The organism is Gordoniibacillus kamchatkensis (assembly GCF_000829455.1).
Lineage (GTDB): Bacteria > Bacillota > Bacilli > Paenibacillales > NBRC-103111 > Gordoniibacillus > Gordoniibacillus kamchatkensis.
Genome location: NZ_JXAK01000059.1, coordinates 1 through 42,802 on the forward strand (window position 1 = coordinate 1; position 42,802 = coordinate 42,802).

General features: G+C 45.1%; 54 protein-coding genes and 4 pseudogenes. 9 read left to right on the forward strand and 49 right to left on the reverse strand.

All coding sequences use genetic code 11. The annotated features are described in order from the left end of the window. Positions 1-96: 96 nt before the first annotated feature. The 4 genes and pseudogenes from SD70_RS35325 to lpdA all read right to left on the reverse strand — a co-directional run. Positions 97-246: pseudogene (locus SD70_RS35325) on the reverse strand (biotin/lipoyl-containing protein); the annotation flags it as partial. Between the two features lie 132 nt (positions 247-378). Then, entirely contained in the window at positions 379-1,359 is a 981-nt protein-coding gene (locus SD70_RS25895; protein WP_041051033.1) for an alpha-ketoacid dehydrogenase subunit beta, read from the reverse strand. After that, positions 1,350-2,375 (reverse strand): thiamine pyrophosphate-dependent dehydrogenase E1 component subunit alpha, encoded by a 1,026-nt coding sequence (locus tag SD70_RS25900; RefSeq protein WP_041051035.1) that lies wholly within the window; start codon positions 2,373-2,375, stop codon positions 1,350-1,352. Before SD70_RS25900 ends, SD70_RS25895 begins: the two co-directional genes overlap by 10 nt. A gap of 202 nt (positions 2,376-2,577) precedes the next feature. After that, positions 2,578-4,008, reverse strand: a complete 1,431-nt coding sequence (gene lpdA, locus SD70_RS25905) for a dihydrolipoyl dehydrogenase (RefSeq protein WP_041051036.1) — start codon at positions 4,006-4,008, stop codon at positions 2,578-2,580. 141 nt (positions 4,009-4,149) lie between these two features. Here lpdA and SD70_RS25910 point away from each other — a divergent pair, with 141 nt between their 5' ends. Both SD70_RS25910 and SD70_RS25915 read left to right on the forward strand, forming a co-directional pair. Next, positions 4,150-4,416, forward strand: coding sequence for a DUF2627 domain-containing protein (locus tag SD70_RS25910; protein WP_041051038.1), 267 nt, complete (start codon positions 4,150-4,152; stop codon positions 4,414-4,416). A gap of 98 nt (positions 4,417-4,514) precedes the next feature. Further along, complete coding sequence (locus SD70_RS25915; RefSeq protein ID WP_231571541.1) at positions 4,515-4,688, forward strand: hypothetical protein; 174 nt, start codon at positions 4,515-4,517, stop codon at positions 4,686-4,688. A 185-nt stretch (positions 4,689-4,873) separates the two neighbouring features. Here the strand turns inward: SD70_RS25915 and SD70_RS25920 are convergent, their stop codons facing one another. Continuing rightward, the gene (locus SD70_RS25920; RefSeq protein ID WP_156158191.1) at positions 4,874-5,062 is read right to left on the reverse strand and encodes a DUF7167 family protein; all 189 of its coding nucleotides are present in this window, start codon (positions 5,060-5,062) and stop codon (positions 4,874-4,876) included. Positions 5,063-5,077: 15 nt separating this feature from the next. Then, the gene (locus SD70_RS25925; protein WP_041051044.1) at positions 5,078-5,323 is read right to left on the reverse strand and encodes a hypothetical protein; all 246 of its coding nucleotides are present in this window, start codon (positions 5,321-5,323) and stop codon (positions 5,078-5,080) included. Between the two features lie 126 nt (positions 5,324-5,449). Between SD70_RS25925 and SD70_RS25930 the strand changes: the two genes are divergently transcribed. After that, complete coding sequence (locus SD70_RS25930; protein ID WP_041051046.1) at positions 5,450-5,722, forward strand: hypothetical protein; 273 nt, start codon at positions 5,450-5,452, stop codon at positions 5,720-5,722. An 80-nt stretch (positions 5,723-5,802) separates the two neighbouring features. On the opposite strand, the gene SD70_RS25935 is transcribed toward SD70_RS25930, so the two are convergent. Further along, a complete protein-coding gene (locus tag SD70_RS25935) occupies positions 5,803-6,036 on the reverse strand; it encodes a hypothetical protein (protein WP_041051048.1) in 234 nt (77 codons plus the stop codon). Between the two features lie 104 nt (positions 6,037-6,140). On the opposite strand from SD70_RS25935, the gene SD70_RS25940 reads away from it, so the two are divergent. Then, positions 6,141-6,677 carry a 5' nucleotidase, NT5C type gene (locus SD70_RS25940; protein ID WP_041051050.1) on the forward strand — a complete coding sequence of 179 codons (537 nt, stop codon included), beginning with the start codon at positions 6,141-6,143 and terminating at the stop codon, positions 6,675-6,677. A gap of 133 nt (positions 6,678-6,810) precedes the next feature. On the opposite strand, the gene SD70_RS25945 is transcribed toward SD70_RS25940, so the two are convergent. The 12 genes and pseudogenes from SD70_RS25945 to SD70_RS36380 form a co-directional block, all read right to left on the reverse strand. After that, positions 6,811-7,023 (reverse strand): hypothetical protein, encoded by a 213-nt coding sequence (locus tag SD70_RS25945; RefSeq protein WP_041051052.1) that lies wholly within the window; start codon positions 7,021-7,023, stop codon positions 6,811-6,813. A gap of 15 nt (positions 7,024-7,038) precedes the next feature. Further along, positions 7,039-7,323: a hypothetical protein gene (locus SD70_RS25950; protein ID WP_041051054.1), complete on the reverse strand. Its 285-nt coding sequence runs from the start codon at positions 7,321-7,323 to the stop codon at positions 7,039-7,041. Positions 7,324-7,345: 22 nt separating this feature from the next. Next, positions 7,346-7,858, reverse strand: coding sequence for an acyl-CoA thioesterase (locus SD70_RS25955; protein ID WP_041051055.1), 513 nt, complete (start codon positions 7,856-7,858; stop codon positions 7,346-7,348). Positions 7,859-8,110: 252 nt separating this feature from the next. After that, positions 8,111-8,275, reverse strand: coding sequence for a mechanosensitive ion channel protein MscL (locus tag SD70_RS25960; RefSeq protein WP_231571543.1), 165 nt, complete (start codon positions 8,273-8,275; stop codon positions 8,111-8,113). Positions 8,276-8,473: 198 nt separating this feature from the next. After that, complete coding sequence (locus SD70_RS35330) at positions 8,474-8,995, reverse strand: S-layer homology domain-containing protein (RefSeq protein WP_082053663.1); 522 nt, start codon at positions 8,993-8,995, stop codon at positions 8,474-8,476. A gap of 173 nt (positions 8,996-9,168) precedes the next feature. Then, a pseudogene (locus SD70_RS36370) lies at positions 9,169-9,261 on the reverse strand (sporulation transcription factor Spo0A); the annotation flags it as partial. Between the two features lie 484 nt (positions 9,262-9,745). After that, a complete protein-coding gene (locus SD70_RS25970; protein WP_041051059.1) occupies positions 9,746-10,849 on the reverse strand; it encodes a stalk domain-containing protein in 1,104 nt (367 codons plus the stop codon). Positions 10,850-10,864: 15 nt separating this feature from the next. Further along, positions 10,865-12,136: a restriction endonuclease gene (locus SD70_RS37195; protein ID WP_052487888.1), complete on the reverse strand. Its 1,272-nt coding sequence runs from the start codon at positions 12,134-12,136 to the stop codon at positions 10,865-10,867. Between the two features lie 63 nt (positions 12,137-12,199). After that, positions 12,200-12,706: a hypothetical protein gene (locus SD70_RS25980; RefSeq protein ID WP_041051061.1), complete on the reverse strand. Its 507-nt coding sequence runs from the start codon at positions 12,704-12,706 to the stop codon at positions 12,200-12,202. A gap of 344 nt (positions 12,707-13,050) precedes the next feature. Beyond that, a complete protein-coding gene (locus tag SD70_RS37200; RefSeq protein ID WP_197081190.1) occupies positions 13,051-13,206 on the reverse strand; it encodes a hypothetical protein in 156 nt (51 codons plus the stop codon). A 98-nt stretch (positions 13,207-13,304) separates the two neighbouring features. Continuing rightward, entirely contained in the window at positions 13,305-13,799 is a 495-nt protein-coding gene (locus SD70_RS33980) for a DUF2691 family protein (RefSeq protein WP_052487889.1), read from the reverse strand. A 165-nt stretch (positions 13,800-13,964) separates the two neighbouring features. Further along, positions 13,965-14,144, reverse strand: coding sequence for a hypothetical protein (locus SD70_RS36380; RefSeq protein WP_156158192.1), 180 nt, complete (start codon positions 14,142-14,144; stop codon positions 13,965-13,967). Between the two features lie 229 nt (positions 14,145-14,373). On the opposite strand from SD70_RS36380, the pseudogene SD70_RS25990 reads away from it, so the two are divergent. Beyond that, positions 14,374-15,169: pseudogene (locus SD70_RS25990) on the forward strand (IS1595 family transposase). On the opposite strand, the gene SD70_RS25995 reads toward SD70_RS25990, so the two are convergent. Next, complete coding sequence (locus SD70_RS25995) at positions 15,170-15,673, reverse strand: hypothetical protein (protein WP_052487891.1); 504 nt, start codon at positions 15,671-15,673, stop codon at positions 15,170-15,172. Between the two features lie 258 nt (positions 15,674-15,931). Here SD70_RS25995 and SD70_RS38645 point away from each other — a divergent pair, with 258 nt between their 5' ends. Continuing rightward, complete coding sequence (locus SD70_RS38645) at positions 15,932-16,786, forward strand: hypothetical protein (RefSeq protein WP_052487892.1); 855 nt, start codon at positions 15,932-15,934, stop codon at positions 16,784-16,786. A 270-nt stretch (positions 16,787-17,056) separates the two neighbouring features. Here the strand turns inward: SD70_RS38645 and SD70_RS26005 are convergent, their stop codons facing one another. The 10 genes from SD70_RS26005 to SD70_RS36400 form a co-directional block, all read right to left on the reverse strand. After that, positions 17,057-17,623 (reverse strand): hypothetical protein, encoded by a 567-nt coding sequence (locus SD70_RS26005; protein WP_041051063.1) that lies wholly within the window; start codon positions 17,621-17,623, stop codon positions 17,057-17,059. Between the two features lie 50 nt (positions 17,624-17,673). Next, positions 17,674-17,880, reverse strand: a complete 207-nt coding sequence (locus tag SD70_RS36390) for a hypothetical protein (protein ID WP_156158193.1) — start codon at positions 17,878-17,880, stop codon at positions 17,674-17,676. 14 nt (positions 17,881-17,894) lie between these two features. Further along, the gene (locus SD70_RS26010; protein ID WP_041051064.1) at positions 17,895-18,509 is read right to left on the reverse strand and encodes a TOTE conflict system archaeo-eukaryotic primase domain-containing protein; all 615 of its coding nucleotides are present in this window, start codon (positions 18,507-18,509) and stop codon (positions 17,895-17,897) included. A 24-nt stretch (positions 18,510-18,533) separates the two neighbouring features. Beyond that, positions 18,534-18,794, reverse strand: a complete 261-nt coding sequence (locus SD70_RS38650; protein ID WP_331436845.1) for a DUF5659 domain-containing protein — start codon at positions 18,792-18,794, stop codon at positions 18,534-18,536. Between the two features lie 54 nt (positions 18,795-18,848). Beyond that, positions 18,849-20,273 carry a ParB/RepB/Spo0J family partition protein gene (locus tag SD70_RS33995; RefSeq protein WP_052487893.1) on the reverse strand — a complete coding sequence of 475 codons (1,425 nt, stop codon included), beginning with the start codon at positions 20,271-20,273 and terminating at the stop codon, positions 18,849-18,851. A 382-nt stretch (positions 20,274-20,655) separates the two neighbouring features. Next, the gene (locus SD70_RS26020) at positions 20,656-20,859 is read right to left on the reverse strand and encodes a hypothetical protein (protein WP_041051065.1); all 204 of its coding nucleotides are present in this window, start codon (positions 20,857-20,859) and stop codon (positions 20,656-20,658) included. Between the two features lie 72 nt (positions 20,860-20,931). After that, a complete protein-coding gene (locus tag SD70_RS26025) occupies positions 20,932-21,702 on the reverse strand; it encodes a hypothetical protein (protein WP_156158194.1) in 771 nt (256 codons plus the stop codon). Positions 21,703-22,091: 389 nt separating this feature from the next. Then, complete coding sequence (locus tag SD70_RS26030) at positions 22,092-22,325, reverse strand: hypothetical protein (protein ID WP_197081192.1); 234 nt, start codon at positions 22,323-22,325, stop codon at positions 22,092-22,094. A gap of 17 nt (positions 22,326-22,342) precedes the next feature. Next, on the reverse strand, positions 22,343-22,510 hold the full coding sequence (locus tag SD70_RS36395) for a hypothetical protein (protein WP_156158195.1): 168 nt from the start codon (positions 22,508-22,510) through the stop codon (positions 22,343-22,345). A 233-nt stretch (positions 22,511-22,743) separates the two neighbouring features. Next, positions 22,744-23,523, reverse strand: coding sequence for a hypothetical protein (locus tag SD70_RS36400; protein WP_156158196.1), 780 nt, complete (start codon positions 23,521-23,523; stop codon positions 22,744-22,746). Positions 23,524-23,548: 25 nt separating this feature from the next. Here SD70_RS36400 and SD70_RS26035 point away from each other — a divergent pair, with 25 nt between their 5' ends. Then, positions 23,549-24,004, forward strand: a complete 456-nt coding sequence (locus SD70_RS26035; protein WP_041051069.1) for a stalk domain-containing protein — start codon at positions 23,549-23,551, stop codon at positions 24,002-24,004. A 203-nt stretch (positions 24,005-24,207) separates the two neighbouring features. Here the strand turns inward: SD70_RS26035 and SD70_RS26045 are convergent, their stop codons facing one another. The 4 genes from SD70_RS26045 to SD70_RS26060 all read right to left on the reverse strand — a co-directional run bounded on the left by SD70_RS26045 (position 24,208) and on the right by SD70_RS26060 (position 27,311). Next, positions 24,208-25,362, reverse strand: a complete 1,155-nt coding sequence (locus SD70_RS26045) for a hypothetical protein (RefSeq protein WP_041051073.1) — start codon at positions 25,360-25,362, stop codon at positions 24,208-24,210. A gap of 30 nt (positions 25,363-25,392) precedes the next feature. Continuing rightward, positions 25,393-26,049, reverse strand: coding sequence for a hypothetical protein (locus tag SD70_RS26050; RefSeq protein ID WP_041051074.1), 657 nt, complete (start codon positions 26,047-26,049; stop codon positions 25,393-25,395). A gap of 254 nt (positions 26,050-26,303) precedes the next feature. After that, complete coding sequence (locus SD70_RS26055; protein WP_041051075.1) at positions 26,304-26,513, reverse strand: helix-turn-helix domain-containing protein; 210 nt, start codon at positions 26,511-26,513, stop codon at positions 26,304-26,306. Positions 26,514-26,639: 126 nt separating this feature from the next. Beyond that, positions 26,640-27,311, reverse strand: coding sequence for a hypothetical protein (locus tag SD70_RS26060; RefSeq protein ID WP_156158198.1), 672 nt, complete (start codon positions 27,309-27,311; stop codon positions 26,640-26,642). Between the two features lie 810 nt (positions 27,312-28,121). Between SD70_RS26060 and SD70_RS26065 the strand changes: the two genes are divergently transcribed. Next, positions 28,122-29,024, forward strand: a complete 903-nt coding sequence (locus tag SD70_RS26065; RefSeq protein WP_041051079.1) for a tyrosine-type recombinase/integrase — start codon at positions 28,122-28,124, stop codon at positions 29,022-29,024. A 494-nt stretch (positions 29,025-29,518) separates the two neighbouring features. Here the strand turns inward: SD70_RS26065 and SD70_RS36405 are convergent, their stop codons facing one another. The 4 genes from SD70_RS36405 to SD70_RS26075 all read right to left on the reverse strand — a co-directional run bounded on the left by SD70_RS36405 (position 29,519) and on the right by SD70_RS26075 (position 30,715). After that, positions 29,519-29,686, reverse strand: coding sequence for a hypothetical protein (locus SD70_RS36405; RefSeq protein ID WP_156158199.1), 168 nt, complete (start codon positions 29,684-29,686; stop codon positions 29,519-29,521). An 87-nt stretch (positions 29,687-29,773) separates the two neighbouring features. After that, positions 29,774-29,935: a hypothetical protein gene (locus SD70_RS36410; RefSeq protein ID WP_156158200.1), complete on the reverse strand. Its 162-nt coding sequence runs from the start codon at positions 29,933-29,935 to the stop codon at positions 29,774-29,776. 92 nt (positions 29,936-30,027) lie between these two features. Next, positions 30,028-30,258, reverse strand: coding sequence for a hypothetical protein (locus SD70_RS36415; protein WP_156158201.1), 231 nt, complete (start codon positions 30,256-30,258; stop codon positions 30,028-30,030). A gap of 118 nt (positions 30,259-30,376) precedes the next feature. Next, positions 30,377-30,715, reverse strand: a complete 339-nt coding sequence (locus tag SD70_RS26075) for a hypothetical protein (protein WP_041051083.1) — start codon at positions 30,713-30,715, stop codon at positions 30,377-30,379. Between the two features lie 160 nt (positions 30,716-30,875). Between SD70_RS26075 and SD70_RS26080 the strand changes: the two genes are divergently transcribed. Further along, complete coding sequence (locus tag SD70_RS26080; protein WP_041051085.1) at positions 30,876-31,109, forward strand: helix-turn-helix domain-containing protein; 234 nt, start codon at positions 30,876-30,878, stop codon at positions 31,107-31,109. Between the two features lie 72 nt (positions 31,110-31,181). Here the strand turns inward: SD70_RS26080 and SD70_RS26085 are convergent, their stop codons facing one another. The 11 genes and pseudogenes from SD70_RS26085 to SD70_RS26135 form a co-directional block, all read right to left on the reverse strand. Further along, positions 31,182-31,412, reverse strand: a complete 231-nt coding sequence (locus tag SD70_RS26085) for a hypothetical protein (RefSeq protein ID WP_041051086.1) — start codon at positions 31,410-31,412, stop codon at positions 31,182-31,184. A gap of 2 nt (positions 31,413-31,414) precedes the next feature. Beyond that, the gene (locus tag SD70_RS26090) at positions 31,415-32,392 is read right to left on the reverse strand and encodes a tyrosine-type recombinase/integrase (RefSeq protein WP_041051087.1); all 978 of its coding nucleotides are present in this window, start codon (positions 32,390-32,392) and stop codon (positions 31,415-31,417) included. Positions 32,393-32,554: 162 nt separating this feature from the next. After that, entirely contained in the window at positions 32,555-33,352 is a 798-nt protein-coding gene (gene spo0A / locus SD70_RS26095; RefSeq protein ID WP_041051088.1) for a sporulation transcription factor Spo0A, read from the reverse strand. A 230-nt stretch (positions 33,353-33,582) separates the two neighbouring features. After that, complete coding sequence (spoIVB, locus tag SD70_RS26100) at positions 33,583-34,917, reverse strand: SpoIVB peptidase (RefSeq protein ID WP_041051089.1); 1,335 nt, start codon at positions 34,915-34,917, stop codon at positions 33,583-33,585. A 110-nt stretch (positions 34,918-35,027) separates the two neighbouring features. Continuing rightward, positions 35,028-36,758: a DNA repair protein RecN gene (recN, locus tag SD70_RS26105; RefSeq protein ID WP_041051091.1), complete on the reverse strand. Its 1,731-nt coding sequence runs from the start codon at positions 36,756-36,758 to the stop codon at positions 35,028-35,030. Between the two features lie 16 nt (positions 36,759-36,774). Further along, on the reverse strand, positions 36,775-37,224 hold the full coding sequence (gene ahrC, locus SD70_RS26110; protein WP_041051093.1) for a transcriptional regulator AhrC/ArgR: 450 nt from the start codon (positions 37,222-37,224) through the stop codon (positions 36,775-36,777). Between the two features lie 4 nt (positions 37,225-37,228). Further along, positions 37,229-37,687: a hypothetical protein gene (locus tag SD70_RS26115; protein WP_041051095.1), complete on the reverse strand. Its 459-nt coding sequence runs from the start codon at positions 37,685-37,687 to the stop codon at positions 37,229-37,231. Between the two features lie 158 nt (positions 37,688-37,845). Beyond that, entirely contained in the window at positions 37,846-38,667 is an 822-nt protein-coding gene (locus SD70_RS26120) for a TlyA family RNA methyltransferase (RefSeq protein WP_041051097.1), read from the reverse strand. 23 nt (positions 38,668-38,690) lie between these two features. Then, a pseudogene (gene dxs / locus SD70_RS26125) lies at positions 38,691-40,588 on the reverse strand (1-deoxy-D-xylulose-5-phosphate synthase). After that, positions 40,560-41,195: a hypothetical protein gene (locus SD70_RS26130; RefSeq protein ID WP_041051099.1), complete on the reverse strand. Its 636-nt coding sequence runs from the start codon at positions 41,193-41,195 to the stop codon at positions 40,560-40,562. Before SD70_RS26130 ends, dxs begins: the two are co-directional and overlap by 29 nt. A 739-nt stretch (positions 41,196-41,934) precedes the next feature. After that, a complete protein-coding gene (locus SD70_RS26135; RefSeq protein ID WP_449267219.1) occupies positions 41,935-42,798 on the reverse strand; it encodes a polyprenyl synthetase family protein in 864 nt (287 codons plus the stop codon). Positions 42,799-42,802 lie beyond the last annotated feature (4 nt).

Consider the following 42,802-nt stretch of genomic DNA (forward strand, 5'->3'; position numbering starts at 1 on the left):
CGGGCCGCCAAACTGTCGCCAAACTCCAGCCGCCGGCCGTCAATCGTCATTAAATCGCCGTTTCACAAACAACGCAATAAGGCCGATGGGGCCGTCAACCTTCTCCGTAAACAGCTCGCAGAGCACGTCGTATTGCTCGACCGTGTCGCCCGGCTGCTTCAGCCACGTTCCGACCGTCGCCGATACGAGGCTTTCCGCCAAATGCGGCACCGTCACCTCGACGATATTTCCATTGGACTCGCTCATTTCCATCCCCCAAACTTGACGGGCCGCCAAACTGTCGCCAAACTCCAGCCGCCGGCCGTCAATCGTCATTAAATCGCCGTTTCACAAACAACGCAATAAGGCCGATGGGGCCGTCAACAACCTCGCCAAATCTCAATACTGGGCCAGCTTGCGCATCGCGTCCAGCATTTTGTCGACGCTCGGCAAGAAAAACTTCTCCATCGGCGGGTTCATGCCGACGGCCGGCACGTCCGGCCCGCACACCCGCATCACCGGCGCATCCAGATCGTACAGCAGCTCCTCGGCGATAAGCGCCGCCACTTCCGCGCCGACGCCGCCCGTCTTGTTGTCCTCATGCGCGATCAGCACTTTGCCGGTGCGCGATGCGGCTTCGAGAATGGCCGGCACATCGAGCGGCTGCAGCGTGCGCAAATCGAGTATGTGCGCGCTGTAGCCTTCCTTGGCCAGCTGTTCGGCGGCCTGAAGCGCGTACTGCACCGTCAAGCCGTAGCTGATGACGGTAATGTCGCGCCCTTCGCGCTTCACGTCCGCTTTGCCGATCGGCACGATGTAATCTTCGTCGGGCACTGGCCCGGTTACGCCCAAGTAACATTTTTTATGCTCGAAGAACAGCACGGGGTCCGGATCGCGGATCGCCGCCTTGAGCAGTCCTTTCGCGTCGTACGGGTTGGAAGGAGCGACGATTTTCAGCCCCGGCGTGCCGAAAAACACCGACTCCGGGCACTGCGAATGGTACAGCGCGCCGCCGCCCGTCGCCCCGTACGGCGCCCGGATCACGATCGGACAGTTCCAGTCGTTGTTCGAGCGGTAGCGGATTTTTGCCGCTTCGCTGATGATCTGGTTCGTAGCCGGAAAAATGAAGTCGGCAAACTGCATTTCCGCGACCGGTCGCATGCCGTACATCGCGGCGCCGATAGCAACGCCGACGATTGCCGACTCGGCCAGCGGCGTATCGAGCACGCGGTCCTCGCCGAACTTGTCGCGAAGGCCTTTCGTGGCGTTGAGCACGCCGCCTTTGCCGACATCCTCGCCGAGCACGAATACGTCGCCGCTGCGCGCCATCTCTTCATCCATCGCCGAACGAATCGCTTCCAGGTATGTGATTACAGCCATTGGTCCCGGTCCTCCCGTTCGTCGGCATAGACGTGCGTCAGCGTATCTTCCGGTTTCGGATACGGCGCCAAATCGCCATACTGCGTCGCTTCGTTCATTTCGCGCTTGATTTCGGCTTGCAGCGCCTCGTCTTGCGCTTCGCTCCACAAACCGCTGTCAAGCAAATATTGTTTCATCATCGACACCGGATCGCGCTCGCGGTGGTACTCGACTTCTTCTTTCGTCCGGTACAGCATATCGTCGTCGGACGTGGAGTGCGGCGCAATGCGGTACATGACCGCTTCGATCAGCGTCGGTCCGTCGCCGCGCAGCGCCCGCTCCCGGGCTTCTTTGACCGCTTCGTATACTTCCAGCACGTTCGTGCCGTCGACCCGCACGCCGGGGAAGCCGTAGCCGAGCGCACGGTCGACGATCCGCCCGGCGACTTGCTTGTGCAGCGGCACCGAAATGGCGTACTGGTTGTTCTCGCACATGAAAATGACCGGGAGCTTATGTACTCCGGCAAAATTCATGCCTTCATGGACGTCGCCTTGATTGCTCGAGCCTTCTCCGTAAGTAGTGAAGGAGACGAAGCTTTGCCGCTTCATTTTGCCTGCCAATGCGATGCCTACAGCGTGCGGCACCTGCGTCGATACCGGGCTTGAGCCGGTCACGATGCCGAGCCGTTTATGGCTGAAATGTCCGGGCATTTGCCGGCCCCCGCTGTTCGGATCTTCCGCCTTGGTGAACGCCGCCAGCATCAAATCCTTGAGCGTCATGCCGACGCTGAGGACGAACGCGTAATCCCGATAATATGGCAGGAAAAAGTCCCGGCCGTGCTCCAGCGCGAAAGCCGCTCCCACTTGAGCTGCCTCTTGCCCTATTCCCGATACGTGGAACGGAATTTTGCCGGCTCGCTGCAGCAGCAAGCACCGTTCGTCGAACTTGCGGGCCGTCAACATGTTGCGATACATATGCACAACCTGCTCATCCGTCAATCCTAACGTCCGGTGCTTCGTCGTTTGCCCAATCGACACGGAGTATTCCTCCTTCGGTTCCCGTTTGATTTTTAATACCTGGTACTAATACTAGGCGTTATAAGTATATTATAAACCGCGGGGAACTTGCCTGCAACTCTATTCGCCAATCCGGATTCGTTCCCGCAATCCATCAGCGGCTGCAGCCTGTGAGCGGGTACCGCTCAAGCCGCAATTGAAGAGACTTTCTCGCTGCCCCAAGTTACATGGAGGTCGACTTGCCGTCAACGGCCAGCATCGCTTCGCCAAGCGCCTCGGAGAGCGTCGGATGCGGGTGAATCGTCATCCCGACTTCCCACGAAGCGGCGTTCAGCAGCTGCGCCAGCGCAGCCTCGCTGATCATGTCCGTCACGTGCGGGCCGATCATGTGCACGCCCAGCACGTCTTTCGTCCGCGCATCCGCGACGACCTTCACGAAACCGTCCGCCTCGCCGTGCACAAGTGCCTTGCCGATCGCCTTGAACGAAAACTTGCCTGTCTTCACCTCATAGCCGCGCTGCTTCGCCTGCTCTTCGGTCCAGCCGACGCTGGCGATTTCCGGCCGCGTATAGATGCAGCGCGGCACGAGGTGCGGCTCGTAGGTGTGCGGTTCCTCACCGCAAATACGGTCGACCGCCGCCACCGCCTCATGCATCGCCGCATGGGCCAGCTGCAGCCCGCCGATGACGTCGCCAATCGCGTAAATATGGCCTTCCGTCGTCTGAAAATGCTCGTTCACCTTGATCAGCCCGCGCTCCACCTTTACATCGGTGTTCTCCTCCAGCCCAAAGCCGTCGACATTGCCGGCCCTGCCAACGCTGACGAGCAGCTTGTCCGCTTCGAGCTGCAGCGCCGCGCCGTTTTGCTCGGCCTGAACCCGCGCCGTCCCTCCGTCCTTGACAAGCGTTTCCGGCAGCAGCTTGGCGCCGGTCAGGACGCGAATGCCGCGCTTTTTGAACAACCGTTCCAGCTCGCGCGACACGTCGGCATCTTCGAGCGGCACGAGCCGTTTTTCGAATTCGACAATGGTTACGTCTACGCCGAAATCGTTCATCATCGACGCCCATTCGACGCCGATGACGCCGCCGCCGACGATGACGAGCGACTTCGGCAGCTGCTCCAGCTCGAGCGCTTCTTCGCTCGTCAGCACGAGCTCGCCGTCGATCTCAAGCCCGGGCAACGTGCGCGGATGGGAGCCTGTGGCGATGATCAGGTGCTGCGGCACCAAATTTTCGATTTCGCCTTCCGCGACTTCGACCGACACGGTGCCGCTGCGCGGGGAGAAGATCGAAGGTCCGATCAGCCGTCCGTTGCCGCGGTATACGTCGATGCTATATTTTTTCATCAAAAATTGTACGCCTTTATGCAATTGCTCGACGATCGCGCTTTTGCGGTGCTGCACTTTGCCGAAGTCGAGCGATACCGGGCCGCCCAAGGCAATCCCGTACTCCTCGCCGCGCTTCATCGTCGCCAGCACCTCGGCGCTGCGCAAGAGCGCTTTGCTCGGGATGCAGCCGCGGTGCAGGCATGTGCCGCCCAGCTTGTCCCGCTCCACGATCGCCACCGTTTTGCCGTGCTGTGCAGCGCGGACCGCCGCCACATAGCCGCCTGTTCCTCCGCCGAGCACGACGATATCATACTGCTTGCTGCTCATAAAACATTCCTCCCGCCATCCAATTCCACCCTATTGTACCCTGTTTCCCCATACAAAATATAGTGCCTATTTTCGTTGCGCTGGGCGGGGGGTCCGCTGTATGATAAGTTACGGGCTTGGACGGACACGGGAGGTTATCGCATGAAAGCCGCTTTATCACGATTTATTGCCATTATGATGCTTGTCATTCCGGGCCTTGCGGCAACGTATGGCTTCCTTGCGATGAAGGACGCCTTTTTCGCCCAATTCGGTCCGGCGGAGACCGATCCGCACGTGCAGTGGGGCAAGCTGCTGCTCGGGCTTGTGCTGTTTGCGGCGGGCGTCGCCTTTATCGGCGGCTGGATTTTTTACCGCGACCGCAAGCGTAACTACGTCGCTCCCCGGTTCAAGGCGAAGCGCAGAAAATAACTTATGGCCTCGCTCGGCGTTTACACCCGCTTCGTTTTGGCGACAATGGTAAAGATGTCCATTTCAAACCAAGGAGTGAAGACCAGGTGGAACAGAGCATGAGCGCAGATGAAGTGTTGACGCAAATTAGCCGGCTGCACGATTCCGGGGAATCGCTTGCCAAAAAGAACGTGAAAAAACAGCACCCCGATCTGATGAAAAACGCCTTGTACTACTATCCAAGCTGGGAACACGCGCTTCACAAAACCGGTTTGTCCCCGGGACCGCATTAAGCCGCGAACGATTCAAACGGACGGCCCAGCAACGCTCGCTGACATACATCGCCCACGGCAATAAGCTCCCTTCACCGCCGGATGACTCGTGAAGGGAGCTTTTTTTCATATTGTATTCCTGCCGGACGGTGCCGGCACTTGCGTCTGCCGCAACGCGCGATGCCTGCTGTCCACTTCGCCGCGCTTCATTCCGGCTCGTCTTCGGTTTCCCATTCCAGCTCGACAGCCTTGTCGGCCCACGAGCGGACGGCGACTTCGACGGCGGCTTCCCTCTCGTCCGGATCGAGCGGCTCCAGCTTGGCGTCATCGATGCGGATTTCGTCCGCTGCCGCTTCCTTGCCGTGTACGCGCAGGCGGATGCGGATTTTCATCATGGTCAGCCCCTTTCGTCACGGCAGCAGCTCGGGATGCTGCTCCTTCACATATTGCAGCACCGCATCCCGCTCGCCTGGCCGCCACTCGTAGCGGCAGTCCATGCCATTAAACAGCAGATCGGCGGCAAGCACGGCGCCATCGGCGGACAGACGCACCCGCGCGACGTACAGCTCGTCCGGTTCGTCCTGAAAACGCAAACCGACGTACACTTCCCAGCCGCCGCCGCTCGGCTCCGCTTGCGCATAGTCAAATTGGATCAATGCGACCGCCTCCTAGCCTCCATTGAATAATTGCTGCATTCCTTATATAATATACTAATGCGCGCTTCACTTCACCCATAATTACCCTTGGCAACCATCGTTGTCGTTCCATAAGGAGGAATTTCCATGGCTTATACGCCGCAAGTAGTAGATGCCAAGATCGTCAGCGACAATCCGAAAAACGGACTGTTCGAAGTTCTCGCCGTGCTCAAGGACAGATGCCAATGCCGCATCGGGTTCGAGCGCACTCCATCCGGCGAGGAGCACGCCACTCACGTGAACCGTCTGTTCACGGAGCCGTGCCCGGTTTGCCGCAAAGACTTCCTGTGCAACTGCATGACGAAGTTCCTGCCGACGATCGCCGAACAAGCGCTGCAGATCGTCAAAACGAAAGCGTAATTATCGATCGTGTCGAGATCGAACAGGGCCATCCCGAAGTCATCGCCGATGACAGCAGGACGGCCCTTTTTCATGCGCAACTATGCTTCGTAGATGGCCCCGTACAGCGCCTCCACCAAGCTGTCGAAGCGGAGCGGGTCATAAGTTAAATCCGCAAACGGAACGTGCATAATTTTGTCAGGGTACGGGATCAGGAAAAAGCTGCTCCGGCTATCTTGCGGGTCGATTCGCACGAACACTTGCAGCCTGGGGTTGCCGGTCTTCTCCGCCAGCAGCCGTGTCGCATCCGGGCTGAAATGCGCATAGTTCGGCATCGTTTGCCCTCCTCTCGCTCTGATATCGGATGATTTGACTGCAACCGCTGCCAGCCGGTACACTGAGCACAGACGATTAGCGATGAAGCGGGAGGTCACGGAAAATGTCAATCAGGAAACGTATTGCAGTCGACATGGACGAAGTAATCGCCGATTTTATGGGCAAATATTTGCAGCAATATAACGAGCGGTATGACGACGCTTTGACGCCGCACCATTTGCACGGCAAAAAGCTGCGCGAGGTGGCCAAGTGCGGCGAAGAGGTGTACCGGCTTCTGGAGGACCCGGAGTTCTTCGCCGATCTCGGCGTCAAGGAGCATAGCCAGGAAGTGCTGCGCGAGCTGCAGGAGCGGTACGACATTTACATCGCTACGGCGGCCATGGAAGTGCCGAACTCGTTTCATGCCAAGTACCGCTGGCTGAAACAGCACTTCCCCTTTATTCCGGACATGAACATCGTCTTTTGCGGCGATAAAAGCATCATTCGCGCCGACTATTTGATCGACGACAACAGCCGGCATTTTGCCGGTTTCGTCGGCGAAGGCATTTTGTTCACGGCACCGCACAACGTGTTTGAAACCAAGTATACGCGGGTGAACGATTGGCTTGAAGTGCGCGAGCTGTTCCGGCACACGCCGTAACGAGGGGGCCGGTCAAGCCCTCTTTTCGCTCAACTCCCGAATATGGTCCATTACCCGCAAATGGACTTGGCGCACGATCGTATCGGACCATAGGCGAAAATAAGGCGACGGCTGCACGTACAGCCGGTACCAGCTATTCCCCTCTAGCGTCGTCGTGCCAAAACCGCGTATTGATCATGCCGATCGCCATCGGCAGCAGGACGAACTCGGATAAAACGAAGATGGCAGAGCCTTGCCCGAAGCCGTGCACGGATTTGATCGCCCAGCTCGTCAACAGCAGTATGACCGCCGCCGCGGCGTTGGATACGACGATTCCGTACACGATTGCACGCGATTTGATATGCAAACAACCAACACTCCTTTAAACCGGGAACAAATGCCCTACGATGGCGACCAACAAGCCGAAAAAGGCCGCATACCGCTTAACGGCAGCATTGCTCCGTGGACGAAAGAAAACAAGGTAAACGCCGATGCCGAGCGGAACGGGGACGTTCATCACATTGAAGACGAACGAGCCGAGCACATAGCAGCCGAGCAGCTTCCAGGCAAGATGGCGCTCTTCCTCGTCCCTTCTTTGATACAGCAGAACGAGGCCGGCAATGACGACGATAGTGGCGATGATGGAGAGCTTAATATTAAAATTCACAAGGCCCGCGGGCTCCTTCCCGTCATTCCCAAGGCTGTTTCACGGTCAGGAAGCCGGCCAGCCGCTTGCTCTCTTCTCTCCTCTGACGGCGCATCTCCGCGCGCTGCGGCGCCGATTCGTGCAGCTTGATTTCTTCCTCTGTCTCAGGCACCGCCGCGGGCACCGGCACCGGCCGCTTCTGATTGTCGAGCGCCACGAACGTCAGGAATGACGTCGCCGCAATAAGGCGCTCACCGCTTAGCAAATCTTCCTTGACAATTTTGACGAACACTTCCATGGACGAATGTCCGGTCCACGTGACGAACGCCTCCATGCAGACCGAGTCGCTCGGCCGTATCGGGTGCAGGAAGTCGACGGAATCCGTCGACGCTGTCACTACCGAGCGGCGGCAATGCTTCGTGGCGGCTATCGAGGCGATGTCGTCGATATACGCCATCAGCTTGCCGCCGAACAAAGTATTATGGTTGTTGACGTCGGGCGGAAACACCCGGGACGTTTTGAAGCATCGGGATTCTCTCACGAAACGCTGTTCCATTCTGCTCATCCTTTGTTGGTCGATTTCCCTTTATTATTCTAGATAAACCGCTCACCTCCTTTTTTTGTCCCCGTCGGCAGCAAACTTTGACCCTAAGAAAACAAAAAAAGAGGCCCACGCCCCTTCTCCAGCTGGCAATTATGTACTATCTATCAAGGCACACGATCGTTAAAGCTTCGGCGGCCCATGCCGTTGTCATCCGGTTGCAGTCAAGTTCCGGAACGAGCCCCTCAGCTCTTTCAGCGCTTAACGTCAAAACACGATTCTTCTTGTCACCACAATGCCGTTGCCGTACTTCAGCTTCATTAGCGCAATTTGCTCTTTTACGTATGCATAAACGTTTTTCAACCGCCCTGTTTTCGGCCGGATCGTTTCCTTCACTTCGCCGTTGACGACAACATCGTACACCACTATCACCGACATTCACTTCCTTTGGTTTCGGATTCTATATCGTTAGTGTAAGATGCGATGATTAAATAGGGATTAAAATTAATCGGCTATTGTGTGAACAAATGGAAATTTTAGTTGACGGGCGATCCGCCAACAGGAATAATTCGTATCGTATGTAAAAACGACGCGGAATGAGAAGCCAACATTCCGCGTCTGTTCGGATGGTTACGGAGCCGTGCCGGTGGTGCCGCCTGTCGTCGTTCCGGCTGTACCGCCAGTCGTTCCACGCGACGGTGCGGTGATATATCCGCCGTCGGCCAACGCTTTAATGATTTTTATAAGTTCCGATCGTTTGAGCGGATTTTCCGGCTTGAACGTTCCATCAGGGTAGCCGTCAATGATGCCCAACTCGGTCCCCCAGTTTACGTATGCCGCATACCACTCGGTGCTGGGCACGTCGGTGAATGTGCTTGTTGCCGCGCCGCCCGCCGTACCGGCCGTTCCCGTTGTCGTACCGGTTGTTCCGGTCGTTCCCGTTGTCGTACCGGTTGTTCCAGTTGTCGTACCGGTCGTTGTACCCGTTGTCGTACCGGTCGCCAATGGCCGATAAAGGCCGGCGTTGTTCGGACGGAGATTGGTACTGCGATACTGATCGGCACTCTGCGTCCTTACGTTGTTATTCGCACAACCTGCCAATAACGATAATGAGAGCAAAGCTGCGGATAGACAAATGAGCGGCTTCTTCAAACGTGAATCACTCCTTTCTTAGTTTCGTATATATCATTTGCTTTCCCGCACCGATTCAATCGCTCGGAGCACCGCAAGTGGATGGCTGACAAGCCAGCATGCAAAAAAAGTACCACGGACTCATCGCCTAAAAAGCAAGCGATGAAGCGTGGTACGATACTTTTTTTGAAAGATTAAGACACCTTATGCTCGATCCGCAGCTTGTCGGCGACCATCGCGATAAATTCGCTGTTGGTCGGCTTCGACTTCGAGATGTTGATCGTGTAGCACTAGGCAGGACAAGGGTTTTACTTCATGAGTGTAATTGTATTTTACCACTATTAGTTGGTTTCCGATTGGAAAGTTCGTTGCTTAAATTGCTTTCCATTTTTGATTATAAATTCCCCAATAAGGTTGTCAATAGTTGGTATGCTTGTTTCAAAATCTTCAGCCATCAAATAACATAAAGAAATTGCCGTTATCATTTGGGTCATCCTGTGCCATAGCTCTAATATTTTCCGATTATTTACAACCAAGGATGGAAACTAAATTCGTACCCTTTACCACGTCACCAAACGCCCAATTCTGGCTTCTAAGCCATGTTTCATTATTATTGGCTTTATTATATATCGACAATAAAACACGCCTCAGAATCAAAATCTGGGCGTTTGAGAGGGGTTAAAATGCTGATTTTATTGGAAGTGACTAAAAATCAAAGAAGCATCAAACCTTCATAGGTCTGTGGTGCCTTCGTACCTGATTCATTGAGAATTATTTTAATTGATCACTACTTGGAAAAGGATTTGGAGCCACATACATATTAATGACCACATTATTACTTTCAACATAACCACTTGCTAAAAATGAACTTGACGCCCCATACACAAAGCCGATGCTTAACGGATATTGAGGGTTTAATGCTTGTACTTCAGCAGCATATTTTTTTAAATATTCATCTTTCAAATTCCCCAAATCACTCCAATATTTTGAAAAAGAGTTTTGATCAAGTGAACCAGTGTATTTCACCTGCGTTGTAACGATGTTACTTACTGACAACTCTTTTTTACCAATTGAAAAATCCTCTTTAAATTTGGAATAATTTATATTTAATCTTTTCTCAATATCACTCGCGTTAGTATCACTCCCATTAGTAGATAAAACAGCTTTAATATTAATCTTACCCGTAGCATCGTCAACACTTATTGCTCCACCAAATGTTTCAATAACAAATCTCATTGGAGCTAATGTTGATCCATCTTTTATTTGTAATGGTAATGGCATTGATAGCGTGTTGCCATTAAAAACAGCAGTTGATAGTCCAATTGTTAATACAAGTACATCCTTGTCTGATTTAAACGTGATTTGTTTAGTGCTATCGTTCCATGTAGCCGTGACACCTAGGCTCTCAGATAATAACCGAATAGGAGCAAGAAATTCATTGCCTTGTTTATACAATACTTCTGGAGTGACTTGTTGATTATTAACAAAGATCAAGTTCTTTGCTATTTGAGGAACATTGGATTGTACTGGTTTCGATTCAGTTGGTGTCTGAATCACTGCACTCGATGTTCCTTGCCCAGAAGCACCTGAAGCGCCGTTTACAGGGCTTACAGCAACCTCACCTATCTCCACTCTCTTCAACTGCTCATTCCACGTCACAGCGGCTCCTAGAACGTCTCCAACTGCCTTCAACGGTACATAGGTATTTCCTTGATAATTGAGCGCAGGTAAATCCGCGTTCGTATACTCTTTTCCTTTTACTAAAATCGGATAATCAATCTTAGTAAGAATGTATTCCTTTACTGAATCTGCAAATACCGATGATGTTGCTGTAATGGAAATTCCTATTATGATGCCGATGATTAACTTTTTCATATTACAACTCCCATTCTAAAACAACTCATCAATCTTCTCTTTCAATATTGTTCTATCCCAAAGTACAATTCCATTTGAAGCCGCTAATTCCCTTGCTGATTCAGTAAAATAATTATTCGTAATTACGATTCCCTTGTCTAATCTGTAATGACTTATTCCTGCCGCGACTTCTTGTATAGCTTTATTTGTAACTGCACTGGAATAACACTTGGCTTGGATGCCAAACTTTCTACCATCTTTTTCAGCTATAACGTCTACTCCTTGATCGCCTGAACCTTTTGTAACTTCTGTCGAATATCCCATTTTAGAAAATAATGTGCCTATAAAACGTTCAAACTCATGTCCATCCATCAAGTCGATGTCATTAATTGTAAAATTATTATTAGTGTCTTGTTTCAATAATGAATTTTCAAAATCATCAAGCTTTTTTCTATCAATTAAATCAGAAAGCATACTTATCAGGGCTTTATTACATTTAAGAAAATGACTATTATCTTTAAATTTCCCCTTGAACATAAGATAGTATGTTAAGATTCCAGCATTATTTACAGAATCAATATTAATAGTGTCAATATTACCATATTTTTCAATGCAATCTTCTAACGATGCATCATCGACTCCATGAAAGTATTGATTGTAATCCTTATCAAACATATCATGAAAATAACGGGTCACTATAACCCTTAGCAATTTCCATGTAACATAAATGCCTAAAATTTCTGATGAAAATGAATACTTTCGATCAATTATTTTAACTAATTTCAAAAACTTTTCAGTGTAGTAATTATTTAATGTATCAAAGTTAATCTCATCTTCAAACCCATCTAATACGTTACTAAACTTTAAAGTATTCGAGAACTCATCATCGTTACACAATAGTGTATATTGACCAATTTTATTTCCAAATTTTAACATTCGTTCAAAAACTACAATGCTTGCCTTAGTTAAAAAGATTTTATCCGTTTTTTCGATGAAGTTGTAAATAATTGTATTGATCTCTTCGTTATTAATTAGTCGAGAAAATCTTTCCTCTACCTCGTCGTTAAACTTGTCCTGTTTCAATATATATGCCCTATTCATCACGTCGAAATGATTTTCTATTATTAGAACTTGATCTTTCATTTCTCTATCCGAATATGCCACTTTGTTATTGACTAGAAAATTATGAATGATGTTTTGTGAATCCGTAAATACTACTACACTATCAAAATACTGATGATTTTCTGTTTGTATGTAATAATGATTCTCCTTCACTGTGACTTCGATTGTCGATAATTCATCAACCAAATTTATCTCTGCTACATAATTTTTTTAAAGATAGGCGGCCAACTTTAAATTTTTTTATCCTTATCATTTTTCATCTTCATCGTACCATTTTACCAAACCGACATAAGTTTCAAGGGTTTCACCCTGAACAATTTTATTTACCAGTTCTTGTCTTTCAAATATCCGTTTTTGCTCTTCCAATTTTAATTGTTCTTCTTTTTGTAACTCTTCATCTCGTTTTCTTTGTTCTTCTTGTTGCTGCCACAGCTTGGCCTTTTCCTCTTGTTGTTGTTTATACTCTTGACGCTTTCGTTCAAACTCTTCTTTTTTACGTTGTTCTTCCTCTAGTCGTTTACTTTCCTCTTCTTTCTTTAGCTTTAATTCTTCCTCCCGTTTTTCTAATTCTTCTCTTCTCTTTTCCAGTAATTCTTTTGGATATCGCTCTTGTAGTTCCTTTTTTCGTTGCTCCAACTTATTTTCTTCTATTTGCGCCAAATCATTTTCTTTAATTGGCTCTTGCTTTATTTCAATTGCTTCTTCATTGTCCCTAACCATCTGGTCTTTCTTGTCTTTCTTAAAAAAACCAAACATTAGAAGTTCACCCCATCGGTAATATTTTCCTCCCCATAATACCACCGACAAGGTTATAGGTCTATAGGATCATCGATAATATAACGATTGTGGGATTAAAGTAATAAAAAATAAACACATCTCATTACATGATTTCCATATCTTCCCCGTTCTCCTGTTTACTTCTCATTTCTTCATTTCCCCTTTACCCGCTCCAATATGTCATATCTACAAAGCCTTATAACAGAATCATTCCTCTGCCTCGGAATATTCAACAGCAAAATTTACCCATGAAAAAAAGCGAATCAGCCCAAATTCAGTCAAATTCGACCGTTATTTTATCATGAAAAATGGATTTAACCCCATCATTTTTTATCCCATACAACAATAAGAAGTGTGGCGATGGGGCCAATAAACAATGAGATAAAAAACCAGTTCAAGCCACTCCGATTTTTACTCTGTGCAAGTCCAGCATTGATTAAAGCCAGAGTTCCCCATCCCACTGTATATTCAGTATTCATCTTGCTCCGCCCTTCCACTTAATCCCATTTGGTTCATTATACCATCAAATACAAAGAAAAAAGCTACCCATTTTCGGATAGTTTACACTTGATGCGCATTACCACACATTTAACCTTGTCCGTGAATCATTTTCATCAATTAGTTCATACTTCAATCCGCTCTGCTCAGCGTTCAAAGCAATTTCTTGAATCGTCTCTTCACTCTTACAATATATGTCGAAATTATAAACGTCCCAATTCAAAATCACGATTTCCGCATTACTTTGAACGAATTCTTCGTATGTGCTCACATCAATATTCTCGTGGTTCCCTTTATTTAATTTTGCCGGAATTGCTACAAACTTTCCGAAGATACAGTAATCCATTCGATTTATTTCTCGTTCAAGCACATTTCCAGACACAATGCCATCTAGATAAATTGGCTCATTGGCAATGATATTTGCGTAAGCATCTAAGTGCTTAATGAACCAATTGTACCGTCTGAAGTTGATGCAATTAGACAGCATTTGAAGGACTTGCGTGCTTCCGTCAGTGTCTAAGATGATTTCGATACCTCTCGACTCCAGATAGAAGCCCTCCTTTAGCCTAAACATTAAATGTGCTCTTTGTCAGATTCTCTAGTTATTTGATTTATTCATCGCTCGCAAATTCATCTTCGACATCATCAACAAACCTTCTGTATTCAGTTCCTCTTCTCCTTAAATGTAACTTCTCTTTTATGAGGTTATTTTTCTGATAATCTTGATTCCCTTACCTCTTTATCGTTGACACCAAACTTTTTTTAGCACATCTTTAACAGTATCAACAAACCATTTTGGAGATTTGGGCTGAACATATACTTGTCGTATTAAGTCAGTCAAATCAACCTTTACTGGAATACCTACTGGACGCTCTCTTTCTAATTTAATGTTCTTTTTATATTGTTCATTTTTCCACATAGATAAGACCGCCCTAACTTCGTTTTCCCCTTTGTACCATGAAGCTTTTTTAAAATTTGATTCTCCAGTTAACTCAGGAAACCTCTTTTAACACGAACGTAGGTTTGGTATACTAAAATCAAACAAATGTTCGGGAGTGGTTTTGATGGCAAAGAAGGAAGCGATGAATCTCATCCAGTTTCAAAAGGCATTCCAAACGGAAGAGGCATGCCATCGTCATCTTATGAAAATGAAGTGGCCTGACGGCTTCTGTTGTCCGAAATGTCAGCATGACAAGGCATACGAGATCACGACACGTAAGCTGCCGCTGTTTGAATGCGTCCGTTGCCGCCATCAAACCACTGTCATTGCAGGTACGATTTTCGAGAAAACGCGTACGGATCTCGTGAAATGGTTCTGGGCCATCTTTCTGATCGCTCACGATAAGCGAGGCGTTTCGGCGACGTATCTATCGGAGGAGCTTGGCATTGCCTATCAGACCGCGTGGACGATCCAGCATAAAGTGAGAAAGGCCATGGGCGAGCGCGATGCCTCCTATACGCTTGCCGGCATTGTTGAACTGGATGACGCGTTCTTCGGAGCGCCGACAGAAGGCGGTAAACGCGGTCGCGGCACGGAACAAACACCCGTACTGGCAGCCGTATCGCTGGACAGGAAAGGAGCGCCGCAATATGTGAAAATGAAGGTCATCCCGAATGTCAAAGGCAAGACGCTGGTCGATTTTGCACGGCACCATATCGAGCCCGGTGCTACCATCAGCAGCGATGCCTACAGTTCGTATCGAAAGCTCGCAGAGGAAGGTTACGATCACCAGCCGCTCGAAATGGCTGCACACCATGATTTCCAACGCCAAAGCCTTTATTGGCGGTACGTTCCATGGCCTTGATTCGAAGCACTTACAAGCGTATTTAGACGAATTTTGCTATCGATTCAACCGCCGCGAGGTAAAGAGTGAATTGTTCAACCGACTTGCTCAGTGTTGTGTTTTGTCCGAAACCATAACCTATCCTGAGTTAGTTGGATAATCAAATTTTAAAATATAAATGCATTGGATCAGTTATCGAATGTGTATCATAGTCCTGATCTATATAAACCACTTTACCTGCAAAAGCAACGGAACCAAAACATAGTATTGGTTTTGTTAATTCCGAAAATTCCGATTGAATCGCTATCCCAAAATCTCCTTTGGTATACGTTGCCCACATTATATTTGACTCTACTTCGTTAAGATGCCAACATGAAAGGTATGTGTCCTTCCTCATACCTTTAACCATGTTATCCCATTCATCTAAATGGACATTCCCTAAAGCACCGAAGCCATTAAACTCTTCAATTAATCGTTGTCTTGTAGGTTGATTAACTGTCCCTTCAAGCTGGTCGTTAAATGTATCTGCCCTAGCAAAAAATAAAGAACTTGTTGTAAGCATATTAATAAACTTACTAAATGTCATGTAGCGCCATATTTTTTCGTTTGCTTTAACTGACATAATTGTTGATTCAAAATCAGAAAATGAATGATCTTTTGACACCTTTTTTCACCTGACTAAAAGGTAATTTTCTTCTATAAATGGGCAAAACAATTAATACCCACTTGCATTAGAACAGTTTTAACCGTTACTGGGCACTTTAAATAGTAGCGCATTTGTTCCTGCATATAAAAAACGATTAAAAACTCATTTCGACAAACTCCCTACACTTTCCTTCTAATTCAATCGTCCAAAGAAACATTTGCGCATGCGTTACGTCTAATAATTAATTAGCACATTCACAAAAAGGGGAAAAATAAATTGTTAATCACCTGCTATTATGGTAATGGCCCCGAACTGGGATACATTTATTTAAAAGAACCAACAGAGGATGAATTCGATGACTTTGATCGAGGCAAAAACGAAATTGCCAATTTTGTAAATCCAACACAAATTAAAATCCCTTATGTTTCAGATGCAAAATTGGCTTCTTACTTGGATAGGATGACCATAGCCGCGAATACCTTCAAAGCTGACCATGAGATAGGCTATAATACTGAATATGGAAATGATATGGACGAGGAAGGGTACATTATTGGGATCGAATTAACGCTTGACCACGAAAGATTTATTGATCTTGTCAAAAATCAAGTTTTTAAGGTCATCAAAACAGAGTGGCGGAACAAGAAGTTCCATGTGGTTACTTTTGACCATGCGGGGAATGTATTCAAACCGGAAAATGTCATATACAAGTTAACCAATGAAGAAGATACATTTATCATCGTTCAACTTAAATCCCCCGAGAATCTTGGTATGCACTATCTCGATGAAAACGAACAAAAACGTCCAGTTGCCCTGTTCAAAGCTCTGATTTCAGCAAGAGAACACATATACCCTCTGGAGTACTTGATGCAACCACAATTCTACCTTTTGAAAAATACATCACTTCAATTTATCGATAATAACTTAATTTGTGAAGTAGATGCACTTCGATTTTGGAATGCTATCCCAAAAGAAAAGCGTGATCATATCCTCAATAACGTTTTTTGCGGGAATTGTTTAGATGTTGTTAGAATTGTTGATTGTTCGATTTATAACGATGCCAACGGTTTGTTGTTGAGGGGGAAATGTAACAAGTGCGGAAATAGCGTGGCGCAAGTTATAGAACGGGAATAATATGGGGGTCTATCCTGAACCCCCACTTATCCAAATTCAACTGTTTATTTCCTACTATTCCTATCGGATATAAAATTTCTTGTACAAAATGATAAGGAATAGGTTTTTTATTAAATTCCCTGTCCGGGGGGACTGTTTTGGGGTGGCTCTGGGAAAGGGATAGAACTATATGTTAGAAATTAATCTAAATATGTTATTATATGGAAATGATGGTTTAGATGAGATGAATTTTAAGGTACAGCTTATTTCACTGTACCTTAATAAAATGTTTTAACTTATCAGGTTATTGTATTGTCGTCTTGGCAATAGTTGTTTCAACTCATCGTAGGTAAAGTAAAATTGCAAACATGCCGAAATGTCATTGTAATTTTGTGTCACATATATATTATCAGCATTATTTTCTAAGTTTGGATTTTCGCTAGTTTCTAGCAAATCCAATCTATACTTATTAGGTAAGCACTTATCGCTTCCCTTTTGTTTTCGGTTTCGTTCTTCGGCGATTACTACACCTAGTTTTATCAATTTTTCGACCTGTCTAAAAACCGTGGCCTCTCCTAAGCCAGTTGTTTTTACCATTTGAGGAAACGACATGTAGAAAATACCACTTTTGAGAGCAAAGCGTTTGCTATGTATCAACAAAGCGTAAGCAAGCAGTTTTTGATTTTTTTCTGGACACTTTTTTATAATTGCCTTTATCTCCTCATATGTAACCGATATATCTTTTTCAGGCGGCTTAATTGTATAATCTTTTGAGTATATGTATTGAACCAATTCGTCTATGTCTTTGAAACAATCCTTTAGTGGAGTTGTATATGTATTTGGGTCTTGCTTTTTCATCCATTCATACAACTCATGCTTGGTCTGTTCCTGTTCCAAGCCACTATATTTTAGATAAGCAATAATATTTTTAATGGAATTATGTCGCTGCCTTGAACCTTTAAACCATTCAGCAACAAATCTTGTGCTCTTTCAATGGAATAATCTTCTGTCGGTTTGTATGAAGGTAAAGGTTTATGCGCCGCGATTGCATCCTCAGTTTTGATAAATTCTTGCTTTGGAATATTATCTTTCTTTTCTTCTTCAATAACGTCCAAAACAATCTGCGAATTTATCTTTTATTGTAAAATAAATATTCTTCGCTCCGTTCTCGATCCATTACTTTCAAGCCATCTTTTATCAGGCAAAAACCGCAATATTTTTTGGTTTTTTGATGAACCCCTAAAGGAATCTTAACTCCTTGTGCGTCTGTTGGTCTAAATTCAACTTTTTGACCATCATCAAAATATTGCAATATGTCTGATTGGATTAGTATATGGTCGAAGAATTTCTTAGCATGTTCAATTAAAATTAAATCCTCGAAGAACAAATCAATATGATATCCTTTATTTCCGCTATAACTTATGTAGTGGTCATTGATACCAAACTCCCTCAAAGTTTCAGAAATTTTGTATGTAATCCATTTCGCCATTTCTGCGTTACTACCAAAATCTACGTCAAAAGTGATGAATTTAGTTTTGAACTTCCCTCCAAATGTCCCTATCGTAAATTCGCCTTCTAGATGCTTCTGTAAATGCCTGTCCGTTAAGGCAGTAACCTTCTTCCCTTTTTTTGTTTGCTCTCCTGCCGTAAGTGTTACGTAGTTTCTGGGATACTGGACTAGATATTTTTTCCTCTGAATGATATAAAGATCGCCTAATTTTTTTATGATTTTCTGATTATCCAATATATGAGTAACCCCCGCTTTATTTTATCTAATTGTTTCTTTATATTCTGAAATCGCCCGCTCCAACTCATCATTTATGACAAAAAGATGAAATATCTTATCCGTCTTTAAATGCTTGGCTTTTGTAATAAAGTTAATCCCCTTTTCGTACCTTAAATACTTTGCGAGATTGAAGTCATAACAATAAAATAGGTCGTTCACTTTATAGCCTCCGTTTGAATTATCAAATAAACATGAATCCCCGCTACAGTTAACAATGTAGCAGGGATATGTGTCACGTGACACAATTATAATTGTTCAACTTCAAATAACCTTCTGCTTATTTCCTCTTGAGAAATATCAATAGAAAGTGCTGACTCTACTGTATCTAATGCAAGTTCGAAAACTAACGTCATTGCCAGTATTAAAATTTACCACCAACATCTCAGCCAATTGTTGATTAGTCATTCTAGGTTGACCCTCACTATCTTTAATCCGATGACATTGCTCGATTAGCAAACGCACACGAAGCAAATCCTCTTTTGATGAATGAGAAAAGTCACCAAACAGTAAATCATTAACAGTCCAACCTCTTTCACGTATGAACTCATCGGCCTCGTAAAATTCTTTTATGGTTTGAGGAAGGAAATGGGCATCCGAATGATTTGAATAAATGCCGTACATCAAAGCAAAAAAATCTGTCCAAAGTTCATTGTTACTGTTAATTTCATTGATCAAATTGTGATAGTGGTCAGAGCTGTATATAATCGCAAGTTCTCCGTGTTCGTTTCTTCGCTCATTTCTCAGTGAATCAAATAAATTTACAAAACGATAATTGCTTGGCTGTATCCATTCTATCGCTGTTTCTTGGTCAATGGGATTCTCTTTGTTTCGAATCGAATCATAGAACCTATCAATCGACCATTTTCTAAATTTTTTATCGTACGAATGCTTGAGTAAATCCTTTTCAAATTCAGCAGCGAAATCTAAATCTTCAGAAGTCAGGTTTTCAAAATTGTTTCCGTACATGTAACAAAACATATCTATTGACAATCCGAATGGCAATCTTTCCCTCTTCGTGTACATTAAAGCCGAACCAAAATTTAAGGATTGGCGAATTGAGGAAAACACAAGTGCATAATACCACTCATCTACCCATTTTTTTACATCCGTAACCGATATAGATTCTTTACTCCAAAAATATGTACTGAACTTACTTTGAAATAATTCGAACAAATCCTGTTTAACAATTGAATAACTCTCTGTACATATGCGCTCAAGAATTGGTTTTAATCGAAGAAGTTGTTTGGCGTGGCCTTCTTTAATCAAACCTTTAATGATCATATTCTGAACGCCCTCAGACAATTTCAACAATCGTAACTTACTTGTTACATAATCACGAGTCTTACTTATCTTCTTTGCAATCTCTTCATGAGTCATGCCTAGTTGTGTATACCTAAGAAAAGTTTGTGCTTCCTCGATTGGTGTCAATTGTTCACGCTGAATATTTTCAATAACAGACAAATGAAAAGCATCTTCATCGTTCAAATCCCTAATTTTTGCTTGAATCGTTTCAAGTTTAGCAATTAGATGCGCCCGATATCTACGCTCACCTTGGACAATTTCATACATATCATTTCCTGTTGGTCGAACGAGAATTGGTTCCTGTAATCCATCATTTAAAATTGAATTGGCGAGTTCATTAAGCGATTCTTCGTCAAAGTGTTTTCGTGGCTGATTTGGATTGGGCACAATTTTACTGATTTCGATTTCTTTGATTAGCATACTTGGTTATCTCCTTTATATTTTTTTAATTTTCATCTTGTACAACTCATATTTTTCCTGTATAATATGAGTTGTACAAGAGTGTACCGTTATATTTTAGCTGGTGCTTAAATGCACATTACGCTGAGGGTTTGACAGAAAAAAATGTCGAATCCTTTTTGGCGTTAAAAAATAGCACTCCTCATAAATAGTATACTATGTTTGACCTTCCTTGATCAATTGTTTTTAACACTTTACTTATATTTGTTTCCTATTAATTAAATTAGGTGAATATGTGCTTCCTATTAATTAAATACCCACGTTTCCTTGGTCTATCCCTTTTTCTCTTTTCCCGTAACGTAGGTTTAAAGATTGAACAGGGGAATCAGGTATACTCCCCCTCCTATTCCTCAAAACAGGCCACATAAGCACATCCCATTGTCTCAGCAATTTTTTGTGCTTCATGTTCCCCATGTTCGACATTGCTCCAGCAACCGATCTCCTGCACATATTGCTCACCTTCAATATTTATAATAATCGAAACTTGACAGCGTTCCGTTTGACGATCGATCCTGGATTGGACGTAAGTTGTTATATCTTCATTCATGTTTTTAAATCCCCCCTTAGCGGCAAAGCGGCCACTATTATCTTGTGGAATAAACGACAAAATTTTTACCTGTCAAGGCGAAGAAAATAATCGCTTGTTCTCCCCCTTGAACAATTTCTTGTTTTGCGGTAGGTTGGCCTTACCTAGTTTAAACGAATGCGTTTTGATAAATTTTTCTTCTGGTAAGGACAGTTCTAATTCCGGAAAAAGTTTTTGAACCAAATCCAATCTAATGCCGGTTGTTAGGCGTCCCGCTTCATTCACCTTGATATTTTCGAATAGAAGATATTCTTTAATAAACTGTCTAAAATCATCTGGTGAATATCTGTCGAAAACGTCTGCAATTGGCTCCAGTTGTAGAATCTCAATATATGTTGAATGAGCATTCCTATCATTTTCGTAATTTGAATAATGGCCTTTGTACGAAACATCCACGCACCAAAGGAAAATCTTCTGATCATCAGAAAGACTCTTTAAATCAAACACACTGAACAAGGACAATATGAGCATGTTCGTTCCCATACAGTATTTCTGAAAATAGTTATCTCTGGTGATGTTTAAAATATTGTTGATGTTGCAGCTATTAGGATTCGGCGTATCTCCCGCATTAAGAAGCGTCACATGATTATCGAAGCAGTAGGCATTCCCTTCCAAGGCAATATCTACGCCTATGAGCTTTTCCCCTTTTGGCTGCTGATTTGATTTATAAATACTGCTGAAGTCGTAAAAATGCGATATATTCCAATTTTTTATCTTTTTTAGGAGTGTTGCCGAAAAAAAGCTATCTATATCGTTCGACAAGCACATGCTAAAATTAGCATCACTCCAAATCCATTCTGGCATTTTTGATTTAATTTCATGTTGCATTGCTCAGGCGAAAGAAAAAACATTTTCGCCTTCTCTTACTTCTTGCTCAAATATCAATGTTGCTGTTCTATTGCATTTTCTCCCTTTAAAAAATCATTGATTCTACAAAAGGGAGAAGACGTTATGTTTTGTTATCCTTCAACCGTTTCACCGTCCTTTTGGGAATTTTTATGTAAAAAGAAGCGGAAGGGTTAGTCCCGCTCCTTAAGAAAACCAAAAAAGCCACCTTTTCAGGTGACTTTATGTTTATTTACAATAAGTTTCAATTAGATAAATTATTTCTTTTTCAGTTATATTCTCTTGGTCTTTCTTATAGTAGATTGTTAAAAGAAATATCGTTGTATCATCTTTTACAACATAATAAATTAATCTATATCCGTTTGACTTACCAACGTTAGTATCTGTATTTGCAACTCTAACCTTATATGATGATTCATTTCTGGTAATTTTAAATTGGGGATTTCGTCACCAATTAAATTACCATTTTGAAGTTCTTTAATAACTTCGTCAACATCATCTTCGATATGATTGAACTTCTTTTTTCTCTTATAAAATTTAATGTCTTTTTCAAATTGCTCAGTGGCTATGATCGTATACAAAACAATAACCCCGCTCGTCACTTATCTTTTTTCAATTCGTCCCTTAATTCAGACCAAGTTTTTCCCTTCTTCTTTCCTTGGCGAATCAGTTTCATTTCAATAAGTGATTGCTTAAGTGATTCAGCGGGAGTGGTTGGCCGCTTAACCAATGCGTCCATATTCTTCTTCCCTCTCTTCTTTCCCATAAAACACCTCCCAGCAAGCTTGTTAGGAAGATGTATATGAGTCTATGTAATTTAAAATTAACAGATTAGATACTTGAAAGATGCTATATACTATTTGGCTTCTTTTACTAAGTACATCTTAGCACATTTTAGGAGATTTGGGTGAAAGAATTTATAGGCAATTTGTCAATAATTCTTTATAAGAAAATTGCCTATAAGATATAAACGTGATCTTAGGCAATGAAACGCATTCCCTACGTAACACTATTGATACTATTTTTATAACTTGCAAAGAATGATGAATTATTGAATACGGTACTACTATTAGGCACAACCGGAACTTGTGGGGGATTTAATGTACTAATCGCATTATATATCTCAGTCCATAAAGCAACACTATTTGCTGTTGCCCCCACAGGCCAAGTCGTAAATGAGTAAGGAGTAAATCCTTTATAATTTCGAACTGCATTTATATTGTCCTGTAAATTTTTTATTTCTTGTGCTGATACCTGTAATCGAACCCCGCTTGCTTTAGAAATGCTCCAATCAAATAGTGCTGGTCTTGCTGTCCCTGTGGTAGTAAAAGCAAAACTGCCGCAAGCAACAGTAGCATTGCCGGGGGGCGCAGTAACCACATAGCCATATGCCACATAACTTGTTCCCGGTGACAGACCCGTTATGTTTCCCCATCCAGTTGTATATCCGGTTCCGGGAGGTGATGGTGGATATACTGGAGCGGTGGATACCCCATTGACTGTTGCATAAGCTTGGCTATATTGATTGGTGTCCCACAAGTAACCAAGATTTTCAATGTAAAATTGTGCTCCTGTGTTTCCAATACTGGTAACTACTATGTCTGCCATATATATTCCCCTTTCTGTTTGTCCAACAAAATTTCTAATAAGATATGAATAACCAATAAAAATACAAACCAATAAAAATACAATAAAAATACAATTGACAATTGAAAGTATTTGCTGTATATTTCTAGGTCTACTTTTATCAACGATTTGTGGTATAATAATCAGAGCCACATTTTGGATATTGGGAGGTTTGATTATGCTTAAAAAATATAGACAATTGATTGTCGGTATATTGATTGGATGTTTCCTAATGTTGGGAACGTCTGTGTTTGCTGAAGATGGCCTACAAAAAATTGAAGCCTACCTTCGCCCTAATTTGCCTATTACACTTAATGGATCGTCTATTAAGTTAGATAATTCTCCGGTTATGTATAATGGAAATACTTACTTAAGATTGCGCGACTTGGCTTCATTGCTACCGGGCTTGAGTATAAATTGGAATGAGCAGACGCAAACGGTTGAGTTGGTGACATATGGCGATAACGCTCCCGCACAATCAACCACGCCGCTTACTACTACAACGCAGCAACCAACAACAGATAATAATGGAAGTCAATCAACACAAGATATGATATTTTACAACGCTTCAGATGTTTACAATAAATATCCGCCTATGGGAAAAAGATTCGATGATAACGGTCATATATTATGATAATTAACGGCGTCGAATTTGATCAACAAGCAATCCTAACCGATAGCGATAAATTTCATGATGCTAAAACGAATCAACTGTACTTTTCAGAAAAATATTATTTACATTTCATCTCAAAACAACAGTTGGCACAGTTCCAGAAATACAAAGTTGACTTTAATAATAAAACAGTAACACCCATCAAATAAGATGGGTGTTTTTCATTAAATCAACTTGATTGTTGCACTTGTATTAACCCAATCTTTTGTTGCTACTTCTGCACCATTATAACTAAAGTATCCAACCGACACATCGACTTGGCTTGCTGCAGACAATCTCATTAAATTGCCTTGAAAATCAATACTGGAACCACCGGGAGCGACTATTGATTGTCTGCTAGTATTAGTAGCATTCGTTAAATATAAATTACTTCCAAGTGTAATATCTTGCGTCACGTTAATATTTGTATTCGAAGTAATACTTCCACCTGTGATCGTGGCTCCTGTAATATTTCCACCATTGATATTGCTTGCTGTTAACGTAAAACCCGTGAGGGTTCCCACTTGAATCTGTCCCGCCGAAATCGAATCAATGTATTGTCCACTGATTTTATTTCCATTGAGGACGGAAACCCCTTGAATTTTGAAGTCTTGGGCATTGACGATGCCGTTGAAGGTTCCCCCTGTAGCCGTAATATTACCGGTAATCATCAAATTCCCGTTGGTATCCGTGTGATGGACGTTCGTTCGTTTTAAATTTGGCTTTTCTTTTATATGAGCATCGTGTAAAATCTGTACGTCACTTTTATCCATTTTATAGATTTTCAGATTTCCACCTATGCCCTCGAAAGAAATATCATCAAATGCACGAATAAAAGATTCTACAAAATTATTATCCTTCTGGTATTCTTCAATAATTTTCGTACCAATGATTTCATTTTTTATGCCAGCGCTTAAAATTTGATAATCATCGGTTCCTTCATGTCTATTTAATTTAAAATTGTGTTTATCGGTGAAGTGATAAATAACCGCTTTTCCATTCTCAAATGTACCTATAGTAAAGGTAAGCAAGGCCACATCAAGCCCATTTAATGCCTTCTCCCTACTGTCATCGAATTTGGAAATATAATTTTCATATTCATGTTTTGCTATTTTGAGCAATTCATCAACTGTTTTTGTCTTGGACTTATCAAATTCATCCATGACTTGCTTTGTTCCGATTGAACTCCCACAAGCAAAAATCATCAAATTTTTATATATGAATATCTTTTTAACATTTTCATTCACTCGATATAGAACATCATTGACATATGTAGAGGCAGCGGTATCGCTGCCAAATATAATCAGATTTTTATGTAAGACGATTCCTAAACAACTCATCGCAAGCATTCTCCTCTACTTGTTAAACCATTAACAACTGAACAATATGGTCTTAATCTGTTTTAACTCTTTATCTTCTGGAATCGATACATTTGCACTTTGGATTCCATCTTTAGTTATAATGTACCCCTGCATATAACCGCCGACATATTCTCCATATTGTTTAGAAAAATGAACCATTGTTTCATAAAATGCATCGTCTATTGCCTTGTTATTAGAATCATCGCTATTGTAAAGATTTTCAACATATCTTAAAGCTTCATTATTTTTAAGTCCAATAGCGAAAATATTTTGTAGGTCATTGATGAACTTGATGGCTTTAAAGTCATTCTCATCATTCATTTTATGAATGGTTGCTACACCATCAATGATAGAGAATACACAAATTTCAGTAGTAAACTCTACATTGGGTAAATTATCTTTGAAGTTTCGAACAACTTCCCTAGCCTTTTCTGAGATTTGCTCAAATGAAGAATCATCTTTGATTTGATTAAAAATTGCTTCTGCAACATTAACCAAACCATGAATATGTATTACCTTATCTCCAAATCGACGCAGTTTCGAGAAGTTGCCCGCTACACAATAAACTTCTTCTCCGTGTAAATAGCTGATGCGAGTATCAGCGCATACCAAAATATCTCCATTTTTATGATCAATATAACTTAAGCACAATCCCATTTTTTTCATCTCTCCTTTTTATTATCTTTCTTTTTACTGCCGTAAAGTTCTCGCATGACTTCTTGATGTGTAAGACCTTGATTAATCATTTCCCTATACCTTTGTCCGACGTCACTTTCAGATGCTATAATTTTTTGTATGAGTTCGTAATTCATATTTATCACCTTTCTATTTTCGATATAATTTATGTATTGGCATTTCTTTCATACATATGTTATGGTATTTTTGGAGTATTATAATATTTTCAAGTAAATCAAAAAAAATTAATCCAACCTCCCAATTTTACGTCTGCTTGGCGTTTGATCAATGTACCGCATATACGCTCCTGCCACCTCTGGGGACGGATTGCCTAGACCCGATTCCAACAAACTAAGCCAAGCTACACTTACCCCTATCTCGCCAGCAATCTCCGTCAAAGTGATTTTCTTTTCTTTCCTTTTCAACATGTACTCAACCCTTTCTTGATTGGTCATCGTTACACCCCCTAAATTAATAATTTGATTAAGATTTTTATATATCCATAAAAAAATAGACAGGAAAAATATTCCCATCTACATATATATAAGAAAATATGTCCGAGATTTTATCTTTAAATACTGCTAGGATGCTTTTTTTAGATAAAAATTGTTGTATTCAGTTTTCAATACTTCCCTTAGCTTATTGAATCTGCTCTCAAGCGTAGATTTAGGTATACCCGTTTCATTTTCCATTCCCCGAAATGATAAATCGGCCTTGCTCTGTTTCCCTTTTGCAGAAATAAAAATAGGAATATTTCTATAAAATAAATCATACCACAGTTGCAATAGCTTTGGTTTTTTAGCAAGAATACTTTCAACAGGATTCTGCACCAAAAATCCAATCACGCTTGTAATAAAATCATTTTCCTTTTCTTCGTGCATTTCCTCTTGTATTTTTTCCAGCTTTTGAATTAACTTTTTGGGTACATTTTCTGGTTTGCTACGCACAGTGTATACTTCTGGCTTTGCCCACTCATCAAAATTGAAATGTCGTCCAGCAGGAATGATTTCAATTGAACCATCACCTGATTGTATACGTCGTTCCTCTTTAAATTTGATGTGTAAACCATTCATTATGTATGTGAAAAGTTGCTCATTTGTGTATTCATTGCCGAATTCGTCGTTTAATTCGATATCATTAACCAATTCGATTAAAAATAACGCAAAATAAGATGGATACTCGTCATCACCATAGAACAAACGATATGTTTTAAATTTTCTCGAATGATACATTTTTGCAATATCTTCGTGCATTATTGGTTTAGGATGCCAAAAAGGATTTCTTGAAAGAAGAACGTTGTGTTGTGGAAATAAAATTAATTTTTCGATTATTTCATCTTTTTGTGATTTTGATGTAGATTTTTTTAAATTCAGTAAGATATTCTTTTTAAATTCATTTAATCTAGCATGACCCCTCTTTTGTTATATTTAGATACTGACTACTTCTGATCAACTTCAAACGCTGGTTATTCCTTTTCAATCTCACTTAAGATAAAATCGATATTTTATTAAGACTTTTGTGAAAAGCAGAATACCGCAGGATCGATATCCCTGCGGTCAGTTTATTAACTCATATCAGTTCCATAAAAACTGGCTAAGGAATAAACTAATCATTATGATGGATTTTATGAGAGATAAATTCTACCTCTCACCATTAATATACCATACTTGTATATTAGCCGTCAATATGTTAAAATAATATATTTAATATTTATTTTTATGGATGTAATTCCCAATTTGTTATTTTTGAATGGTTGATAAACACACTTTATCGCTCCACCACTAACATGGACGTGGGAACAGATGTGCAATCACGCTTTAGTGCGATAAAGTGATATGCGTTCGTGTAAACGTGCCCCGGTTATGACTTTGCTGCTATTTCAGTTGACTCCTTCTTTTTGAGTGACGAATTTGCTGACCATTCAACTCAAAATAATTATTCGTAGAATTATTATTCTGCGTTGAATATGCCTCAAAAATGTGTTATATTATTCGTAGAACACCGCAATATCTTTGATTTTATTATTCGCAGAACACTTTCCGATCAAAGGAGCGATACATACAATGAAGAAAGCAACAGAGTTTATTGAATGGCTTCATGTGGAAGGCAAGAATGAAAAGACAATCCAAGCATACAAGACATGCTTGAATCAATTTATCGAATGGTATTCTGGAACTTATGGACATGACAATATCTCTGAAGCAAAGCCAATTGACATTAAAGAGTTCGTATCATATATGAAACATACATTAAACCGCTCCCAAGCTACGATCAATAAATCAATAGCATCATTAAAGACCTTCTTCGCATATCTGGTTGATGAGAAAGTTATTAGTGATAATCCAATGACAAGGATCAAGATTCAAAAGATACAAGCTAGTGATACTGTAAAGGATACAACAAAGTGGCTTACTAAAGAAGAACAGGATAAATTCATCGGATACATTGAACTTGAGAAGAACGAATTTAAACGTCTAAGGAACTTAGCCATTATCGATGTTATGCTTTATGCCGGTCTACGTGTTGCGGAAGTCGAGGAATTGAAGATTGAGGATATAAAAGTAAATGGAGATGTGACCATAACAATACGTGAAGGAAAGCATGGGAAGTATGCCGCTGTAACGTTGATTGACAAATACAGCAAGAATGTTCGCAAGTGGCTAAAATATCGTCAAGCTTTAACAAAACCAATATATCAACAATCTCCTTATCTGTTTGTTTCAGAGCGGTCAGGACAACTCGGAGCTAGAGGAATCCAAGTCATGTTAGACCAATATGCAGAGTTAGCACACATGGAAAACATTACGCCTCATCGTTTCCGTCATTCATTTTGCAAAAATCTTGCTAATGCTGGAACACCAATTGAAATCATTAGACGGTTAGCGCGGCACGAATCCATACAGACCACGGCTATCTACGTCGATCCATCACAAAAAGAAATGACGGCAGCGCTTAAAAAAATGTGAAATAAGTGTCCACTCCGAAAGGGTGGATTTTTTGTATGTAATACCGCGTTGAAACAATCTAATATCGTGATAAATCAATCGTAATTAATAACACGAATCGATGATTGTATCACATTTTATTAAATTAAAGCATTAACGCATTAATTCATTACTATATTAAATCACCTAAAATCCCTTATAAATACTGCATTTATCCGCATCATATCAAATAATACCGTTGAGCGTATAATTTCACTATTATTTTCAAATTCCCAAATAAATTCATTTCCCATATTTTTATCGCAAAACATCATATTATCTCCTACTATCTTTATTTTTCTTTTATTTTCTTATCATTCCAATTCTCAATTTGTCCAATATGCAATTTAATACATTTTAATAAACGCCGAAATCCCAATCACATCAAGCATTCTTGCGATGCGCGTTCGAGTCGATAACGATGCATCCAGAACAATAAACTAACACATAAAACAAAACTGCCTTTAAAGACAGCTTCAATTCCAATTTGGATTTGTTTTAGGCTTGTTTCTCTTCATCTTACTAATCAAATTCTCTTCTTTCTTTTCCTTCAAAATCTCCCTAAGCCCTTTTATAAGCATTTGCGCCCTCATCTCATCATTGCGGCTCATTTGCTGCAATTCTTTGTAAAAATTTTGGTTCATATATTAGTCATCTCCATTTTATAAAAAATAGAAAATCCTAATTAGGTCTATTATACTATAATAATTGTTACAATTGTTTGAATCTTTTCATAACTTAAGTTCCATTTCTTTTTCAGCAAAAATAAAAGGCAACCCATATTCGGATTGCTTGTTCCTAATCTTTTTCTCATATGCTATTATAATATTGTCTTGTTCATTCACCGTTGCCGCTATATCGTTAGCGGTTTTTTTCTTTTTCTGCTTCAGCAACCAGCTTCAACTCTACAAAATTACCCTGACGAGTCATGACCCAAAGTTTTCCGTCTGCGTACAGACCACATTTATAAGAGTAACGATACATCTCATACTACCCCCAAAACATCGATACAAAAATCGTTTAATTGTCTGCTAATTGTGAGTTCATTGCCGTCCCATGATTCTAAAAATTCCTTACATTGCTGCTCAGTCCACGTCTCTTTAACCATGTCAGCCATCCAAAAATCCATCGTACCGTCGTCGTTCTCTTCTGCCGAACCCCATACAATCAACCATTCAATTAGAATTTGTTTGTAGCTTTTTGTTGTAGTTGTCATTTTAACCCGCTCCCTTATATATTTTTTCTTGAATCGGCGTAGTTCCGTTAATTCCTTTCGTATTGCCAATCGTCTTTCTAGGCCAGTTTCCTTCCTACACGCTTCCTTAACAAGAGCCTTATACCTGTGTTGGATATAATCTAGCATCATTGCTTAAACCACCAACTTTTTTCCAAAAAACCTTCATATAAGCGGCAATCATGCATGATTCCCTGATTTCGTCTCGATACCAATCATACTCAGGATCGGATGATTCTCCATATTCCAAAGTCATTAATAAATTTCCGTTTTCCAAAAACACCACATAGCGAGTTTGAATAACCGTTTTGTCTTTGAAAGGCGTATCGTCGTACCGTTTTACGACTAAAAGTGAGGTGTGAGGATACTTTGTCATGTAATCCTTTACTCTTTCCTGCAAACGGTTTGGTGCTTCGTACAATAGGATTTCTTTTGACATGTCGGCCTCCTCAAATTAAAATGGCAATAATAAACTAGCAGAAAACATGGTTTTTCCTGCAAAAAGATGATATAATCTTTTGGTGTATATAGACGTTTGTTGTCTATATCAAATATAAGACTATTGACGTTTGTTGTCAATATTTTTGGAGGGAAATTTTATGAAAAAATTTATGCTTTATTGTCATTTAGAAAAAGCACTTGAGAAGCGAGATATTACACCATATAAACTTGCAAAAGATACAGGTGAAAGGATTGGAACGATATATAAACTCGTCAATAATAAGGACTTAAATATTAGCAGAGTTCCATTATCATTAATTGCAAACATTTGTGGTTACTTGAATATTACGTTGGATGAATTATTCGAGGTAAAAGAATACATTGAAGAATGATGTTGTGAGGATAAGATTTTCATTTGAAGACAACAAACAAAAACGCCCCCGATCAATGAGGGCGTTTCGTGTTTATTGTGCGTATTTTTTGATTAGCGAATCACGTTCAGTCCTAAGACGTTCAATTTCTCCCTGTATGGCGGTTTTGCGTTCAGCGGTGCAAGTTCTATCCAACGCTTCTTTGGCAAGCTGTAAATGCCTTTTGGCTATGTTAAACAACACGTCAGCATCTTCATCGTTCATAATCCAGATTAAGCGATTAATATTTATAGCATTATCCAGCAATTCGGTCGTTTTGTTCATTTTCAAATCCCCTCCATATTAGCAAGAGGACTGTGCTTCTGATATTTCTTTCCGACTTCCTCATTGCTAAAATCCAAATATGCCTTTTGAGTTACCTCTACGCCGGAATGCCCTAAGATGCGGGAGAGCGTGAACCAATCACCGCCATGCAATATGTAATACTTGGCGAAATTGTTTCTAAGCTGGTGGGGGTGAATATCAACTTTAACCTTTTTCCCTGCATCACGTAACGCCTTCTCATAATTCCTTATATCTAACTGTGTCCCTTTCGTTGTTGGAAATACGAACGGACTATCGGAATAACGATCCCGATATTTTAGCCAACTTTTCAAGTCGCTGCTTAACTTGACTGAAAAATAAACGTATCGTTCTTGTTTATTTTTAGCATTCTTGATCAGAATGCTTTTATGATTAAAGTCAATATGTTCAGGCATAAGTGATAAACATTCTCCGATCCTCATTCCAGTATCCAATAATAATCGAGTGATTACCCAATTCCGATAATCATGGAACTTAGAAATATCGAATTGAGACAGTACGCTTCTAATCTCTTCAGGAGAAAGTGTTTGTTTCATTTTTCTTTCAACTTTTGGATTTTCAATTTTTTCAATTGGATTTTTGGGAAGTTCTCTTTCGATTTCGTGAAGATAATTGAAAAAAACTTTGATATTACGGACGTAATTCGCGATAGTGGTTGTTGAAATTTCTTTTTTGTAATCTGTTCGGTTATGGGGATGATTCTTATTAACACTTTCCTGCTTACTCACAACTGTATATTTGCCTCTTTCTTGCAAGTACTTAATGTATTGGCGAATATGTCCCGATTGCACTTTCGATGCATCATCAATTTCAAAATTGTCTTTCAAATACTTTGCAAAAAGTTTTAATGTCTGCTCATAGCTGGCTAACGTCTTACGTGCTAAATTCCGGGAAGTACAGTACAACATAAAATTATCAATCTGAAATTCCAAATTAGTCATAAAAAAATACCACTCCTTATTGGGAATTTGGGTTCCCAACAAATAGTGGTATTTATACATTTAACTCATGGAAGTAAGTTGGTTTGAAATCAACCATTTCGGATATTTATACGCAAAATTGTTTTACGCCTAAAACTCCGCAAACCCTTGCCCCGCAACGTTTCAGCTCACCTTATGCTCGATCCGCAGCTTATCGGCGACCATCGCGATAAATTCGCTATTGGTCGGCTTCGACTTCGAGATGTTGATCGTGTAGCCGAAGATGAACGAAATCGAGTCGATGTTGCCGCGCGTCCAGGCGACTTCGATCGCGTGACGGATCGCGCGCTCGACGCGGGACGGCGTCGTTTTGTACTTTTCGGCAATGGCCGGGTATAGCGTCTTCGTTATGGCGCCGAGAATTTCGATGTTGTTGTAAACCATCGTAATCGCTTCGCGCAAATATTGATATCCTTTAATGTGAGCAGGAACACCGATTTCATGTATGATCGTCGTAATGTTGGCGTCGAGATTTTTGCCTTTCGGCAGCTGCACAACGTTGCCGCGGCTAGGCGAATGGGAAGTCGAAGTGACCGACGGGACGCCGACCAGCTGGCGAATCCGGTTCGTCAGAACCTCCATATCGAACGGCTTCAAAATGTAGTACGAAGCGCCGAGCTGCACGGCTTTTTGCGTAATGTTTTCTTGGCCGAAAGCGGTCAGCATAATGATCTTCGGCATCGGGTTCAAATTCATCTCCCGCAGCCGTTCGAGCACGCCGAGTCCGTCCAGATGGGGCATAATAATGTCGAGAATCAAGACATCGGGCACTTCCCGCTGCTGCTCAATCGTGCGAAGCACGTCGTTTCCGTTATAGGCGACGCCGACAACCTCCATGTCGTCTTGTTCGCTAATAAATTCGGATAGCAAATGGGTAAATTCGCGGTTATCGTCCGCCATCAAAATTTTAATCTTTTGCAAGTTCCAAATCCTCCTTAACTTCTCGTTGGTTGAATATGGTTTTCTTTCTTGCTTTAATTTACGTATTCGACACTCATACGCAATATCCTTCTGTCGAAAATAATTTTACTTTATTTTTTTTTATGTATCCTTTATAATAAAAAATTTACTTTCACTATATTACATTGTTCGACAATTGCCGTCTCTCTCCGACTCAGCCCGCCCGATGGAAAAAAAGAAAAACCAAAGGCTTAGCCCGCCTTCAGTTCTTCTTGTCCCCGTCTCGGCAACACGATGCCGGAGTCTTGCAGCATCCATTCGATGAAGCACCCGTAGCCGCTGGTCGGATCGTTGACGAATACGTGGGTGACCGCACCGATAATTTTGCCGTTCTGGATAATCGGGCTGCCGCTCATGCCTTGCACGATGCCGCCGGTTTTCTCCAGCAGGCGCGGGTCGGTAATTTTGATGACCATCCCTTTCGTCGCCGGAAAATCCTGCTTCGATACGTGCATGACCTGAATATCGAATTTCTCTACCTTTTGTCCGTCGACCACCGTAAAAATTTGTGCCGGCCCTTCTTTCACTTCCTCGGAAAAGGCGACGGGTATCGGTTCTTTGAACGATCCGTTGCCCGGCTGCTCCGTCATTTTGCCGAATATGCCGAACGACGTGTTTTTCTCGATGGAGCCAAGCACTTTACTATCTTTGATGATAATGGCGCGTTTCTCGCCGGGCTCCCCATGCTGGCTTTTGGAGATGGACGTCACGCTGGAATGAAATATTTGGCCGTCTCCTACGACGATAGGAGTTTGTGTGTCCATGTCGGTAATGACGTGGCCTAACGCTCCGTACACTTTTTGATCCGGAGCATAAAACGTCAGCGTGCCGACACCTGCCGCGGAATCGCGAATATAAAGGCCGAGTCGGTACGCCTTGTCTACGATGTCGTAAGCTGGCTGGAGCTTGATGTTGACCGTATCGCTCCCTCTGGCGATCGTGAGCTCGAGCGGTTTTTTGCTTTGGCCGGCTTCGTTGACGATATCGGCCACTTTGGAAACGTCGTTGGAGGATTTGCCGTTAATTTTCATAATGAGGTCGCCAAGCTGAATTTTCGCTTCCTCGCCGGGAGACAGCTTCTGATCGGGAGCTACGGTAACGAGATGATGGCCAACGACGAGTATGCCGGCGGATTTGATTTTGACTCCGATCGTTTGGCCCCCGGGATACACTTTCAGCTCGGGAACAACGTTGACTTTCAGCGTCTTGAGCGGGATCGTGCCGAACAGCTTCAGCTTCATCTCCGTCTGGCCGGAACGGCTAGGCTCGAGGGAGATCGGATCTTTCAAATTGAGGCGAACCGAACGGTCGCTGACGCCGTTCACTTTGACGATTTCGGGGTCTCGTACGGTAACTTGGGCGCTCACGGGCATCGCCAGCTGCAGCTGCTTGCCTTGGCCGCTAAACAGGCGCAGCTCGCTGGGAAAGGAGGCGTAGCATTGAAAAGGAGTGGAAATCGTGACCATACAAACGAAGAAGACGAGCACAAGTCCTAGCAATCTTTTTCTTTTGCTGGAGTTCAACATCCTCACGCTCCCTTTTCTCTCGTTGCCTGACGAAGAGGATCGCCAATTGCGTACCTATACGATACCCGTGCCCCTTTCGTTTTATAAGTGAAAATGTTGTATCGGGTGCGCTACATCTTCGCTTTCTGGCTGTCAGCCAGCGAGAGCATTTCGCGAGCGTGATGCAAAGTTGTTTCCGTAATTTCGACGCCGCCAAGCATGCGGGCGAGCTCCTCGGCCCGGTCCTGCCCGCTCACATCGGCGACTTTCGTAAACGTGCGGCCGCCTTCTACCTCCTTGCGAATGGAGAAATGCACATCGGCCATGCAGGCCACTTGCGGCAAATGGGTAATCGAAAACACTTGGCAGCTGCGGGACAGGCGCGACAGCTTTTCGGCGATCGCCTGCGCCGCGCGGCCGCTTACCCCCGTATCCACCTCGTCGAAAACGAGCACCGGAATGCGGTCGACCCGGGCGAAAATCGTCTTCAGTGCCAGCATAATACGCGAAAGCTCGCCGCCGGAGGCGATTTTGCCAAGGCCGCGCAGCGGCTCTCCGGGGTTCGGCGCCATCAGAAACTCCGCCTGGTCGACGCCGTCTTTGCCGAACTTCACCGGGGCGCCGTTCAGCTCCAATTCGCTGCGGGCATCCTCGGCACGGTTCAAGGCTACCTCGAATTTCGTCCGTTCCATATGCAGATCGCGCAGCTCCGCTTCGATCGCCGAAGCAAGCCGAGCGGCCACCCCATGCCTTCTGTCCGACAATTCGCGTGCGTGCCGTCCCAGCTCCGCGATAAGCTGCTGCGCTTCTTGCTGCAGCTTGCGGACGATATCGTCTTTATGTTCGATCGTCGTCACTTCACGTTCAATGCGTTCCAGGTAAGCCAAAATGTCGCTCACCGTATCGCCGTACTTGCGGCGAAGCGACGCTATAAGATCCAGGCGCGATTCGATTTCGTCGAGCCGACCCGGATTAAATTCGATGTTATCGCGGTAGTCGCGAAGCTGATACGCCGCATCCTCCAGCTGATAAAACGCCGACTCGATCTGCTCCACGAGCCCGTTCAAGTTAGCTGCGTCGTAAACGGCTGCATCGCGCAGCTTGGCTGCAGCTTTGCTTGCCGCGTCGAGCCCGCGCCCGGCGCCATACAATTGCTCGTAAGCATCGGACACGTTCTGGAACAGCTTTTCGGCATTTGCTAGTTTCCGCTTTTCCTCCGATAATGATGCATCTTCGCCTTCTTTCAGCTTGGCGGACGCAATCTCGTCGATCTGGAAACGGTACAGATCGAGCATTTGCAGCGATTGCTGGCTTGCCGTCTCGATCTCCTGCAGCTCTTTGCGCACCTTCATATACGCCTCGTAAGCTGCCGTATACGCCTGCTTGGCTGTCGCAATATCCGTGTCGCCGTACAAATCGAGCAGGTGCAAATGCTCTTCCGTGTCGAGCAGCGATTGATGCTCATGCTGGCCGTGAATGTTGACGAGCAGAGCGCCTATATCGCGCAGCATGGAGAGGTTCACCATCTGCCCGTTCACCCGGCTCGCGCTTTTTCCTTGAGCCGTTATGTCGCGGCGGATCAGCAGCGGCTCCGAGGCGTCGCCCTCGATTCCGAGCCGCTCCAGCACTTGCCATACCGGATGGTCGGCGGGCAGGTCGAACATCGCTTCGATCTCCGCTTTGTCGCAGCCGTGGCGAACGAGCTCGGAGGTGCCGCGGCCGCCGATGACGAGACTGAGCGCATCGATAATAATCGATTTGCCTGCTCCGGTTTCCCCCGTCAACACATGAAAGCCTTGCTTGAAATGCAAATGAACGTGTTCGATGACAGCCAAATTGCGAATGGACAATTCACTCAGCATCGTGTTCCGTCTCCCCTCAACCCAGCATCGACAAAATCGTATCGACCACCGCTTGGCTGTTTTGTTCCGTACGGCATATGATCAGAATCGTATCGTCGCCGCCGATCGTACCCATCACTTCAGGCCACTCCAGATTGTCGATGAGTGCGCAAACAGTGTTGGCGGTGCCCGGCAAACATTTGAGCACGACCAGGTTGCCGGTGAAATCGATATGGACAAAATGGTCTGTCAACGCCCGCTTCAAGCGCTGCGACGGATTGTAATGCTGTCCCGTCGGGACGGAATACTTGTAGCGGCCGTCCGCGAGCGGCACCTTAATAAGATGCAGCTCTTTAATGTCGCGGGAGACGGTTGCTTGCGTCGCGTTAAATCCGGCCTCACGAAGCGCCTCGACGAGCTCGTCCTGCGTTTCGATTTCCTGATTGGAGACGATTTCTCTAATTTTGACATGGCGTTGTCCCTTCAAGCAGCTACACCTCAATATCGAACGTAAATTTTTTAATCTTGTGCGCATCCATATCGACATAAAGCACACCCGCGGCTTCGGGATACAGCAAATAATAATGAAGCAAGGCGTCGCGGATGCCGGTGCCGGTCAGTTCAAGCGGCTTGCGTTCGCGAGCGACTTTGACGAGAAACAGCTCGTCCGATTTTTCCGCGAAGTAATCGATGTAGAGACGGCTCTGGAACTGTTCGCGGTCGTTCAGCGTCATCACGATCGGAATGCGCGCTTTGGCCGCAAGCACGTCGAAGCCGGCCCCTTCCAGCAGCTCGGTCACTTCATTCGGCTCGAAATCGGGCTCCCCTAAAGGAGCTTGCACTTTCTGTTTTTTCGGCGGATTCTCGAACCAATGGCGGAACGCAATCCCGCCCCAGATGAGAAGCACGCCCAATACCAGCACTACGACCAGAACGTCGCCGCTTCGCATCGGAGGTCACCTCGCGTTATTATTCGCGAACGGTGCGAAAAAACCCTTTTTTGCCTGCAAAAGCAAAACGCCACCCGCCGCTTCCCGGGCTGTCCGGAAGGGGGAGTGGCGTGCGCGTCACGACCATATGTTCCCATTATAACGGAACGTATTCAATTTTACAACGTTTGTCCCGCTTCGGCAATCGTCCGCTTCGCTTCGGCCTCGATGGCATCGCCCGGCAAGATCGGGGCATCGATATCCGTAGTCAAGTAGACGAGAAACTCCACATTGCCTTCCCCGCCTTTAATCGGCGAGAAGGTCAGCCCTTTGATCCGAAAGCCGGTCTGCTGCGCGAAGGCGAGAATGGAGACGATTACTTCCTTATGGACGTCCGGATCGCGCACGATGCCCGATTTGCCGACTTTGTCTTTGCCCGCTTCAAACTGCGGTTTGATCAAAGCGACTGTGCCCCCGCCGGCAGCCAGCAGCCGCAGCAGCGGCGGCAGTATGAGCTTTAAAGAGATGAACGATACGTCGATAGATGCGAACGTCGGCTGAGGGCCTTGCAAATCGCCGGGTTCCATATAGCGAAAATTGGTCCGCTCCATCACCTGCACGCGCGGATCGCTCCTGAGCGACCAATCGAGCTGATTGTAGCCGACATCGATGGCGTACACATAGGCGGCACCGCTGCGTAACGCGCAGTCGGTGAAACCGCCCGTTGACGCCCCGATATCAAGCATGACCGCACCGGCGAGATCGATGCCGAACTCGCGCAAAGCTTTTTCCAGCTTGAGCCCGCCACGGCTTACATACGGATGGACGGCGCCCTTCACCTTCAGCTTGGCTGCCCTGCTTATTTTCGTTCCGGCCTTGTCGACCGGCATCTCGTCAACGAGAACAAGGCCAGCCATAATGGCGGCCTTGGCTTTTTCCCTGCTTTCGTAGTAGCCCTGCTCGACGAGCAGGACGTCGAGCCGTTCTTTATCCGAAGACATGACGTCAATCCTTTTTCGTTAGGTCAGGCGCGCTGCCGTTTCGGCGGACGCGCGGCTTTCAGCAATGCCGTGAGCTGGGCGGCGGCTTGCTCTGCGGTCAGGCCGACTTCTTTGCGCTGCTCTTTGACCGAACCATGCTCGACAAAGTAGTCGGGAATGCCCATCGTGCGAATATGCAGCCCGTCCATCACTTCGCGGGCGTAATACTCCAGCACGGCCGAGCCGAACCCGCCGAGCGCCGCCCCTTCTTCCATCGTCAGAATGGGCAGACCATCTTTGCCGATTTGCAGCAGCATCGCTTCGTCCAGCGGTTTAATAAAGCGTGCGTTGACGACCCGTACCTGCAATCCTTCTTTGGCGAGCGCGTCGGCCGCTTCTTGCGCCGTCTGAACCATCGGGCCGACGGCGAGAATCGCCGCCGCGTCTCCTTCGCGAACCGTTTCCCATTTGCCGATCGGAATCGCCTTCAGCTCCCGGTCGAGCGGCACGCCAAGCCCGTTGATGCGCGGATACCGGTATGCGATCGGTCCGTCGTCATACTGGAGCGCGGTAAACATCATGTGCCGCAGCTCATTTTCGTCTTTCGGCATCATGAGCACCATATTCGGAAGCGAGCGCAAGAAGGCGATATCGTACACCCCTTGGTGCGTCTCCCCGTCCGCACCGACGAAGCCGGCCCGGTCGATCGCAAACGTCACGTTCAGGTTCATGCGGCAAATGTCGTGCACGATCTGGTCGTAAGCGCGCTGCATAAAGGTAGAATATACCGCAAACACCGGTTTCATGCCTTGTACGGCCATTCCGGCGCATAGCGTAGCGGCGTGCTGCTCGGCGATGCCGACGTCGATCATGCGTGACGGAAATCGCTCCGCGAACTTCAGAAGCCCCGAGCCGCCCGGCATCGCAGGCGTCACCGCGATGATGCGCTCGTCCCGTTCGCCGAGCTCGATCAGCGTGCTGCCAAACACTTCCGTATACATCGGGTTGCCGACGGCTTTGATCATTTGCCCGGATTCGATCTTGTAAGGGCTCGCTCCGTGCCATGCATGGGCGTCCTGCTCCGCAGGGGTATACCCTTTGCCCTTTGTCGTCACGACATGCACGAGAACTGGCCCCTGCACTTTGTCCGCCTGCTTCAGCGTCTCGAGCAGCAGCGGCAAGTTGTGCCCGTCGACCGGACCGATGTATGTAAGTCCCAGCTCCTCAAACCAGACGCCGTGCATGACGAGATATTTCAGGCTATCTTTAACTTTCTCCGCCGTCTTGGCAAGCGTGCCTCCGATGGCGGGTATTTTTTTGAGCAAATGCTCGACTTCTTCTTTCGCCCGGCGGTAATGCTTGTCGGAGCGAATTTTGCTGAGATAATTGTGCAGCGCCCCTACGTTCGGCGCGATCGACATCTCGTTGTCGTTGAGAATGATTGTGACGTTTTTCTGCTCATGGCCGATGTGGTTCAGCGCTTCGAGCGCCATGCCCCCGGTCAGCGCGCCGTCGCCGATCACCGCTACAACGCGGTAATCTTCGCCTTGCAAATCGCGCGCGATCGCCATGCCCATCGCGGCGGAAAGCGACGTCGAGCTGTGGCCGGCTTCCCATACGTCGTGCTCGCTTTCGGACCGTTTGACGAATCCGCACAGACCTTTATACTTGCGCAGCGTGTCGAACCGGTCGCGGCGGCCGGTCAATATTTTGTGCACGTAAGTTGATGGCCGACGTCGAAAATGAATTTGTCGCGCGGGCTGTCGTAGTGAACGTGCAGCGCCAGCGTCAATTCGACAACGCCCAGGTTCGAAGACAGATGGCCGCCGCTCACGGAAAGCTTCTCGATCAGAAAACGGCGAATTTCCGCCGCGACTTGTTCGAGTTCTGGAATGGAAAGGCGCTTTAAATCATCAGGCTGGTGGATTCGATCGAGCAGCACGCTTGTTTCCTCGCTTTCCGGAATTGGATTTCGGCTTCCGCTTCGTCTGCAGCAGCTTCAGGCCGAGACGGCGTTCCAGCAAGTAAAAAAATTTGCCGATCAAAAGCACGATCTCCGTCGAATAATTCAAGGCGAACGATTTGCCCATCGCCTTGCCGCCAACGGTGAGAGCCGACACCAATGCGGTAAACACGACGCTGACGGCCGTTCGCAGCATTTCATATTCATGGAACGACGCCATCAGCTTGAACACGACTAACGCGGATGCCGCGCCGCTGATGACGCCGGAAATATCGCCGATCACGTCGTTGCAAAAGTTGGAAAACCGGTCTGCGTTGCGCACGATCGTAATCGCCTGCCGTGATCCGGGCACGCGCTCCGATGCCATAGCATGGAACGGCGTTTCTTTCGCCGCGGCGGCACCGAGACCGAGAATATCGAAAAAAATGCCGGTGCAGATCAATATAACAACGATGAGCATGCCGATCGCCCAGCTGGCCCCTTCCAAAATGGCGGTCGAGCTGACGGTGAACAGACATGCCAAAATAAACGTAATGAAAGCAATCAATACACTCCAGCGCATCGAATGCCGGATCGAAAACTTCAACTTGCCATCTCCTTGCGAACTTGTGGATATGTGGTTAGGTCGAGTGGCAGCTTCTTGAGTAAACGCTGTGGCTTAGGTCCAGTAGGTTTTCCCAAGCGGGCACCGCTCCGTCGCCGGAATGGCGGTTTCCCATTATGTCCGCCTTGGCGCCGTCGCCGCGCGCCAGACTGGATTACCACTTAGTCCACACTATAATCCTCAAGAAGCCTCACATACCGCGAACAGTCTAGGAGTTTTCCTCGAGCAGCCCTGAACCATGTTTTAGCCTCTTTTGCAAAGCAGATTTCAAGCAGCATCCGGCATCCGTCTTCTTGGCCGAGAATCCTGACGCCTACACATCTGCAATCCCCGCTACTTCACTCAAGGCAGGCTACGCTGCACGCAAGCCGTTTTAGCACCTTATGTAGAATAATCTCATAAGTGCAGGTGAGGCTCGCCATTGCAGGTTCATACCCCAAGCCGTAACCCGACCGGGTCAAATTTCTCCCGGCCTGCCAGCCACGCACTTGGGCCTCCGCGGAAAGAGGGTCAACGCCCGCATGCCGTTGCGGATCGCCCTCAAACCTTAACTCCCAGCATCAGCCCCGAACTGGGCGTTCGAAGCCAACACCAGGAACTTCATCGATGTGCCCTTTGGCGAATTTTTAGGCCCGCCCTCAAACATGGTAGACTGACTAGAATACTGCACCACCCGAAAGGTATGTGGCTACATTATAACACAAAGTTCGCAGGTGTGATATTAATGGTCTCGTTTCATCATAAAATCGGCGAGCTGCAGCAGCCGCTGCGCATTCGGGAACGACGATTCGCGGATCGCCCTCTTCGCGCTTCCCGTCAGCTCTTCGACTTTGGCGCGCGACGCTTCGAGACCGATAAAATACGGATACGTCACCTTGTGCTGCTTCTCGTCGCTGCGCAGCGGCTTGCCGAGCAGCGCTTCGTCTCCCGTCAAATCGAGAATGTCGTCCTGAATCTGGAACGCCAGCCCGATGCCGCGGCCGAACGTCTCGAGTGCCGACAATTGGGCGGCGTCAGCCCCGCCGATATGGCCGCCGGCCCGCAGCGAGAAGACGATCAGATCGCTCGTTTTGCGGGTATGGATGTATTCCAGCTCCTCGAGCTTAGTAATGCCCTGTTCGCCCAGCATATCGGCGGCTTGTCCGCCGACCATGCCGCGCGCGCCGGCGTACACCGCCAGTTCCTCCGCGATAGCCAAAGCCCGCTCGGCCGAAACTCCGTGCTTTCGAGCCGCCTGCGCCACGCTGTAAAAGGCCCCGCCGATATGGCCGCCGGCCCGCAGCGAGAAGACGATCAGATCGCTCGTTTTGCGGGTATGGATGTATTCCAGCTCCTCGAGCTTAGTAATGCCCTGTTCGCCCAGCATATCGGCGGCTTGTCCGCCGACCATGCCGCGCGCGCCGGCGTACACCGCCAGTTCCTCCGCGATAGCCAAAGCCCGCTCGGCCGAAACTCCGTGCTTTCGAGCCGCCTGCGCCACGCTGTAAAAGGCCCCGCCGATATGGCCGCCGGCCCGCAGCGAGAAGACGATCAGATCGCTCGTTTTGCGGGTATGGATGTATTCCAGCTCCTCGAGCTTAGTAATGCCC

Excerpts from the sequence above, each read along its gene's own strand:
- spoIVB (WP_041051089.1), bottom strand. The coding sequence starts at position 34,917 with ATGTTGAACTCCAGCAAAAGAAAAAGATTGCTAGGACTTGTGCTCGTC.
- SD70_RS25980 (WP_041051061.1), bottom strand. The coding sequence starts at position 12,706 with ATGTTTGGTTTTTTTAAGAAAGACAAGAAAGACCAGATGGTTAGGGAC.
- SD70_RS26120 (WP_041051097.1), bottom strand. The coding sequence starts at position 38,667 with ATGTCTTCGGATAAAGAACGGCTCGACGTCCTGCTCGTCGAGCAGGGC.
- SD70_RS26025 (WP_156158194.1), bottom strand. The coding sequence starts at position 21,702 with ATGCCAGAATGGATTTGGAGTGATGCTAATTTTAGCATGTGCTTGTCG.
- SD70_RS37200 (WP_197081190.1), bottom strand. The coding sequence starts at position 13,206 with ATGAATACTGAATATACAGTGGGATGGGGAACTCTGGCTTTAATCAAT.
- SD70_RS33980 (WP_052487889.1), bottom strand. The coding sequence starts at position 13,799 with ATGTTTAGGCTAAAGGAGGGCTTCTATCTGGAGTCGAGAGGTATCGAA.
- SD70_RS26035 (WP_041051069.1), top strand. The coding sequence starts at position 23,549 with ATGCTTAAAAAATATAGACAATTGATTGTCGGTATATTGATTGGATGT.
- SD70_RS25920 (WP_156158191.1), bottom strand. The coding sequence starts at position 5,062 with ATGATGAAAATCCGCATCCGCCTGCGCGTACACGGCAAGGAAGCGGCA.
- SD70_RS26060 (WP_156158198.1), bottom strand. The coding sequence starts at position 27,311 with ATGCACGAAGATATTGCAAAAATGTATCATTCGAGAAAATTTAAAACA.
- SD70_RS26005 (WP_041051063.1), bottom strand. The coding sequence starts at position 17,623 with ATGAAAAAGCAAGACCCAAATACATATACAACTCCACTAAAGGATTGT.
- SD70_RS36415 (WP_156158201.1), bottom strand. The coding sequence starts at position 30,258 with ATGACAACTACAACAAAAAGCTACAAACAAATTCTAATTGAATGGTTG.
- SD70_RS25955 (WP_041051055.1), bottom strand. The coding sequence starts at position 7,858 with ATGGAACAGCGTTTCGTGAGAGAATCCCGATGCTTCAAAACGTCCCGG.
- SD70_RS33995 (WP_052487893.1), bottom strand. The coding sequence starts at position 20,273 with ATGCTAATCAAAGAAATCGAAATCAGTAAAATTGTGCCCAATCCAAAT.
- SD70_RS26045 (WP_041051073.1), bottom strand. The coding sequence starts at position 25,362 with ATGAGTTGTTTAGGAATCGTCTTACATAAAAATCTGATTATATTTGGC.
- SD70_RS25910 (WP_041051038.1), top strand. The coding sequence starts at position 4,150 with ATGAAAGCCGCTTTATCACGATTTATTGCCATTATGATGCTTGTCATT.
- lpdA (WP_041051036.1), bottom strand. The coding sequence starts at position 4,008 with ATGAGCAGCAAGCAGTATGATATCGTCGTGCTCGGCGGAGGAACAGGC.
- SD70_RS26115 (WP_041051095.1), bottom strand. The coding sequence starts at position 37,687 with ATGCGAAGCGGCGACGTTCTGGTCGTAGTGCTGGTATTGGGCGTGCTT.
- SD70_RS26090 (WP_041051087.1), bottom strand. The coding sequence starts at position 32,392 with ATGACTAATTTGGAATTTCAGATTGATAATTTTATGTTGTACTGTACT.
- SD70_RS26075 (WP_041051083.1), bottom strand. The coding sequence starts at position 30,715 with ATGTCAAAAGAAATCCTATTGTACGAAGCACCAAACCGTTTGCAGGAA.
- SD70_RS26080 (WP_041051085.1), top strand. The coding sequence starts at position 30,876 with ATGAAAAAATTTATGCTTTATTGTCATTTAGAAAAAGCACTTGAGAAG.
- SD70_RS25940 (WP_041051050.1), top strand. The coding sequence starts at position 6,141 with ATGTCAATCAGGAAACGTATTGCAGTCGACATGGACGAAGTAATCGCC.
- SD70_RS26085 (WP_041051086.1), bottom strand. The coding sequence starts at position 31,412 with ATGAACAAAACGACCGAATTGCTGGATAATGCTATAAATATTAATCGC.
- SD70_RS36395 (WP_156158195.1), bottom strand. The coding sequence starts at position 22,510 with ATGGGAAAGAAGAGAGGGAAGAAGAATATGGACGCATTGGTTAAGCGG.
- SD70_RS25930 (WP_041051046.1), top strand. The coding sequence starts at position 5,450 with ATGGCTTATACGCCGCAAGTAGTAGATGCCAAGATCGTCAGCGACAAT.
- SD70_RS25970 (WP_041051059.1), bottom strand. The coding sequence starts at position 10,849 with ATGAAAAAGTTAATCATCGGCATCATAATAGGAATTTCCATTACAGCA.
- SD70_RS26065 (WP_041051079.1), top strand. The coding sequence starts at position 28,122 with ATGAAGAAAGCAACAGAGTTTATTGAATGGCTTCATGTGGAAGGCAAG.
- SD70_RS25935 (WP_041051048.1), bottom strand. The coding sequence starts at position 6,036 with ATGCCGAACTATGCGCATTTCAGCCCGGATGCGACACGGCTGCTGGCG.
- recN (WP_041051091.1), bottom strand. The coding sequence starts at position 36,758 with ATGCTGAGTGAATTGTCCATTCGCAATTTGGCTGTCATCGAACACGTT.
- SD70_RS25915 (WP_231571541.1), top strand. The coding sequence starts at position 4,515 with ATGAGCGCAGATGAAGTGTTGACGCAAATTAGCCGGCTGCACGATTCC.
- SD70_RS26020 (WP_041051065.1), bottom strand. The coding sequence starts at position 20,859 with ATGAATGAAGATATAACAACTTACGTCCAATCCAGGATCGATCGTCAA.
- SD70_RS26050 (WP_041051074.1), bottom strand. The coding sequence starts at position 26,049 with ATGAAAAAAATGGGATTGTGCTTAAGTTATATTGATCATAAAAATGGA.
- SD70_RS26055 (WP_041051075.1), bottom strand. The coding sequence starts at position 26,513 with ATGACCAATCAAGAAAGGGTTGAGTACATGTTGAAAAGGAAAGAAAAG.
- SD70_RS36380 (WP_156158192.1), bottom strand. The coding sequence starts at position 14,144 with ATGTGGAAAAATGAACAATATAAAAAGAACATTAAATTAGAAAGAGAG.
- SD70_RS36405 (WP_156158199.1), bottom strand. The coding sequence starts at position 29,686 with ATGAACCAAAATTTTTACAAAGAATTGCAGCAAATGAGCCGCAATGAT.
- SD70_RS25895 (WP_041051033.1), bottom strand. The coding sequence starts at position 1,359 with ATGGCTGTAATCACATACCTGGAAGCGATTCGTTCGGCGATGGATGAA.